Source organism: Longimicrobium sp. (genome assembly GCF_036399255.1).
Lineage (GTDB): Bacteria > Gemmatimonadota > Gemmatimonadetes > Longimicrobiales > Longimicrobiaceae > Longimicrobium.
This window is the reverse complement of the sequence record NZ_DASWNM010000168.1, coordinates 1-42,686: the sequence shown is the minus strand read 5'-3', so window position 1 is coordinate 42,686 and position 42,686 is coordinate 1. Positions and strand designations below refer to the sequence as shown.

The following is a 42,686-nucleotide window of genomic DNA, read 5'->3' as shown; positions in this document are numbered from 1 at the left end:
CGAGACGATGAGCGCCTCGAACTCAGCAAATCCGATCGCGATTGCAGGGGCAGGTAGGCACATGCACCCAATGTAAACTGGACGGGTGTTTTGGCGAGACCTGCCGCCGCCCTAAGACTTCGAATTGGACAAAGTCGAGCTGAGAGGGTGTTGCTAAACCTCAAATCCGTAATGAAGTGGTGACTTCCTGAGGGAGCGCACCACGTGTAACCAGAAGTCACACTACAGATTGCGCGCGACCGAAGGACCTCGTCTCGGTGGCGCAGGGGCCAGATCAGGGCACGGAACCAGCCCCGTCGTTCTGCTGGCGAAATCCTTCGGTCGGCGCCATGGCTTTTTCGTACCCGCAGATAGAGGAGCGGCGCCTCCCTCAGGAAGTCAATCACGGGGTGAGGTCTGGCAGCACCCCCTCAAAATGACGGCTTGGGCGGATCGGGTATCAGCGATTCAGGGCGGCGGGTGTGGCCGGACACGCGGTGCCGCGAGGGTCGCGGACGAAGGCGGCCAGGTCGTCCAGCACGGGGGCGCTGGAGATGCGGGGAACCGCTGCGGCCACGATGATCTTTACGTGCCCCACGCCGCGGTAGACGATGGCGCGGGCGCATCCCCCGCGCTCCTGGATGCGCGCGGCCAGGCGGAGCGAGCTTCGCGGCGAGACGGTCTCGTCGTCCGCGCCGTGAAGCAGCAGCAGTGGCGGCTCGGTGCCGTCCACGTGCGTGGCGGGGTACGTGGCGGGCCAGCCGGCGGGCGGGCCCATCAGCGCCTGCACGTCGGGGTCGGTCCACACCGTGTCCACCGGCCCCGCCAGCGCCGCGAACCCCCGCACCGCCCCCGCCGGCACCCCCGCCTCGCGCAGCCACCGCTCGTCCAGCGCCAGCAGCGCCGCCGTGTGCGCACCCGCCGAGTGCCCCACCACCACGACGTTCTCCGGGTCGCCGCCGAAGCGCGCGGCGTTGTCGCGCGCCCAGCGGACGGCCAGCGCGGCATCCTGCACCCACGCGGGAAAGCGCACCGCGGGGTACAGCCGGTAGTCGGCGACCACGGCTATCCAGCCGCGCCGCGTCATCGCATCCCCCAGCAGCCGGTACTCGTCCGCGCTTCCGCTCTGCCAGCGGCCGCCGTACAGGAACACCACCACCGGCGCCCCCCGCCGCACGGTGCGGGGGCGGTACACGTCCAGCCGCTGCCGCGCCTCCGCGCCGTACGGCAGGCCGGGCGTGCGGACGAAGTGGCTTCCCAGCAGCAGCCCCTCCGCCATCCGCCGCGGCGAGCAGCCGCCGGCCGCCAGCGCCAGCGCCGCGAGCAGCACGGCGCGCACCCGGCCGCGGCGCGTCATTCCGCCGCCGCCGTGGGGAGGGTAAAGAAGAAGGTGGCGCCCTGGCCGGGCGCGCTCTCCACCCAGATGCGCCCGCCGTGCGCCGCCACGATGCCGTGCGCGATGGTCAGCCCCAGCCCGGTTCCGTTGCGCCCCGCGCGGTCCGCCTGCCAGAACTGCTCAAAGACGTGCGGCAGCTGTTCGGGCGCGATCCCGGGGCCGGTGTCGGCGACGGAGAACACCACCTGCCCCTCCCCGCCTTCCAGCGCCAGGGTCACGCATCCGCCTTCGGGGGTGAACTTTACCGCGTTGCCGGCCAGGTTGCCCAGCACCTGCAGCACGCGGTCGGCGTCGGCGTGCACCACGGCCTCCCCGCCCCCGTCCCGCCAGTCGAAGCGGATCCCCTTTTCTTCGACGATGGGGCGCAGCCCTTCGCACGCGGAGCGCAGCAGCGCCGCGGCGCGGTGCGGGCGCGGCTCCATGGACAGGTGCCCGGCGGCGATGGTGGCCGCGTCCAGCAGGTCGCTGATCATGCGGTCCATCCGCCGGGCCGCGCGGCGGATGATCTCCAGCTGCTTGCGGGTGGCGGCCCCCGCGTCGTCGCGGGGAAGCACCTCCAGCAGGAACTCGGCGCTCAGCTGAACGGTGTGAACGGGGTTGCGAAGGTCGTGCGACACGATGCCCAGCACCTCGTCGCGCAGCCGCACCGTGCGCTGAAGCTCCTGCTCCACCTTCACCCGCTGGGCGATGTCCATCCGCAGCTCGATCTCGGTGCTCACCGACGCGGCCAGGTCCGTCAGGTTGCGGACGTCGTCGTCCGTCCAGTGGCGCACCTCGAAGTCCATCACGCACAGCGTGCCCAGCGCATGGCCGTCGGAGGTGAGCAGCGGAATGCCGGCGTACGCCGCCACGCCAAACTGCTCGATGGCGGGGTTGTCGCCCACCAGGGCGTGCGCGCGCGTGTCGGGGACGATCAGCGGCTCGCCCAGCATCACGGTGTGCTTGCAGAACGAGAACTCCAGCGGCGTGCCGCGGGTGGTGGCCAGGGGCTCGGGAACGCCCACGCAGCTCATGTAGAACTGCCGGTCGGCATCCACCAGCGTCACGGTGGAAAGGGGAGCCTTCAGCATGCGGCTGGCCAGTCGCGTCAGCCGGTCGAACGCCTCTTCGGCGGGCGCGTCCAGCAGCCCCGTCGCGCGCAGCCGCGCCAGCCGCTCGGCTTCGCGGTTCGCCAACACCTGCGTCGTGCTCATCTTACCTGGGATCGGGAGGACCACGGGGGGACGCGTTCGCAGGGAGCGAGCCACCCGCACGCACGCCGCCGCCCCGGCGCGGGAGCGGCCTCCCCGTACGGATACGGGCAGCGGCTCCCCGGAGGATTTCCCGCGGGCGGCCGCGGCGCGGAGGGGGCGGGAGCCGCGCCCGGGTCGGTCGACCCATTTCGCCGCGCGTCCGGACGCCGGAGATTGGCCCCGATCACGGTTCGCGACGGACCCGGGACGGAGAAACGCTGGATGAAGATCCTGCTGACGGGCGGTACGGGCGGGTTGGGGCGCGAGATCGTCCGCGCGGCGGAGGACGCGGGGCACACGGTGCGCGTCGCCAGCCGGCGCGCGCGGCCGGACGACGCGCCGGCCGGGCGCGAGTGGGCGCGCATGGACGTGGAGACGGGCGCCGGCGTGCGCGAGGCGCTGGCAGGCGTGGACGCGGTGATCCACGCGGCCAGCGATCCCAAACGGCACGCGGTGGTGGACGTGCAGGGCACGCGGCGGCTGGCGGAGGCCGCCCGCGCGGCGGGCACCGCGCACCTGGTCTACGTGTCCATCGTGGGCATCGACCAGATCCCGTTCGCCTACTACCGCGCCAAGCTGGCGGCGGAGCAGGTCGTCGCCGCGAGCGGGGTGCCGCACTCCATCCTGCGCGCCACGCAGTTCCACTCGCTGGTGGACGCGATGCTTTCCGGCTTCGCGCGGACGCCCCTCGTCCTTCCCCTGCCGAAGACGTTCCGCTTCCAGTCCGTCGCCACCTCCGAAGCGGCGGAGCGGCTGGTGCGCGCGGTGAAGGCGGGGCCGGGCGGGCGGCTGCCGGACTTCGGCGGCCCCGAGGTGCTGACGCTGGGCGAGATGGCGGAGGCGTGGAAGGCCGCGCGCGGCATCCGCCGGCCCACGGTGCACCTGCCGCTCCCCGGCCCGCTCGCCGCCGCCTTTCGCGCGGGCAAGAACACGTCGGACGGCGAGCGCGGCACCATCCGCTGGCACGACTGGCTGCGCGATCCGGCGCAGGTGGCTCGATCCTGAGCACGCGTGGCCCCACTCACGGGAGACGGAGCAGAGCGAATTCCGCCCCGCCATCGATCCCGCATTGTGCCGTGCGCACGTCGAGCCCCGGTGCCGTTCGTTCGGCACCGGGGCTCGCTGCGTCCCGCATGGGGGGATGCGGATTCAGCCGTGCGGGCGGGGACCCGCGTTTCACCGTCAGGTCAGGCGGTTTCGAGGCACAAACGGTAGCCGCAGGTGCCGCAGGTGTTGTACTCGATCGTCCCGTAGCAGTAGGCGTCGCACGTGCCGTTGCAGCTGGCATCACAGGTGGCGGCGCAGCTGCCGCCGCAGGTCCCGTTGCAACTGGCGTCGCAGGTGCCGTTGCACGTGGCGTCGCAGGTGGGGCAGCCGGGGCAGGTGCACTGGGTGTAGCAGGTGCACTGCTCGCCGAACACGGTCCCCTTCGCCTTTTGCGTGGCGGTGGTGTCGAAGCTCTCCACCGACAGCTCCTCCAGGTGCAGCTTCAGCTTGGGCATGGGGTTCCTCCAGGGTGGGTGCGGGGATGGTTCACGCAAACGGCCGCGCCCGTGGTCGAGGCGCGGCCGTTTGCGTCGGGTGCGTTAATTGACCCCCACGTAGCGGCGGCAGGGGTACACGCCGCAGGTGCCGTTGCCGTTGCAGGTCACCTCGTACTCCGTGCAGTTGGCAGTGCGGCACTGGAAGTAGTCACACGTCTCGCACGTGCCGGCGCAGCTGACGTCGTCGCAGGTGTACGCGCAGGTGTTGGCGCAGCTGGCCTCGCACGTGGCGTCGCAGGTGGGGCAGCCGGGGCAGGTGCACTGCGTGTAGCAGGTGCACTGCTCGCCGAAGACCGTCCCCTTGGCCTTGTGCGGGCCGGTGGTGTCGAAGCTGTCGACCGACAGGTCTTCCAGGTTGAGCGTAAGCTTGCCGCGCATGGGATTCACTCCAGACGTGAAGATTCAGAAGGGGCGCCCCGGACCCGCAGCGGTGCCGGGGCGTTTCGCTTCGTGCGGATGCGGAAACGGCGGCCGCTGCCGGCCGTCTCCGCGTCCACCGTCAGGGTCAGGGCACTTCGGCGCAGTAGCGGGCGCCGCAGGTGCCGTACGGGGCGCAGGTGTAGTCGTTCACCGTGCCGTAGCAGTAGGCGTCGCAGGTGCCGTTGCAGCTGGCATCGCAGGTGCCGGCGCAGCTGCCGCCGCAGGTGCCGTTGCAGCTGGCGTCGCAGGTGCCGTTGCACGACGCATAGCAGGTGGGGCAGCCGGGGCAGGTGCAGTTGGTGTAGCAGGTGCACTGCTCACCGAACACGGTGCCCTTGGCCTTTTCGGCGGTGGTGGTGTCGAAGCTGTCCACCGACAGGTCGTCCAGGTTCAGCGAAAGCTTGGCGCGCATGGTGATCTCTCCGGTACGTGTGGGATGAGGGTCGGCGCGTGCGCCGGATATGCGCCGCGTCCGTGCGTGGGCGGCGAAGCGGCGCGCCGGCCCCGCCAGGGAAGCCGGCCCGCCGGATCACCCGTGCCGGCTCAGGGGACCTGCCTGCAGGGATAGCGGCCGCAGGTGCCGTAGCCGTTGCAGGTGGCGTCGTACTGGGTGCCGCAGTAGTCGTAGGACTCGCAGTACTGGCAGGTGCCGTTACAGCTGGCCGCGCAGGTGGGGCAGGCCGGACAGGTCGCGTCGTCGCAGGTGTAGTTGCACGTGTTGTCGCAGGTGGGGCAGCCGGGGCAGGTGCAGTTGGTGTAGCAGGTGCACTGCTCGCCGAACACGGTGCCCTTGGCCTTCTCGGTGCCCGTCGTGTCGAAGCTCTCGACCGACAGCTCGTCCAGGTGCAGCTTCAGCTTGTTCATACGTCCTCCGGAACGTGGGGCGGTGAAGGTGCCGGCCCGCGGACGCGGGGCCGGCGGGGTTGGCCGCATTTCCTCAAGGGGATGCGGCCTTTCTTCTTTATGCCCAGCGCATTGGCGCCCTGTGCGCGGGCCGACGCAAAACGGCCGCGCCCACAGGGGGCACGGCCGTACGGATGCATGCGGATTCCATCTTCCCACAACAACAACGACACGCCTCCTGCCGCCCGGTGAACAGGGCGGCGGCATCAGGACGTGCGGAGCAGGGAAGGCGGCGCGAGTTCACGAGAACGCGGCAATCCGTGGGTGGTTGCAAGCAACGGGGCGCGGTTCACCCACGCAATCACGTGCCGGCCTCCCCGGCCGCACGCCGATTTCGCGGGTGGAACGTCACAGCGGGGCCACTCTCGCTTGCCGACATTAGGTGAAACAGGCGTATGCAAAATTAAGGCCGTCAACTGTGTGTGTCCGCCGTGAGAACGGCCATTGTGGACGAACGAAAAAATTCCGGAAATAGAGAATGGCCCGAGTGGTCCGGGCGTGTTGGGCATGAAGATGGGAGGCGGTCCCTGGCCAGTGATTCGCTCGCCAGGCGTAAAGCCCGTACGCGCAGGCTTTTGCCCCTCGTGAGGCTGCCGGGCCGCGAGGACAGGGTGTTGGCAATTGTCCGAATCGGGACTTGCCGCCGCTGCATGTTTACGAATAACATGTCCTGATGTGTGGATGCAGGGGGGGCGGGGCACGGAAAGCACTTCCATGAAAGGCCCGGGAGGATGAGCAGGAGAGAGTGGAAAAACCGAGTCCCCGCGCGGGGACTCGGCGCGTGGTGGATGCGCGCCGCCGTGCTGGCGGCGGCGCTGACCGCAACGGCCGCATGCGGGCGGGACGGGCCGCTGGATCCGGTGAGCGGGCGCGCGCTGCCGCCGGACGGGCCGTCGCAGCTGCTGAATCCCCTGTGCGCCGGCACCGGCGGAACGACGCACGCGGGCGGAAGCATCACCACGGCCGTCACCTGGCCGGCCAGCGGCAGCCCGCACCGGGTCACCGCCACGGTTACGCTTGCGTCGGGAAGCCAGCTCACCCTGCAGCCGGGGACCCTCGTCTGCTTCGAGCCGCAGACGGGGCTGCAGTCGTACGGCGGGCGGCTGGTGGCGCAGGGGACGGCCGCCGCGCGCATCGTGCTCACCGCCCGTGATCCGGCGCTGGGATGGAACGGCGTAAGCCTGAACCAGGCCCCCTCCGCCGCCAGCCAGCTGAAGCACGCGACCATCGAGTTCACCACCCGTACTTCGGGCGGCGTGTACGCCTACCTGCACCCGGTGGCCATCGACAGCACCATCATCCGCCAGTCCGGCCACGGGGTCACGCTGTGGGGGCGGGGCTCCAGCTTCAGCCGCTCGCGCGTGGACACCACCACCAACCGCAACGTCCCCGCCGTCACGCTGCGCGACACCACGAAGTTCGAGCAGTCCGTCATCCGGCGCGCGGCGGGCATCGGCCTGCTCGTCGAGGGTGCCGGCATCCAGATCCTGGGCGGGCGCATCGAGGGGAGCGGGGGAATCGGGATTTCCGCGAACCAGTTCAGCGGGATTCCCTGGGCCATCGCGCCGATCCGGGTGGTGGGCGGAAGCAGCTATCCCATCGAGACGAGCGCCTCGATGCTGCGCAGCCTGTACCCGACCTCGTTCTGGCAGGACAGCCTCAAGGGCAACGCGCGCGACACCGTGCTGATGCGGGGCGGTGAGCTCAGGGTAACCCTGCCCGCGCGGGCAGGGCTGCCCTGGCACGTAACGGGCTCAATCACCGCGGTGGTGGGTGGAGCGCTGCGCGCCGAGCCGGGAGCGCGGCTGGTGCTGGACGAGGGGGTGGGGATCAACGCGCACTCCGGCGGCCGCGTGGTCCTGCGCGGATCCGCCGCGGATCCCGTGGTGCTCACGGCGGATGATCCGTTTGTCGGCTGGGAGGGCATCACGCTGGACAGCGCGTCCACCACCCCCAGCTACGTCACCAACGCACGCGTAGAGCACGTGGCGTACGGCCGCACCGCCCTCGTCGCCAACGCACCGCACGCGGTCATCGTGGACAGCGCCGTGTTCCGGCAGAACGGCCGTGCGGTCACGCTGCTCTCCGCCGGCTCGCAGCTCAGCCGCAGCCGCGTCGACACCACGCTCTCGTCGTCCGGGCCCGCGGTGGAGCTGGGGGCCGACGCCGTCCTGGCGAGCACCCTCATCCGCGGCTCGTCGGGCGACGGCGTGGTGATCCACACCGCGACGGTGCAGGTGCAGTCGTGCGAGGTGCGCGGGAGCGTGGGCGACGGGATCGTGCTAAGCGCGGCGACGCCCATCCCCAACTGCAACCTGGTGAGCAACGGAGGCGTGGGGGTGCGCAACAACACCGCCGGCGTCGCGGTGGTCGCCAACAACTGGTGGGGTGACGCCGCGGGGCCCTTCGGGCCCAACGGGGACGGGTTGTGGGGCACGGCGAACTACACGCCCTTCCTCACCGCGCCGTACGTGCTGCCCTACGTGCCGTAGCGGTCGTGCAATCCGGTGGATGACGGAAAGCTCATCACTCCGAACGAAGAGGCCAGCACATGATGAATGGAAAGGGAGCCGGCGCGCGCGCCCTGTCGCGCGCGCTGACGGCCGCGGCGCTGGTGGCCGCACTGGCGGCGTGCGACGGGCATGCGCCGCTGGACGCGAACGGCGGACGCGCGCTGCCGCCGGAGGGGCCGTCGCAACAGCTGGATCCACGGTGCGCCGGCACCAGCGGAACCACGCACGCGGGCGGCAGCATCACCACGGCGACGACGTGGCCGGCCAGCGGCAGCCCGCACCGGGTCACCGGCACGGTCACGCTGTCCACGGGAGGGACGCTGACGGTGGAGCCGGGGGTGGTCGTCTGCTTCGAGCCGCAGACGGGGCTGCAGTCGTACGGCGGGCGGCTGGTGGCGCAGGGGACGGCGGCGACACCCATCGTGCTCACCGCCCGCGACCCCGTGCACGGGTGGTACGGCGTGAGCCTGCAAGGGGCGCCGGTCAACACCAGTTATCTCACCAACGCCCGTGTGGAGTACGCCAGCGTCTACTCCACGGCGATTGCCTCGTTCGGCCACCCGGTGCTCATCGACAGCACCGTGGTGCGCCAGAGCGGCGGCGGCGTACGGCTGCAGGGGCGCACCTCGCGCTTCTGGTACTCGCGGGTAGACACCACCACCAACCGCAACATCGCCGCGGTGACGCTGGGCGACAGTGCGCGCTTCGTGGAGAGTGTCATCGTGCGCGCGGCCGGGATCGGAATGCTGATCGAGGGAACGGCTGGCATTCGTGTGCTGGGCGGGCGTATCGAAGCCAGTGGCGGCACCGGGATTCGTGCGCCCAACCACACCGGCATCATACAGAGCGCACCGGTGCGGGTGGTGGGCGGCGCCAGCTACGGGATCGAGACGACCATCGCGCTGCTGCGCAAGCTGTACGATTCCAACGACGGTACGCTCCAGGACAGCCTGAAGGGGAACGCGCGCGACACCGTGGTCATGCTGGGAGGGCCTCTGGTCAACAACTCGGTGTACGTTCGCCCCGGCCTGCCGTGGCACGTAAAGGCGCCCATCACCGTAGAAGGAGGCGGGCTGCTGCTGGCCCGGAGCACGGCGCTGATGGTGCTGGACCCGGACGTGACCATCAGCACGAGCTCCAACGGGCGCATCAATCTGCGCGGCACGCCCGCCGCGCCCGTGGTGCTGACGGCGGACGATCCGGCCTTTGGGTGGGGTGGCATCACGCTCAACGGCATGCCTACCGTGCCCAGCTACATCAGCAACGCACGCCTGGAGCACGTGGGCTACGCACACACCGCCGTCGTGGCCAACGCTCCGCATCCCGTCATCGTGGACAGCGCCGTGTTCCGGCAGAACGGCCGCGCGGTCACGCTGCTCTCCGCCGGCTCGCAGCTCAGCCGCAGCCGCGTCGACACCACGCTCTCGTCGTCCGGGCCCGCGGTGGAGCTGGGCGCCGACGCCGTTCTGGCGAGCACCCTCATCCGCGGCTCGTCGGGCGACGGGGTGGTGATCCACACCTCGACGGTGCAGGTGCAGTCGTGCGAGGTGCGCGGGAGCGTGGGCGACGGGATCGTGCTCGACGCGGCGACGCCCATCCCCAACTGCAACCTGGTGAGCAACGGAGGCGTGGGGGTGCGCAACAACACCGCCGGCGTCGCCGCGGTCGCCAACAACTGGTGGGGCGACGCCGCGGGTCCGTTCGGGCCCAACGGGGACGGGTTGTGGGGCACGTCGAACTACACGCCCTTCCTCACCGCGCCGTACGTGCTGCCCTACGTGCCGTAGCCGCGCACCGCACCGGCGGATCGAGCCCGGCATCCTGATCCATCGCACGTAACGCCAGGCTGTGGCCTTATACCCGATCCGGCCAAACTGTCATTCTGAGGGAGGCGCCGCGCGGTGCTCTCCTTTCGCCCGGCAGTGTGGCGCCGACCGAAGAATCTTTATCCGAAGCGGCAGGATCTTTCCGTCACGCGGGGTTCCCGGGCTCTGCCCGGGAGAGGACTCCGCGCGAGGGGAGGGAGATTCTTCGGTCGCGCCCAACTGGCTCCGCAGTTTTCCCGGAAGTCCGGGGTGGGCGCTCTCTCAGAATGACAGGTGTTTCCTCGGATTTGGAATATACCCGATCCGGCCAAACTGTCATTCTGAGGGAGGCGCCGCGTGGTGCTCTCCTTTCGCCCGACAGTGTGGCGCCGACTGAAGAATCTTTATCCGAAGCGGCAGGATCTTTCCGTCACGCGGGGTTCCCGGGCGATGCCCGGGAGAGGACTCCGCGCGAGGGGAGGGAGATTCTTCGGTCGCGCCAACGGGCTCCGCGACTTTCCCGACAGCCCGGGGTGGGCGCTCTCTCAGAATGACAGGTGTTTCCTCGGATTTGGAATATGCCAGATACGGCCAAACTGTCATTCTGAGGGAGGCGCCGCGTGGTGCTCTCCTTTCGCCCGACAGTGTGGCGCCGACCGAAGAATCTTTATCCGAAGCGGCAGGCTCTTTCCGTCACGCGGGGTTCCCGGGCGATGCCCGGGAGAGGACTCCGCGTGAGGGGAGGGAGATTCTTCGGTCGCGCCAACGGCTCCGCGACTTTCCCGACAGCCCGGGGTGGGCGCTCTCTCAGAATGACAGGTGTTTCCTCGGATTTGGAATATACCGATCCGACAAAACTGTCATTCTGAGGGAGGCGCCGCGTGGTGCTCTCCTTTCGCCCGACAGTGTGGCGCCGACCGAAGAATCTTTATCCGAAGCGGCAGGATCTTTCCGTCACGCTGGGTTCTCGGGCGATGCCCGGGAGAGGGCTCCGCGCGAGGGGAGGGAGATTCTTCGGTCGCGTCAACGGGCTCCGCAGTTTTCCCGGAAGTCCGGGTGGGCGCTCCCTCAGAATGACAGGTGTTTCCTCGGATTTGGTATCCCATGGATCGCCGAAGTCAGCTGAACTCTCCTCCGTTGACTCCGTCTGAGAGGGTGTTGATAAACCCCCAACCTCACAAAGAAGCGATGACTTCCTGAGGGAGCGCACCACGTGTAACCCGATTCCACACAACCGCCTGCGCGCGACCGAAGGACCTGCTCTCCGGCGAGGCGGGGCCGGCTCCATGCCGCGGGACCAGCTCTGTCGTTCTGCTGGCGAGGTCCTTCGGTCGGCGCCAAGGTGCAGTGTGCAAGTGAGTTACGGGGTGGCGCCTCCCTCAGGAAGTCAATCACGCCGGGAGGTTTGGCAACACCCTCTGAGGCTATCTTCTGTCGATCAGTAAATCGTATTTATTGACTTAATTTGCGATTGTCTGCATCTGTTGTTTGCACGCATCGTGGCATCGAAGGTCCCTCTCGGAAAAGGTGGCCGTATGAACAGGCAGCGGGTGGCAGGAGAAATCCGTGGGGCGGGTCCGCGGGTCCGCGCGCGGGTGCTGGGGGCCGCGCTGGCGGCGGCGGCCGCGCTGGGCGCGTGCGACCGGGGCACGCCCCTGCAGCCGGCGGCCGCGCTGCCGCCGGACGGGCCCGCGCGGCTGCTGCACCCGCTGTGCACCGGCGGCGGCGGGCAGACGCACGCGGGAGGCAGCATCACCACCGCCGTCACGTGGCCGGCCAGCGGCAACCCGCACCGGGTCACCGGCACCGTCACGCTGTCCACCGGAGGAACCCTGACGGTGGCCGCGGGCGCCATCGTCTGCTTCGACGCGGGCACGGGGGTGCAGTCGTACGGCGGGCGGCTGGTGGCGCAGGGGACGGCGGCGGCGCCCATCGTGCTCACCGCCCGCGACCCGGTGTACGGATGGAACGGCATTACGCTGAACAGCGAGCCGCCGTCGCCCAGCCTGCTGACCAACGTGCGCATCGAGGACGTGCACCTGTACTCCATCGCCGTGTCGTCGTACTTCCACCCGGTGGTCATCGACAGCGCGGTCATCCGCCAGAGCGGGCAGGCGGTGCTGCTGCAGGGGCGCAGCTCGCGCCTTTCCCGTTCGCGCGTGGACACCACCACCGACGCGTCGGGGCCGGCGGTGCTGCTGGGGGACAGCGTGCGCGTGGAGCAGACCACCATCCGCGGCGCGGCGGGCACGGGGCTGTACGTGGGCGGCGGGGCCGGCGTGCACCTGCTGGGCGTGCGGGTGGAGGGAAGCGGCGACGTGGGGCTGCAGGTGCCCAACCCCGGCGCCATCGCCTCGGCCGATCCCGTCCGCGTGGTGGGCTCCAGCTCGTACGGCGCCTGGCTGCACGTGGCCGCCATGGCGAAGCTGTATCCCGGCCTGGCGGACCAGGACAGCCTGGTGGGCAACGGGCGCGACACCCTGGTGGTCACGGGCGGCGCGCTGAACGCCCCCGTCTACGCCCGCGCCATCCTGCCCTGGCATGTCATGGAAACGCTGCAGGTGGGGGCGAACGGCGTGCTGTACGGCCAGCCGGGCGCCCTGTTCGTCTTTCACCAGGGAACGGGGATCCGGGCCAGCGGCGGCGGGCGCGTGCGGCTGCGCGGGTGGCGCCCCGCCGCGGTCGTGCTCACGGCCGACGACCCCGCGCTCGGGTGGACGGGGATCGCGCTGGAGGGCACGCCCAGCGCGGAAAGCTGGCTGACCAACGTGCGGGTGGAGCACGTGCAGGTGGATTCCACCGCGGTGGCCGCGTACGCGGGACACCCGGTGGTCATCGACAGCGCCGTGTTCCGCCAGAACGGGCAGGCGGTGGCGTTGCGGTCGCAGGGCTCGCGGCTCAGCCGCAGCCGCGTCGACACCACGCGGACCTCGCAGGCGCCCGCCGTGATCCTGGCCTCCGACGCGGTGATGGAAAGCACGCGGGTCCGCGCCTCGTCGGGCGAGGGCGTCTCCATCCGCGGCGCCGCCGTGCAGGTGCTTTCGTGCGAGGTGCTGAACAGCGTGGAAGAGGGGATCATCATGGGCATCGGCGCGACGGTCGATGTCCACAATTGCAACCTGGTGGGCAACGGCATGGCGGGGATCAACAACAAGGACACCGCCACCACGGCCAGCGCGACCGGCAACTGGTGGGGCGACGCGGGCGGCCCCACCGCGCCGTCCGGCGACGGCGTGGCCGGGCTGGTGACGTACGGCCCGTGGCTCACCGCGCCGTACACGCTGCCCTACGTGCCGTAAGCCCGCGGACACGGCGAACACCCCCTGCGCGGCGGGCGCAGAGGGGTGTTCGGGCGGCGGGAAACGACAAAGGCCCCGGCGAACCTTGCCGGGGCCTGCGTCTCAGTTCTGCGCCGCGGTGCCGGTGGGAGCGCTTCCCGCCTTGGCCGCAAACTCGTCGCGCGCCGCGGCGCCGTCGTGCTCGCCCTGCACCAGCGAACTCTGCGTGTAGTGGTCCTGGAACGGGAACAGGAGCCGCTGCAGCAGCGTACGCCCCTGGCCGGCCCGTGCACGCTCGAACGCTTCCTTGTACACCGCCTTGTTGCTCACGCTCATGGAACCTCCTGAAGCTGTGAGGATTCAACGACATCGTGTACACTATAACACATGCGCGACGTTTGCGCCCGCTTTTTGTTTCTTCGCCCGCCCGGAGCCCCCTGGTGATCGACCTGCGCACGCCCGTTTCCCTTCGCACCAGCTTCGCCTTTCCCCTGCAGACGCCCCGGGCGCGGCGCGAGGTGCTGATCGGCGCGGCGCTGCTTCTCGTGCCCTTCGTGGGCTGGCTGCTGAACATGGGGCACCGCGTGGTGATGGTGCACCGCATGATGCACGGCGACCCGGCCTGGCCCGCGTGGCGCCACCCCGGACAGCTGCTGCGGCACGGGCTGGTGACCTTTGGCGGAATGGTGTACTACTACCTTCCCGGCGCCGCCCTGGCGTACGCCGGCTGGCGGGAGGACGCGGCGTGGGTGACGGTCGCCGGCGGCGTGCTGCTGGCGCTGGCCACGCTGGCCATCCCCGGCTACATGACGCATTACTGCCGCGCCTTCGACGCGGCCGAGATCTACGACCCCGTCCGTGCGCTCTCCCGCGCGCTGGAGGGCGGGGGCGCGTACTGGCGGGCGTGGGGCGTGGCCCTGTGCGCGCTGGCGCTCTCGTTCGTGGGGCTGCTGGGGCTGGGCGTGGGCTTTCTGGCCACCAGCGTGTGGTTCTGGCAGGTGGCGGGCTTCAGCTTTGCCCGCGTGTTCTCGCAGAAGTACGGCCTTACCTGAATCCACCGTCCCCCTGATGACCGACCCGCGCGCCGGCCTGCGCCTTTCCTTCGACACGGCCCGGATGGACGTGGATGCCGTCCACGCCTACCTGGCCGGCGAGTCGTACTGGGCCCGCGCATTCCGCGCGAAGTGGTGGCGCGCGCCATCCAGCACTCGCTGTGCGTGGGGATCTTCGACGGCGCGGCGCAGGTGGCGTTCGCGCGCGTCATCACCGACCGCGCCACCTACGGCTACCTGGCCGACGTGTACGTGCTGCAGGCGTACCGCGGGCGGGGGCTGGGCAAGTGGATGATGGAGGCCATCGACGCGCACTCCGAGCTTCAGGGCCTGCGGCGCTGGGGATTGATGACGCAGGATGCGCACGGCCTCTACGCGCGGTTCGGCTACACCCCGCTGGCGAATCCGGACCGCGCCATGGAGCGCACCCGCCCCGGCATCTACGCCCGCCCCGCCGATCCGGCGGCGGAGCCTTCCTCTCCCGGCTGACTCACGTCCGCGCCACGATCCAGAGGAAGGGGACCGGCTGCCCGTCCTCGTCCTCCGTTTCTACGCGCGACCGCTGGATGCGGAAGCCCGCCTGGCGCAGCAGGCGTTCCGTGGTTTGCGCCGCGTGGCTGCTGGAGTACATCCGCACGCCCAGCCAGCCGTCTTCCACGTGCCCCGGCGCGTCCCGCGTGCCGAACGAGGCCACGAACCATCCCCCGGGCCGCAGCCACCGGGCGATCTCGCGGAACAGACCCGCGTGCTCCTCGCGCGGCAGGTGGATGATGGAGTAGAACGCCACCACCGCGTCCACGCTCGCGGGCGCGGCGCCGAAGCGCGCCATGTCCGCCTGCACCCACGCGGCGGAGGGGATTTCGCGCCGCGCGATCCGCAGACTGCGCCACGACAGGTCCACGCCCACCAGCCGGTGCCGCTCCGCCAGCATCCGCGATGTCGGACCGCCGGCCCCGCATCCCAGCTCCAGCACCCGCGCGCCGGGTTCGATCACATCCAGCACCAGCCGGGTGTACGCCAGCCGCTCGGCCGTGCGCGTGCGCAGCGCCCACGCCGCGTGCCGCTCGGCCGCCTCGTCGTACCCACGCGCCACGATGCGCTTCGGATCGTCCATCGGCTTCCCCACGAGGTCGAGGGATGGTCAGAACGCCAGCGGAAGCTCGCGCAGGCCGCGCAAAAAGGCGTGTTTGCGCCACCGCAGCGCGTCCGGCGCAGCGGCCAGGCGCAGGTCGGGCGCGCGCTCCAGCAGCGCGGCGAGGGCGATCTGCGTCTCCAGCCGGGCCAGCGGTGCCCCCACGCAGTAGTGCGCGCCGATCCCGAAGGCCAGGTGCCGGTTGGGCTCGCGCGACAGGTCCAGCGCGTCCGGCGCCGCGAAGTGCGCCGGGTCGCGGTTGGCCGCGCCGATCACCCCCAGCACCATCTCGCCCCGGCGGATCGGGACCCCGTGCAGCGCCAGGTCCTCGCGTGCGTAGCGCTCCGTAGCCAGCTCCACCGGGCTGGTGAAGCGCGCCAGCTCTTCTACCGCCGTCCTGATCATCCCCGGATCGCCGCGCAGCGCGGCCGCCTGCTCCGGGTGCCGCACCAGCACCAGCGCGGCGCTTCCGATCAGGTTCACCGTGGTTTCGTGGCCGGCGGCCAGAAGCAGGAAGACCATCCCCAGCAGCTCGTCCTCGTCCAGCTTGTCCCCCGCCTCCTCCGCCTGCACCAGCGCGGTGACCAGGTCGTCGCGCGGCTCGGCGCGGCGGGCGGCGAACAGGCGGCGCAGGTAGCGGAACAGCATCCACACCGACGGCAGCAGCCCCGCGACGTCCGCCGGGCCGCTGGCGGAAAGGATGCGCGTGGTCCAGCGGTGAAAGCGCTGCTGGTCCGCCGGGGGCACGCCCAGCAGCTCGGAGATGATGGTGAGGGGGATCGGCAGCGCGAACTCGCTCACCAGCTCGATCTTCCCGCCACGCCTGGCCCGGCCCAGCAGCTCGTCCACCAGCGCGTGGATGCGCGGGCGCTGCGCCTCCACCATCCGTGGCGTGAACGCCTTCTGCACCAGCGCGCGCAGCCGCGTGTGGTCGGGCGCGTCCAGGTCCAGCATGTTGCGCGTGAGCGGCCGCAGAAAGCCCGGCATCCAGATGGCGTCGCCGCGCCCGCCCTCGCCGCGCGCGTTGGCCGGGTTCTTGGCGAAGCGCGGGTCGCGCAGCAGCGCGTCCACGTCGTCGTAGCGAGCCAGCAGCCACGCCCCGCGCCGCCGCCCCAGCCGGGTGCGGTGCACCGGTGCCTCCTCCCGCAGCCGCGCATAGGTGGGATACGGATCCGCCTTGAAGCGCGGGTCTGCGAGGTCGAACGGCGGGATCGGCGGCATGATGCGGGGCGGGGCTGAAAGGTGGCCGGGTCCCGCAAGTTACCCCTCTGGGCAGATCGATCCAAGTCGCGCAGGATTGTCCCGTTGGTACTTCCCGCATGAGTGGAATCCAATTATCGTATACATCCTTTCCACCCCCTCTCCTCCCCACTGCTGCGCCGCAATGACTACCCCTATCCTCATCGTTCTTCTCACGGTTTCCATCGGGGCGCTGGCATTTCTTGCGAGGCGGCTACGCAAGGCAGACACACGCCTTTCGTATCTGGAGCGCCGCTTTCAGGGGATTACTGATCTGGAGCGTGAGAGGACAAGGATCATCAGTGAGACCGAGTCCGAGCGCATTCGGATTCAAAGAGAGGCCAGCGAGGCGAGTGCCAGAACGATCGCCGATGCGGAGCGGGAGCGTGCGCGCATACAGGCGGAGGTCGGCACCTCGACGACCAGAATGGTAGAGGAAGCGGAGCGCGAGAGAACTCGTCTTCAGACGGAAACAACGCGTCTGACGGTGCAGCGCGAGACGATGGAGCGCGACACGCGGGAGATCCAGGCCGCGCTTGAGCTACTCCGTGCGGAGCACGCACTGCTGGACGAAGAGGCAAACCTCCGCTCGTTCGGCTACTACGAACCGCGATGGGACCTCGAGAACTCCGACCGCTATGCGGCGAAGCTGGAGGAGATCCGTGCCGCTCAGAAGACACTGATCCAGTCTGGAGATGCGGCCGTTTGCCCGATTCAGTGGGAGGTCGGCGGGAGCAAGGTCGAGGGGCGAAAGATGACTGCCCGCATGCTCAAGCTCCTGCTGCGCGCCTTCAACGGCGAGTGTGACGCGGCCATCGCGAAGGTGAAGTACAACAACTTCCACGTGATGGAAGCGCGGATCATCAAGGCGTTCGACGCGATCAACAAGCTGGGCGAGGTGCAGAGTTGCTCCATCACGCGGCGCTACGTCGAACTTCGGCTGGATGAGCTTTCCCTGAGCCACGAGTACCAGGAAAAGCTCCAGGACGAGAAAGAGGAGCAGCGTCGCATTCGCGAGCAGATGCGTGAGGAGGAGGTCGCGCAGCGGGAACTCGAAAAGGCCCGCCTGGATGCGGAGAAGGAAGAGAAGCGCTACGAAACCGCATTGGCAAAGGCCCGTGCGGAAATTGCGGATGCACAGGGTGATAAGCAGGCCAGGCTGCTGGGGCAGATCGAGGAGTTGCAGCGCCGGTTGGACGAGGCGCACGCAAACAAGGAGCGGGCAATCGCACGGGCACAGATGACGCGCTCAGGGCACGTGTACGTGATCTCCAACCTGGGTTCATTTGGTGAGCATGTGTACAAGATCGGGATGACGCGACGCCTGGACCCGCAGGATCGAATTCGAGAGCTTGGCGACGCCTCGGTCCCGTTCCAGTTCGACGTGCATGCGGTGATCTTCTCGGAAGATGCTCCGCGGCTGGAAAATTCCCTCCACAAGCTGTTCCGGAACCGGCGGATCAACTGGGTCAACGACCGCAAGGAGTTCTTCCACGTCTCGCTGGATGAAATTGAGACGGCCGTACATCAGCATCATGGAACCATCGAGTTCCTCCACTTCCCCGAGGCGGAAGAATATCGCAAGACTCTCGCGATGATCCGCGAAGAGCATGAGCGCCAGCCGAGTCGCGAAACGGAGTTCTTCCTCCAGCGCGGGCTCAAGATCGTGGCGGAGCCGGAACTCGCGGTGCCCGCCATGGCTTGACGTCGATCCGGCGATGGCCAGCCCGGTTGTGAGGCAATGAGATCAAGCGATAGGTTGTCCGCGGCCCCGATGAGCTGGGCGCGGACAACTCTCGTTTTCGCCGTGGACGACATCGATCAGAGCCAGGCCTCGGGCGCGCGGGCGGCGGAGTACTACGATTCCGCGTGGCTGGACGGGGTGGAGCTGCCGGGCACCGGCATCGTGGGGCTGATGCTGGGCGACCAGCTGCATCCCCCCATGGTGGACGACGACGGCGTGTGGGGCAGCGGCCCGCGCTGGGTGGAGGGCGCCCGCGAGTGCACCCGCCGCCTGGCGCGCCTGGCCGGCATCGGACCGGACGACGTGGTGCTGGACGTGGGCTGCGGCGTGGGCGGCGCGGTGCGGCAGGTGTCGGCGGAGTTCGGCTGCCGCGCCGTGGGGCTCAACGTGAGCGACCTGCAGCTGCGGACGGCGGCGGGGCTGGGCGGGCCCGCGGGGCGCATCGCCTACCTGCGGGGCGACGCGCAGCGCATTCCCGCGCGGGAGGGGGCGTTCACCTGCGCGTGGACGTTCAACATGTTCTACCACATCCCCGACAAGCCGCGCGCCCTGCGCGAGATGCACCGCGTGCTGGCCCCCGGCGGCCGCCTGGCCTTCGACGACTGGGTGCTCACCCGCGCGGCGGACGCCGCCGACCAGGCCGAGCTGCGCCACCACTGGAGCAGCCCCGACTGGATGACGGACGCGCAGCTGCTGGCCGCCCTGCACGACGCCGGCTTCGACCTGCGCGGCGAACCGGTGGACTACACGCACGTGGGCGAGGGGGTGATGCGGCGCCTGTTCACGCCCACCTACGACCGCGACTTCGCGCCGCGCATCGCCGCGCTGGACGCGCGCTGGGGAAAGCGGATGGCCGACGACTTCAGGGACGCGGTGGAGCACACGATCGACCTGTACGCGTGCGGCAGGCTGCGCTACCTGCAGCTGGTTGCCGCGAAGCGCTGACCCAACGGAGCATGGTGAAGAAGTCCAAGCTGTACACCGGCCACGGCGACCGTGGCCAGACCTCGCTGTTCGGCGGCGAGCGCGTGGCCAAGGACCACCCGCGGGTCGATGCCTACGGCCTGCTGGACCAGACCTCCGCCGCCATCGGCTTCCTCGTCGTCTCGCTGCCGCAGGGCGAGATGCGCGACGAACTGCAGCAGGTGCAGAACGCCCTGTTCGACATGGGCGCGGAGCTGGCCACGCCCCCCGACAGCCGCCTGCAGTACAAGCTGCCGCGCGTCATCGAGGAGGAAGACTGGCGCCGGCTGGAGCGCCTGCTCGACGAGTACGACGCGCAGGTGCCGCCGCTGCGCAGCTTCGTCCTTCCCGGCGGGGACGAGACGGCGGCGCGCGCGCACCTGGCCCGCACCGTCTGCCGCACCGCCGAGCGCGCCGTCGTGCGCCTGGCGCACGAGGAAGAGGTGCGCACCGACGTGCTCACCTACCTCAACCGCCTTTCCGACTTCCTGTTCGTCTGCGCGCGCCTGCTCAACCACCGCGCCGGCGTGGACGAAGTCACCTGGACCCAGCGCCCCCGCACGGATTCCGCCACGGAGCCTGCGGGCTGACGCGACCGGCTCCTCCGCATCGCGACCGATTGGGGAGTGGCGGATGGATGGGACGGGCTTCCGGGGTGCGCCGGGGGCCCGTCGTTCATTCGTGTCCTAAGTGGATGTTACAGATCAATTTAGCCCGATGGATGATGCGGATTCGCTGGCACCGGTCCTGCTTTCCCCACGCCCCCCGCCGAGTGCCGGCGGGCCGGCCGATTCAATGCGGGCCGGTGAATCGAAGGACCTTTTGCGGTTGCACCATCATGAAGACTCCGTTTCGCACCCGCTTGGCGGCCGTCCTTTGCGCCCTGCTCTTTGCCGGCGCATGCGAAGGTGACGGCACCGGCGCCACCGGCGGCCTGAACGGCGAGGAGGCCCGGCTCGCCGAGAGCGTGCGCCAGGCGGCGATCCCGCTCACCGGCGCCGCAGACGAGTACGATCCGCTGCTGGCCATGCTGAACGGCCGCCGGTTCGCGCTGCTGGGCGAGGCCACGCACGGAACGCACGAGTTCTACCGCGAGCGCGCCGAGATCTCGCAACGGCTCATCGCCGAGCAGCAGTTCGCCGCCGTGATCGTGGAGGGCGAGTGGGAGGATGCGTGGAGCGCCAACCAGTACGTCCGCGGCACCGGCGGCGAAACCAGTGCGGCAGCCGCGCTCGGCGCGTTCAACCAGTTCCCGCTGTGGATGTGGCGCAACCCGGAGGTGGCCGGGTTCCTGGACTGGCTGCGCACGCACAACGCCGCGCGTCCGGCGGCGCAGCGGGTGGGCTTTTACGGGATGGACGTGTACGGGCTGATGGAATCGCTGCGCGAGGTGCCCCGCCTGCTCGAGGCGGTCGATCCCGCCGCGGCCGAGCAGGCGCGCACCCGCTACGCCTGCTTTGGCGAGTACCGCTCGGCCGAGGCGTACGGCCGGGCGGTGGCGGCCGGCGCCTCTGCCGGGTGCGCCGACGAGGCGCGGACGCAGCTCGCCGAGCTGCACGCCCGCTGGAGCGCCAGCCCCGGCGACGAGCAGCTGTTCAACGCCATGCAGAACGCGCGCGTGGTGGCGGGCGGCGAGCAGTACTTTCGCATCAGCTATCGCGGCGGCAACGCGTGGAACCAGCGCGACCAGCACATGGCCGAGACCGTGACGGATCTCTCCCGCCACCTGGAGGCGCGGGGGATGAGCGGCCGTGTAATCGCCTGGGCGCACAACTCCCACGTGGGCGACGCACGCGCCGCCTTCCTCGGCGGCGGGATGGAGCAGACGCTGGGCCGGCTGATGCGCGAGCGGCACGGCGAGCAGGTGGGGCTGGTGGGCTTTACCACGTTCGACGGCAGCGTGCGGGCCGCCGCGGCGTGGGGCGCGCCCGGCCAGGAGCGCGACGTGCGCCCGGCGCTTGCCGGCAGCTGGGAGAGCGTCTTCCACGGCACCGGCATCCCCAGCTTTTTGCTGCTGCTGAACCAGGCGCCGCTGGCGGCGGAGATCGGCGACCGCCGCCTTCTGCAGCGCGCCATCGGCGTCTCGTATCACCCCGAGACCGAGCGGCAGAGCCACTACTTCACCGCCGAGATCGGCAGCCAGTTCGACGCCGTGATCCACATCGACCAGACCACCGCCCTGGGCACCCTGGCGGAGTAGATCGGCGCGGCGGATCTGGCGTCCTCTCCTGGGACGATGACGCCGGCCCCCGCCGGACGCGTGCAGGCGAAGCCCCGCACGGACGCGCCAGCGGCCGGGGCGGGGCTTCTGGCATTTCCAGCCGCGGGTTGATGCCCATTGCGGATCTGGTTCGGTGATCGCCCCGTTGCGGACGCGCAGGTGCCTGGGACGCCGCATGTGGTCGGGCCGCCGAGTCCGTGAAGGCGGACGTTGCGATTTTCCAGCGGCGAATTCATTCGCTCCAGCGGGCGGACGGCACGTGGCCGGATCAGATTCGCAACGAGCATCAACCCGCGGCCTACCCGCCCTTGCCACGAAGGGAAATCCCCCGCGACGGATGCTCTTCGCCGTGCGGGTTTGCGGTACGAAGGATGGGGGAAAGCCGCGCCTGCGGTCGAGGAAATCTCCTCATACGCGGCGGGGGTGTGGGGTGCATCATGTAAGGAGGAAGCAGACGTTGTTTCCTCAACCGTTCTGACAGGATGCACTCCCATGCGTGACCGCACTTCCCGGCCTCTCGGCCTGATCTCCTGGCCCTTCCGCAGCCGCGTCACCTCTCCCCTGTGGCTGGTGCTGCGCATCTACCTGGCCTCCATCTGGATGAACTTCGGCGTCGCCAAGATCCGCGGCGGCTGGCTGAAGGGTGATGCGCTCGAAAGCCTGCTGGGCGCCGTGGCCGACGGCCAGACGCCTGCGCCGTTCCCCTTCTACCCGCGCGTGGCCGAGATCCTGGTGGCCACCGGGATGGATGCCGTGCTCTGCGTCCTCATCCCCCTGGCCGAGGTGGCGGTCGCCAGCGCCTTCCTCAGCGGCGTGCTGCTGGTGCCCGCCGCCATCTGCGCCATCCTGCTGAACCTGAACCTGATCCTTGCCGGCATCGCCTCGGTGAACTTCGACGGGCGCATCATCGCCCTGCAGGTGCTGCTGCTGGCCGCGTGGCGCGTGGCGGGCTACCTGGGGCTGGGCCGGCGGGCGTGGTGGCGCGGGTGGCTCAGCAGCTTCCACGACCCGCGCGGCCCGCTTCCCGGCGCCGGCACGGCGTAGATCCGGCGAGAGGGGGCCGCGCCAGACGGTTCCGCGCGGCGCCCCCTCCGCTCGCTCAGGCTCGCACCTCCCCCAGAACTGCAGGGGGAGGTTGTCGTTTCGATGGGGTGGAGGATCGGCGAATGGGATCGAACTGCGCCCGCCGGTGCCCCTCCCCCGGCCCCTCCCCGTTCGTTCCTCACGGAGAGGGGAGAATTCGATAGCGTTTCGACACCCTGTCGAAGCGCATCACCCTCCCCCCGCGCAGTTTGCGGGGGAGGGCCGGGGAGGGGGGCGCCCGCCGAACGCCCCGCACCTTCCGAAAGCGCACCACGGGCCGGTGCCGTGGGCCCCTACCCCCGCATCCACCGCCCGTGGTAGAAGCGCGTGTAGAACTTGGCGCCGGTGCTGTCCTTTACGTCGAACTGGCCGTCGCCGTTGCCGTAGATGTCTCCCGGATCGCTGGCGCGGCAGCTTACGCAGCGCAGGCGGTTGGGCCACACCGTGTTCCCGCCGTACGGCTGTCCCAGGTAGGTCAGCGACTCGCCGTATGCCACGCGCGAGTGCACGTGCTCGTCCCACGGCCCGCCCGTCTTGCCCGCGTAGCCGATGACCGTGTTCATCCCCACCGTGGCGCCCCAGGTGATGCCCGAGGCAATGCTGGTGAGGTGCGCCATGATGGCCCGGTAGCTTCCGTTGCGCACCACCACGTAGTTGCCCAGCGTGTAGTATCCCTCCGCGTCCTGGTAGTCCCACCCGGCCCACTCCACCGTGCCCTTGAGCGCCGAGTACACGTTGGCGTTGCGGTGCGCCGGCCAGTCGTTGGCGTAGAACTGGTTCAGCAGGTAGGGCTCGCACTTGCGCACGTGGTAGCCCTGTCCCCACCAGCTGCCGTAGTTGCCGCTCATGGCGCTCCACCCCGGGTCGCCCGGCCGCATGTTGTAGTACGTCCCCGAGTACGTGGTGGTGTATCCGCTGTAGAAGCGGTTGGTGGCGTCCCACACCGTCTGCCAGAACAGCCCGCTGGGCTGGCCGGATTCGCACGCCTGCGCCGTCACGTTCGCCGTCGGCGCCGCGGCCTGCACCGGCGGCTCGCCGCCCTGCTCCGCCACCATCGCGGCGCGGCTGGCCTGCATCCGCGCGTTCATCAGCACGTCGGCGGCCGGCGGCGCCCTGTGCATCGCCTCGCGCACGGGCGTCAGGCCCAGCGAGCGCACGTCGCGGCGTGGCTGGTGAAAGCGCAGGCCGGCCAGCAGCATCCGCGCGCGCGCATCCAGCCCCGGCTCCGCCGTCCACACGCCGATGCGGTACACGCGGTCGCCGTCCGCCACGTAGACCAGCGTGTACGGGTCCGTTCCCGGCAGCCCGCTCACCGCCACGCCGCGCCGCCCGCCCACCTCCACCGCCGAGCGCACCAGCGGAAACTCGCCGTACTTCGACATCAGCCCGCTCACCAGCCCCTCCACGTCCGCCGGCTTTGCCTCGTACGCCAGCGCCACGCGCGCCACGGGGGAGCGTGCGTGGCCGCCGTTCTTTTGGCCCGAGGGGTCGAAGAGCGCAAAGCCGTAGGTGTTGAACAGCACCGGGTCGGCCACCACGCTCCACTCGCGCGGAATGGCGACCGTCACGCCCGCCACGTCGTCGCGCAGCGTGCGCGTGCCGGGCGCCTCCGCGCTGGGCACGGCGGCGGTGGGGGCTTGGTCCGTGCACGCGGCCAGCAGCGCGGCGGCACAGAGCAGGGCAGGGATGCGCTTCATCGGCGGCCTCCGGATGGGGAAAGGGATGGGGATGATTGGGGTGAGCATCCCTGGTCCCCGCACTTCGGATACCAAAGTGGCGCAATTTGGGAGTGCCTGATCTGCGCGGATTTCCCAACGTGTTTCCCCGCCGTGCGATACGATCATCCACCGATTTCCGGTGATGACGGGCGCAGACCGTTCCCGTACGGCGGTCTCCATCGAATGACCAATGGACCGCAAACGATTCTTGATCTCACGCGCCACGCCCGTCCATTGCGATTGCCTGGCCTCGTCATGATCATGGTGTGGATGATGAGGGGCACGAACCCGGGACGGCGGATGACGATGAGCGAGACGCGCGGCGGGGTGTCGGACGAGGCGGTGAAGGCGGCGACGGGGCGCACGCCGGCGGAGTGGGAAGCGGTGCTGGACGCGCGCGGCGCCGCCGATCTGCCGCACGGAAAGATCGTCGCGCTACTGCGCGAGTCGGGGGAGATCGAGAGCAGCTGGTGGATGCAGCAGGTGGCCAACGGCTATGAAAAGCGAAAGGGCAAGCGCGTCCTGGGCCAGACGGAGGGCACCGGCTTTCAGATCGGCGTCCGGCGCACGCTTTCCATCCCGCCGGACGAGGCGTGGCGCCTGGTGACGTCGGCGGAGGGCGTGCGCGGCTGGCTGGGCGGCGCGCCGGAGCTGCGGTGGGAGAAGGGCGAGTCGTACCGGCTGCGGGATGGATCGGCGGGCGAGGTGCGCGTGTTCAAGCCCGGCAGCCACCTGCGCATCACCTGGCAGCCGGAGGGATGGCCCCGCGCCTCCACCATCCAGGTGCGCGTGATGCCCTCCGGCGAGCAGAAGAGCGTGATCAGCTTTCACCAGGAGCACCTTCCCGGCCCCGCCGAGCGCCAGGCGCGCCGCGAGTTCTTCGACGCTGCCCTCGACGCCCTGGAGGAGCAGGCCAAGAAGGCCTGACGTATCTCACATCTGGATGAGCCCGATGCGCAGGTGACGAGCAGGTGATGAGCGGGTAAACCCGCTGCTGGGAAAGCGACAAGCCCCGTCTCGGCTCGCTCACGCTCGCCGAACGGGGCTTCACCTTCAACTGCGGAAACGCCCCGCGGGCATTCGCGACGTTCATACCGAATCCGCGGAAACGCCCGTCATTCTGAGGAAGCGCCACCCCGGACCATCGGGAAAGCCGCGGAGCCAGTTGGCGCGACCGAAGAATCTCCCTCCCCTCGCGCGGAACCCTTTCCCGGGCATCGCCCGGGAACCCCGGGTGGCGGAAAGATCCTGCCGTCCAGCGCTCCACACGACAGTCTTACCGGGTCTATACCATCTCCCGATTGCGGGAGAGGGTTCGAACCGGGGCGAGCGGGTGGGGGCCGCGTCGGGCGCAGCGCGAGCCCCGATGCCTCCCGATGAGCGGGTAAACCCGCTGCTGGGAAAGCGACAAGCCCCGTCTCGGCTCGCTCACGCTCGCCGAACGGGGCTTCACCTTCAACTGCGGAAACGCCCCGCGGGCATTTGCGACGTTCATACCGAATCCGCGGAAACACCTGTCATTCTGAGGAAGCGCCCACCCCGGACTTTCGGGAAAGCCGCGGAGCCGGTTGGCGCGACCGAAGAATCTCCCTCCCCTCGCGCGGAACCCTTTCCCGGGCATCGCCCGGGAACCCCGGGTGGCGGCAAGATCCTACCGTCCAGCGCTCCACACGACAGTCTTACCGGATCTATACATCTCCCGATTGCGGGAGAGGGTTCGAGCCGGGGCGAGCGGGTGGGGGGCCCCGTTGGGCGCAGTTCTGACCCCGCCACCAGCAGCGAACTCTCGGCTACCCCAACCTCCCCCGAAGTTGGGGGAGGTGGGCGAGTGGTGCGAGCCCGGAGGGGGCGCCTCTCCGGCGCAGCTCGATGCAGGTCGTCGAGCCCCGTAGGTCACCTGACCCATTGCCGATCTCCGCTGAATTTCTCCGAATTCTTGAGTGAGGCACCCCCTCCACGGCTGTACCTTTAAAGCCCCATTCTGATGCCCCACTTTCGATTTTTTTCTGAGTAGGGGAGAGGAGTTAACTCTATGGAGATACTACGCTTAAATCACCTCTCCCGACCCATGCCGTGCTCCGGTCCACAAGCTGCCTTATGGGATGGCGCTTCGGACGGCAAATCGTCCGAATTCTACCGAATGAGGAAGGTGTCCGGACGGACCCTTCAGAACCCATAGCAAGGACCGCGAACATGTCGAGCAAGCTTGCCTCGCCGCAGATGGTGCTGAACAGCCGGATGCTCTACACCAGCTGGATTCCGGCGGACCCCGAGGCGTGCGCGCGCCTGCTTCCCCCGGCGCTCGAGCCGGCGGCGAACGGTGCCATCTACATGAACCAGTACGTGGTCGACTCGGCCGAGCAGACCACCGGCTTTGGCGCGTACTCGCTGACGTACCTGGGGCTGGACGTGGCCGGCCACCCCGCGCCCGACGGCGTAACGCCGGGCCGCTTCTTTACCGACTACTTCAACTCGTCCGAGGTGATGCGCAAGTACGCCCGCGAGCGCGGCGTGCCGGCCACGCCGGGCAGCACCACGCTGACGGTGGCGGGCGGCATCGTCACCGCCACCACGTCGGTGGACGGCAAGCCCATCATCCGCACCCGCGCCGAGGTGGGCGACGTGGCCGACATCACGCTGGCCGGCCACCTGCGCTACATCACCCAGGTCAGGGACCGGCTGGTGAGCGGCAACTACCCGTACGTGGGCGAGCTGGTGAGCAAGTTCAACGTGCTCTCCATCGAGTTCCTGGACCCCACGCACCCGGTGTACGCGCTGCGTCCCGCGACGCCGCTGCAGGTGGTGGCCGGCTCGTCGTTCTACGCGCCGCGGGACTCGTTCGTCTACCCCGGGGGCGAGTACGACATGGGCCCCGCCGACGGCGAGCGGAAGCACGCCGATGAGCTGGAGACCGCCTTCGCCGGCGTCTGATCCATCGCCGGGATGGATGACGACGAGGGGCGGGCCCGGCCGGTCCGCCCCTCGTCCATTCGTGCAGCGCATCCGGAACTCGCGGCGGGGGTCTCGCGTACGTCCGGGGGAGGGAAATCTCCATCGACCACCCCTGTTCCCGGGCGAGCCATGCAGGCCACCGCACCCACGCCAATCCTCCGTTCCGCCGTGCGGATCATCGTCACCGCTGGGGTGATCGCGGGCGCGATCGGGATCGGCGCCTGGTACCTGCTGCCGTACGAGGCGTGGAAGGCGGAGACGTTCGCGGAGCGGTTCGCGCTGTGGGAGGGCATCCTCTGGGCGCTGGGCGCCACGGGCACCCTGTTCGGCATCGCCGCGCTGTTCAACGCCACGGACCTGTACTCGCCGCGCCTGCTGGAGCAGGTGCAGCAGCAGGCGGCCGACGCCCTGCGCGGCCGCACGCTGTATTCCGACCTCCCCACGGTTCCGTGGGTGCTGCTGGGCTGCGGCCTCGCGCTGATCGTTGCCGCGGTGGTGGGGCGGTCTGTCCTGCCGGGGTGATGGATGGATGAAAGCGGAGGCCGCAGAGATTCGTCTCCGCGGCCTCCGCGTGCGTTCCGCGCTGGATCGCGCGGGCCGCGATCAGTCCGGTCCGCAGCCGCCGGGGTTTGCGGGACCCGTGCAGATGCAGGTGCGGAAGCAGGTGTAGCCAAAGCAGGTGCCCACCAGCGGATCGCAGGTGTGGGCGTTGGGGTTGGTGGGATTGTGCGCCGCCACCGTGCCGCGCATCTCGCACGCGGCCGCCGGCTCGAAGCTCTCCACCGCCAGCGTGTCCACCTGCAGCCTGAGCTTTCTCATCATTCACCTCCGTTGCGTCGAGGGATGAACGCGCGGCGCCGGCCCCCGGCGCCGCCCGTTGCATGGTAATCCGCACGCGTGATGGCGGCAATCAGAATGTGATCCGCCCTCCGCGGGTGGAAGGAAGCTGGAATCCGCCGTATGTTGCCCGACTCGCACGATCCGCATCGCACCCATCCACGAAAGGAGCAGAGCTGATGGATTCGCAGGCCCCGTCCCCCACCGAGATCCCCAACGCCGCCCGCATCTACAACTACGTGCTGGGCGGATCGCACTGGTTTCCCGCCGACCAGGCGGCGGCCGGATACATGACGTCGCTGGTGCCGTCCACGGCCAAGTGGGTGCGCATGCTGCGCGACTTCCTGCAGCAGGCCGCCCGGCAGCTGCACGCCGAGGGCTTTCGCCACTTCGTGGACTTCGCGTCCGGCCTGCCGACGGACGACCACGTGCACGCGGTAGTGCCGGACGCGCGGGTGGTGTACTCCGACACGGACCCGTACACGCTGCAGGTGGCGCGCGACCTGGTGGCCGGGCTGCCCAACGTGCTGTACCTGGAGCACGACGTAAAGGACGCGCGCGCCCTGCTGGAGTCGTCGCGGGTGACGGAGTTCCTGGGGGGCGAGCGGCGGGTGGCGCTGGGGATCAGCGGCATCACCGTCTTTCTTGCGCCGGACGAGATCCGCCGGCTGATGAGCGAGCTGTACGCGTGGGCGGCACCGGGGTCGCGGCTGTACATCACCTGGGAGACGCGCCAGCCGGGGCGGATGACGCCGCCGATGCAGCAGTTCATCGACATGTTCGCGCAGACCGGCTCGCCGTTCTACCTGTACACGCCGGATGAGGCGATCGAGATGTGCGCGCCGTGGCGCATCCCGGAGGGCGGACTGCGGCCCGTGGCCGAGGTGCTGGGCCGGCCGGCGGGGTTCGTGACGGAGGCGGATCGGGAGGGGCTGGGGCTGGAGTTCTATGCGTCGATCCTGGAGAAGCCGTGATGGTGAACGGGTGAACGGGTGAACGGGTGAACGGGGGCGACCCCCGCATTCCGTGCCGCGCGATCACCGCGGGCTAAAGCCCGCGGCTGGAAATGCCATAAGCCCCGTCTCGGCTCGCTGCGCTCGCCGAACGGGGCTTCACCTGCTCGCGTGGGCAACGCCCGCACTCCGTCGCCCGGACCGTCGTGATGCAGGCGAGATCCTTCGGTCGCGCGCAGGCCCGGAGGATTACGGCGGAGTACGCACGTGCGCTCCATCAGGAAGTCATCCGCGGAGTGCCGATTGTCCAACCACACGCGAGATTGTGACTTCCTGAGGGAGCGCCGCGCATTACCTCGTCCCCACTCCGCACCCGGCGCGCGACCGAAGGACCTCGCCTCGGCGTCTGCGTGCCAAACCGAAGCGCGACAGAGCCGCGGCTACAATCCGCGCAAGCGGATTCTGCGCATCTCCAGCGGCGAGCTATGCCCATTGCGGCTCTGATCCGGTGATCGCCGGGTTGCGGACGCGCAGGTGCTTCGGACGCCGTAGATAGCCGGGCCGCCGAGTCCGCGCAGGCGGACTTTGCGATTTTCCCGCGGCGAATTCATTCGCTCTCGCGGGTGGACGGCACGTTGGCGGATTCAAATCCCACGGGCATCATTCGCTCCTGGATGCGCGAATCCGGATCGTCCCACCCGACAATCCCGCAAATCGTCATGCGCCGGCTGGCGGCCCATACTTGTCATGAAGTCGTAAATCTTGCGCGCGCGGGGTGGCGCGGCGGGCAGGATTTGCGCTACGTGTTGATGAGCGCGTAACCGCGCCTCGCATCCACCCGCATCCAACCCTCCGATGACCGATCTCGCCGCGCGCCCGTCCGCAGCCGCCTTCGACGCCTCCGCCCTCACGCAGGGCGACGGGGTGCGGTGGGTGGAGCAGGAGCCGTACTACGTGGCGCTGGGGCCCGAAGTGCAGATCTTCGAGCGCTGCCACGCCAGCGGCCTTCCCGTGATGCTCAAGGGCCCCACCGGGTGCGGCAAGACGCGCTTCGTGGAGCACATGGCGTGGCGGCTCAAGCGGCCGCTGGTCACCATCGCCTGCCACGACGACCTGTCCGCCAGCGACCTTACCGGCCGCTACCTCATCCGCGGCGGCGAGACGGTGTGGATGGACGGGCCGCTGGCCGTGGCCGCGCGCCTCGGCGCCCTCTGCTACCTGGACGAGGTGGTCGAGGCGCGGCAGGACACCATCGTCGTCATCCACCCCCTTACCGACGACCGGCGGCTGCTGCCGGTGGACAAGACGGGCGAGCTGATCCAGGCGGCCCCCGGCTTTCAGCTGGTGATCAGCTACAACCCCGGCTACCAGCACGCCCTCAAGGACCTCAAGCCCAGCACCCGCCAGCGCTTCGTGGCGCTGGAGTTCGACTTTCCGCCGGAAGAGCGCGAGGCCGAGATCGTGGCGCACGAGGGCGGCGTCTCGCGGGCGGAGGCGGCGCCGCTGGTGCGACTGGCCCGCCGCGTCCGCCGCCTGCGCGACCAGGGGCTGGCCGAGTCGCCCAGCACCCGGCTGCTCATCTCCACCGCGCGGCTGATGGCGGGCGGCATCGGGGCCGAGCAGGCGTGCCGCGCCGCCTTCGTAAACCCGCTGACGGACGACCCGGACCTGCTGGCGGCGATCGGCGACCTGATCGCGGCCACGCTGTAGCCATGCCTCCCCGCGACAAGGGCGGACGCGTGACGCGGTGGGCGCGCGGCGTGTGGCGCCGCTGGCGTCCCGAGCCCGAGCGCCCCACGCTGCGCCTCGAAGACGTTCGCCGCCGGCTGGAGATCCTGCTGGCCGCCGTGTACGAGCGCCCCATCCCCATCGTCCCCGCCCAGGCGCCGGAGCCCCGGTGGCACGAGCGGCTGCTTCCCGAGGCGAAGCACCTGCGCACGGGCGAGGTCCTGGCCGGCACCGACGCCGAGCGCGTGCACCTTCCGCCGGAGCTGGACGCGCCCGATGGCGACGCGGCGGCGCTGGCGCGCTACCGCCTGCTGGCGGTGACGCAGGCGGAGCGGCTGGCGCGCGGCACGGCGCAGTTCACCCCCGACCTGAACCCGCGCTGGAACCGGCACCTGGTCGCCCTCGGCGCGCTGACCAACTCCGAGCCGGTGCGGCGGGTGCGCGACCTGTACCTGCTGCTGGAAAGCGCGGCGGTGGACGCGGCGGTCGCGCGCGCGGTCCCCGGCCTGGCGTCCGCGCTGCAGGCGGAGCGCGAGCGGGCCCTGGCCGCGCGCCCGCGCACGGAGTCGCTCACCGCGGCCGAGCGGCAGATGGAGTCGCTGGTGCGCCGCATCCTTTCCGCGCCGCCGGGCCAGGCGCCGCCGGAGCTGGCCCCCGGCGACACGCCGCTGCAGTCGCTGCAGCGGGCCCGCGCCCTGGCCGCCGGGCTGCCGCGCGGCCGGTACCGCGGCGTCTCGGGCGTGGCGGCGTGGGGAACGGTGATGCGCTGGGCGGGCGCCGCGCCCTCGGCCATGCTGATGGGCGACCTGCCGCCCCAGATGGGCGCCATGCGGGGCTTTGGGCTGGGCGGCGGCGGCTCCACGCCCGACACGGGGCAGTCCGACAAGGGAAAGACGCGCGCCGTCGACCGCCAGGCGCCCGACCGCCCCGGCGGGGCGAAGACGGCGGATGCGCAGGGCTCGTCCACCATGGAGGGGAGCGCGCCTCCGGAGTTCGGCGACGCGCCCGATCCGCCCGACGCGCCGGACCCGTCGGGGGACGAGGGTGAGGGCGGCGGGGACGGCGAGGGGGAGGGTGCGGGCGGGCCGGGCGGCGGGGGGACCGCGTCGGCGATGTCGCTGGCCGCGGCCGTGCAGCCGTTCACCGCGCCCGCCGCGCCGATGGGCCCGGGCGTGGCGTACCCGGAGTGGAACCACGAGGAAACGCGCTACGAGCCGCAGGCCGCCTGGGTGCGAACCCTGCCGCCCCACCCCGGCGACGAGGCGTGGGCGGCGGCGGTGCTCGGCCGGCACGGCGCGCTGGTGCGGCGGCTGCGCGAGCGGTTCGAGCGCATGCGGGCCCAGCGCACGCGGCTCACGGGGCAGCGCCGCGGCGACGAGCTGGACGTGGCGGCGTGCGTGCGGGCGCTGGTGGACCTGCGCACCGGCCACTCGCCCGACGACCGGCTGTACACCGAGGTGCGCCCGGCGCGGCGCGCGCTCTCCATCACCCTGCTGGTGGACGTCAGCGGCTCCACGGACGAGTTCGTGGGCAAGGCGCGCATCATCGACATCGAAAAGATCGCGGTGCTGCTGACCAGCGAGGCGCTGGACGCGCTGGGCGACCTGTACTCCATCCTCACCTTCAGCAGCGTGGGCGCCGAGGACGTGCGCATCCGCACCATCAAGGAGTTCGCGGAGCGCAACGGCCGCGGGGTGCGCCAGCGCATCGGCACGCTCAAGCCCGAGGGGTACACGCGGATGGGCGCCGCCATCCGCCACGCGGTCGCGCAGCTGGGCCGCACGCACGCCGGCCACCGGCTGCTGCTCATCCTGTCCGACGGCAAGCCCAACGACCGCGACCACTACCAGGGCCGCTTCGCCATCGAAGACGCGCGCCAGGCCATCGCCGAGGCGCGCGCGGCCGGCGTGCACCCGTTCTGCCTTACGGTGGACACCAAGGCCTCCGGCTACCTCACGCGCATCTTTGGCCCCGCCGGCCACGTGGTTCTGCGCCACCCCGACCAGCTTCCCATGGCGCTCATCGGCGTCGTCCGGCAGATCCTGGCGTCGGGCTGAGCCGAAGCGGGCGCTTTACATCTGAAGCTGGACAGATTAGATATCACCCCATATCCCCCCGGCCGTCTCGGCGACCGGGCGCGAGGCCGCCTTCCGGGGCGGCCTCTGCTTTTTGTATGACCTGTCGTCGGGGGAGATCATTTCGACAGTCGTTGTGCTGGCGCTGGACGTGCGGGAGCGCGCATCATCAGGGGATGGGTGCTCACGGGGACGGGGGAGGGAGGAGCCGATGGAGAGATACGAGTTCGAGGGGGCGGAGGTGCTGGCGCTGGTGCTGGAGTCGCGGGGGGCCAAGGAGCGGCTGATGACGGAGGCGCAGCGCTACCTGGCGGCCGGCATCGACCTGCTGGCGGAGCAGCAGGCGGCGGAGTGGGACGGCGAGGTGGACCACCCCGGCACCGGCGCCGACCCCGGCCTGTGGCTGATGAACGACCGCGGCGTGTACCTGCGCAGCAACGCCAGGACCCGCGACGCGGACTCGGTGGCCTACGCCCGCGGCTACCGCGGCGACATCGCCGTGGGCGACGAGCCCACGTGCGAGTTCATCGACGCGGCCACGCTGGACCCCGTGCGCGTCGGCGACACGCTGGTGGTCACGCTGGACGAGCAGAAGGTGCGGCTCTCCCTCATCCGCCCGGAATAGACGCGGCCCATTGAAGCAGATTCTGAAGCGGCTGCTGAACCGGGCCGGCCTCGACGTGGTGCGCCACCGGCCGGTGCCGCTGCAATTGATGCGGCGCGCGCACCTGCTGTCGCGTTTTGGCGTGACGGTGGTGCTGGACGTGGGCGCCAACGCGGGGATCTACGCGGGCGAGCTGCGGCAGATCGGCTACCGCGGGCGCATCGTGTCGTTCGAGCCGCTGTCGTCGGCGTACGCGGCGCTGGCGGCGCAGGCGGCGGGCGACCCCGCGTGGCAGACGGTGAACCTGGCGCTGGGGGCGGCGAGCGGCGAGGCGGTGCTGAACGTGGCGGCCAACTCGTGGAGCAGCTCCGTGCGCCCCATGCTGGACGCGCACCTTTCCGCCGCGCCGGACTCGCGCTACGTGGGCACGGAGACGGTGCGGATGGAGACGCTGGACGCCGTCTTCGCCCGCTACGTGCGCCCGGACGACCGCGTGTGGCTCAAGGTCGACACGCAGGGCCACGAGCGCGACGTGCTGGCCGGCGCCGCGGCGTCGCTGCCGCGCATCGACAGCATTCAGCTGGAGATGTCGCCCGTGCGGCTGTACGAGGGCGAGGCGCTGTTCACCGAGATGTACGACTGGCTGGCCGCTCGCGGCTACGCGTGCGTGCACCTGGAGCCCGGCCTCATCGACCCCGCCGACGAGCGCCTGCTCTCGCTCGACGGCTACTTCCATCGTACGGCATCGGTCCCCGTCTGACAAAAAGATTTGGTTTCACGCAGAGGCCACGGAGACCACAGAGAAAAGCATCCCTCTGTGGCCTCTGCGGCCTCTGCGTGAGCCAATCTTTTGCTGAAGCCGGGATGATGCAGGATGGCCGGGAAATCGCGGGTGAGCGGACGAATCGGCACTGAACCGCAATCGGGAGGAATCAGAGAGATGGATGCACGTGAGCCCTGGGATCCCGGGGAGACGCCGGACGAGCAGGACGCGCGGCGGCAGGCGTACGAGCGGCTGTCGGCGGCGGCGCGGCGGGTGGGGCTGTCGCTGGAGCGCCTGAGCCAGATGCTGCGCCAGGTGACCACCAACGAGGCCGAGACGCGCCAGTTCCTTTCGCGCGAGGTGTACGGGGTGCCCGACGACCTGCTGGACGACCTGGTGCGCGTGCGGCTGGCGGAGCTTCCGCGCGGAGAAAAGCCCCGGTAACACGCCGAAACGTCCCTGCGGTGGCGTGTTCCGGAAAACGTGCTAAGCTGGTTTGCTTCTTGCTTTTGGACAAACCAGCCACTCACGTTTTCCGAAGGTGCGCATGCAGGGCCGCGAGGCAGATCCCATCGACCCGATCGACGCAGAGCACCCGCGGCTTCGCGGGCGCCGCAGCCTTGCGCGCGTGGTGGACCGCAACGTCCGCGCGCTGCTGGCCCGCCGCGCCGACGAAGAGCGCGCCAAGGCCCGCTCCGAGCGCATCGCCGACCAGGTGACGCGCTTTACGGGCAGCATGCGGTTCGTCTACATCCACCTCACGCTGTTCGGCACCTGGATCTTCGTGAACCTGGGGATCGTGCCGGTGCTGCCGCGCTTCGATCCCTCGTTCGTGATCCTGGCCATGGTGGCGTCGGTGGAGGCCATCTTCCTGTCCACCTTCGTGCTCATCAGCCAGAACCGCATGGCCGAGCTGGCCGACAAGCGCGCCGACCTGGACCTTCAGATCAGCCTGCTTGCCGAGCACGAGATCTCGCGGATGCTGTCGCTGGTGCAGCAGGTGGCCGAGCGGATGGGGATCGAGGACGCCATGGACCCCGAGCTCGACGAGCTCGCCCGCGACGTGCACCCCGAGATGGTGCTCGACAACATGGAGGCCAACGCCGAACGCTTCAATCGCTTCGCCTCCGGCAAGTGACGCCTGATTCTCGGACAGCAAAGCCGTGACTTCCTGAGGGAGGCGCCGCGCTGGATTTGACCCGTTCGACGGAGTCCGGGCGCCGACCGAAGGACCTCGCCGGCACAACTGAGGGGCTGGATTCCTGCCGCGGAGCCTGCCCCTCGCGAGCGGAGGGTAGATCCTTCGGTCGCGCGCAATCGGCTGTGTGGCTTCGGGGTGCACGTGGTGCGCTCCCTCAGAGGGTGTTGCCAAACCTCCCAGCGTGATTGACTTCCTGAGGGAGGCGCCGCCCCATAACTCGCTTGTACACTGCGCCTTCGCGCCGACCGAAGGACCTCGCCAGCAGAACGACGGGGCTGGTCCTGAGCGCGACCCCCTCGCGGGCGGAGAGTAGATCCTTCGGTCGCGCGCTATTGATTGTGTGGCTTCAGGGTGCACGTGGTGCGCTCCCTCAGGAAGTCAAATCTCTGGGGTACACAAACGCGGAGGACGCGGAGAGGATGGTCTCTCCGCGTCCTCCGCTTCGTTTCCGGATGATGCGATCAGCCGCGGGCCGATTCCACCAGGCGCGAGGCGTCGTCCGGCTGGCCGGCGCCGTCGGCGAACTCGCGGGCGGCCTGGACGAAGGCCCAGAACAGCCGCCGGTCGGGGTCGCGCGTGTCGCCGGCGGGGCCGTGGGCCTCGCCGCGCTCCGGGTGCCACTGCACGCCGTACATCCAGGGATGCTCGCGCCCCTCCACGCCCTCGACGATGCCGTCCTCCGCCCACACCGTGGCCGCCAGCCCGGGCGCCACATCGCGCACCGCCTGGTGGTGGAACGAGTTGATGAACAGCGTGGTGTTGCCGAAGATGCGCTCGAAGCCGGAGCCGGGCTCCACCCGCCCCGCGTGCCAGCGCTCGTTGACGGGCGCCTTCTGCTCGTGCAGCACGTCGCCGCCCAGCTGCGAGGGGATGTCCTGGTACAGCGTGCCGCCCAGCGCCACGTTGAGCACCTGGATTCCCCGGCAGATGGCCATGATGGGCATGCGGCGCCGCACCGCCTCGAGCACCGCCGCGATCTCCATCTCGTCGCGCTCGGGGTTCACCTCCTCCACCTGCGGCAGCGCCGTCTGCCCGTAGCGCGCCGGGTCCACGTCCTCGCCGCCGGTCAGCAGCAGCCCGTGGCACACGCCCAGGATGCGGCGGATGGACTCTTCGCCCTGCGCCGGCGTCAGCAGCACCGCCGTGGACCCCGGCGCCTCGACGGCCGTAATGTACGAGGCGTTCAGCTGCACCCGCGGCAGGTTGTGCACGCCCCCCGGCCACATGGTGGTGGTGACGGCGATGAGCGGTCGGTAGGTCATTGCGGTGCGCGGATCTGGTGGATGCGTACGGATCCGCGAGACCCGCAGGTTCCGCGCCGACAACGAGTGCGTGAGTGCGGAAGTGCGGAAGTGCGGAAGTGCGGAAGTGCGGAAGTGCGGAAGTGCGGAAGTTCGTTACTAACGCACTAACGCACTAACGCACTAACGCACTAAGGCACTCCCGCACTTCCGCCCTTCTTTTCTACGCCGCCGCCGCCGGCGTGATGCACGTGCGGTTGCGTCACGACCAGAAGTGGCCGATCTCTTCCACGACCCACCGGCCGCCGTCCTTCTTCCACCGCACGTACGACATCCGGCGCAGGCCGTCGTCCAGAGAGCTCCACGGCTTTACGTACAGCCCCGGACCGTGCCGGCGCCACATCATCCGGTTGTCGAACCCTTCCGCGTAGTAATCGAGTTCCCGGTCACCCGTCACCGGGTCGACGTTCTCGCCGAAAATGACGTGGTACCAGCCGTCCCGCTTCCTGAAATCCCGCGCCATCTCTGCCGCCGTGAGGGTGCCGACGTGGGCCGGCGATTCGATGTTGTCGACCACGAGCACCGGCGTGGTGCGGGTGAACAGCGCCAGGAAGCGCCGGTCGTCCCTCGCGGCGAGGGCGTCGATGTACTCGCGCATCGCCGCCTCCAGCGCCGCGTCGTCGGGGTCGCGGTACGCGAGGGCCGCGGGCGCTCCATGCCGTGCGGTCCATTCCGCAAGCGGTGAGGAGGCGGGTGGCGCGCCCACTCGCGCCTCCAGCATGCGCCATCCGGCTGCGTCCTGCCGCAGCAGCGCGAATACGAAGGGGTCGCAGTCTTCGCAGGGAATCCGCAGATCGGACCGGGCTTCTTCGCGGCTCTCTTCCCTGGCATACGGAATGGCGCGAAAGTATGCCCATCCGTCGTGCACGGAGAGGCGGACATCCGCAAAGGTGACGTGCGCGTCCACCTGCCGCTCTACCGTCGGGCGCACCGCGTCCAGGATCGCCGTCCGCTCGGGGCTTCCCGGCTCAGGAGTTCGGGGAAGCCGCTGTCCCGCCGCCGTGGCCGGAAGCGTGGCGGAGAGCACGACAATGCTGATAAGCCGTCGCATGGTCCAATCAGAAAACATGAAGTACCCGCCGGACGCCCACTCTCGCACTCCCGCACTCCCGCACTCCCGCACTCCCGCACTTCTTTTCTACGCCACCGCCGCCGCCGGCGTGATGCACGTTCGGTTGCGGCCCAGCTGCTTGGCCTGGTACAGCGCCGTGTCGGCCAGCGAGATCAGCTCCTCGGCCGTGGCCACGTCCGCCTCGGGCCAGCTGGCCACGCCCGCGCTCAGCGAGCCCTGCACCGCCGTCTCGCCGAAGATGAAGGGGATGGACGAAAAGTGCGCGCGCGCCCGCTCCGCCAGCGCAGCGGCGCCGGAGGCCGGGGTACCGGGAAGCACCACCACGAACTCGTCGCCGCCGTAGCGGCCGGCGCGGTCGTTCATCCGCAGCCCCTCCGTGCCCAGCCACGCCCCCAGCGCCCGCAGCACCGCGTCGCCCGCCAGGTGGCCGCAGCTGTCGTTGATCTCCTTGAACCGGTCCAGGTCCAGGATCACGATGCTGAGCGGCGCCCCGCTGGCGCGCGCCTCGTCCAGCTCGCGCTCCAGGTAGGTGATGATGGAGCGGCGCGTGTCGCACCCCGTGAGCTCGTCCGTGTGCGCCAGGTCGTGCAGCCGGCGGCGCTGCTCCACCAGCTTCTGGAACAGCTGCACCCGCCCGCACGCCTGCACGATGGCCTCCACCACCCGCTCCGCCAGCTCCGCCGCCTCGTCGCCCAGCACCGGCTCGTCCACCGTGGCGCGCTCCACGAACACGCCCGTCACGTGCTCGGTGATGGGAAACGGCACCACGATCACCGAGCGCAGCGGCACGGGAAGGCTGCGCCGCTCCCACTCCATCCGCACCCCGTCGAAGAGCGGGCTGGTGGCCACGTCGCGCACCTGCACCGGCCGCCCCGTCTCCAGCGCGTGCCGCACCTCGGGGTACAGCGCCAGGTCCAGCTCCAGCCCGTCCGTCAGCTCCGCCTCGGACGAGGCCGCCACCCGCGCCACGTTCTCGCCCGTCTGCACCACCAGCACCGAGCAGCGCCCCACGCCCAGGATCTCCGAGGTGCGGCTGGTGACCAGGTGAAACATCTCGTCCGCCGTGACCACGCGGTTCAGCTCGCGGATCAGGTCGATGGCCTGCAGCCGCATGCGCGCCGCCTCGCGGGCGCGGCGCAGGTCGCGGTTGCGGCGCACGTGGCTTTCCACGCGGGCCAGCAGCTCGTCCAGCCGAAACGGCTTGGTCAGGAAGTCCACCGCGCCGTCGCGCAGCGCGCTCACCGGCAGGGCGCCGTCGTTGGTGGCGGTGATCAGCACGACGGGAATGTCGACGAAGCGCGGGTCCTGGCGCAGCGTGCGCAGCACCTCCAGCCCGCTCATCTCGGGCATCATCACGTCCAGCAGCAGCAGGTCGGGCATCGTCTCGGCCTGCTCCAGCAGGTCGAGCACGCCGCGCCCGCTCACCGCGGTGCGCACGTCGTAGCCGGTAACCTTCAGCGCCCGTTCAAGGCCCTGCAGAATGGATGGATTGTCGTCGGCGACGAAAACCGTGGCGGTACTGTCGTTCATCAGGGTGCAGCGGTCGGTGTCCGGCCGTGGCCGGTCGAATGAATTTCCTGCAGGCGGGGCCCGAACGGGCGGGCACGGCCGGAGGGTCGATGGGAGGGGCCCGCCCCACGGGCGGCGGCGCTCCACGAATGCCCTGCGCGGGTGCGGGCGGCACTCAGGCGCAAGGGCAAGAGCCGGACCATGTGCCCCGCGGCCCGCGGCACAGACGCCGCCTGCTTTTTCGCCGCTTCGGGGCGCCCGCGGGTGAGGCACCGCCGCCCCGGCCGCGTCCCAGCGTTGTCCCATCCCCCGCCCGGTCCGTTTCCTGCGCCCCCGGCGGAGCGAACGTTCCGTCACCATCCACCGACACCCGCGCGGTCCCAAGCGTTGTCCGTCGTCTCCCGATCCGGTCTCGTCCGCCGCCTCCGCTCGCTCGCGGTGCTCCTCCTGGCCCCGCCGGCGCTGGCCGGCTGCCAGGAAGAGGCGTCGCCGTGGTCGCGCGAGCGCATCGACCGCCTTACCCTCCGCGAGAAGGTGGCGCAGATGGTGGCGCCCGCCATCTACGTGGGCGCCGACGCGCGGCCCGGGCAGGACACCATCCTGGCCCGGCGGCTGGCGGCGGAGGCGGTGGGCGGCATCCGGCTCCTTCCCGGCTCGGCGGAGGTGGCCCTGCGGCGCGTGGCGCACCTGCAGCGCACGGCGCGCCGGCCGCTGCTGGTGATCGCGGACCTGGACCGCGGCGTGGGCGGCACCCTGGCCGGCGCGGAAGAGCTGCCGCCCCCCGCGTCCCTGGGCTCCATGGACGCGGAGGCGGTGGGGCGGATCGCGGGGCGGTCGGCGGGGGACGCGCGGCGCATCGGCATCAACTTCGGCCTGCTGTCCGCGCCCTCGTTCCCGTACGCGTCCGCGCTCCCCGGCCCCACGGGCCCGCAGGCGGAGCGCGCCTTTGCCGACTACGCGGCGGGGCTGGTGAAGGACGGGCTCGTCGTCGGCGTGCGCGCGCTCTCCCCCGGGCCCGAGGCGGCGGAGGGGGACGTGCGCGTGCTGGCCTGGGACCGCGCCGCGGCCGAGGCGCTGCAGCTGGGCCTGCTGCGGACGCTGCTGGAGCGCGGCGTGGGCGGGGTGAAGCCCGCCTCCATCGCCCTGCCGTCGCTGACGCGCGACTCCGTTCCCCTTCCCGACAACCCGGTGTTCGTCACCGGCGTGCTGCGGCGCGACCTGGGCTTCGACGGGGTGGTGATCGAGGACCTGGCCCCGCCCGCGCCCCTGGTGCGCCGCTACGGGCCGGGCGAGGCGGCGGTGCGCGCGGTGGCGGCCGGGGCGGACCTGCTGGTGGGGATGGAGGACCCGCGCGCCGCCATCGACGCCATCGTCCAGGCGGTGGAGTCCGGCCGCGTCCCGTCCGCCATGATCGACGCCTCCGTGGGCCGGCTGTTCGCCGCCAAGGAGAAGCTGGGGCTGGGGATGGCCGCGCAGCGCGAAAAGGATGCACGGCGGGCGGCGGCGGAAAAGCGCGGGGACGATGCGGACGCGCCCGCGGCGGAGGGCGCGGACACGCTGCCGGCGGCGGCGCACCGGGCGGCGCTGATGGTCCTCGGACGCAGCGGCCGCGAGACGCTGCGCGGCTGCAACCGGACGGTGCTGGTGACGGATCGCGAGGTGGCCGCGCGCCCGCTTTCCGCCGCGCTGACGGCCGCCATCCCCGGGCTGACGCACCTGCGGACGGACCGCCTGGCCCGCCGCGGCCCGCTGGTGCAGCCCGGCGTCGCCTTTCCCGGCGCGGACGCGCAGTGCGTGATCGTCGCCGCCTTTCCCGGCCGGCGGCCGGAGGTCGTCAACCGGCTCACGCCCGCGCTGCCGCAGCCGGACAGCGCCGCCCGCGACACCATCCCCGCGTCGCGGCTGCAGGCGCTGCGGCGCGACACGCTCAGCCGCCGCATCGTCTGGATCGACTTCTTTCCCGCGGTGGACGCCCCCGCGCCGCCCGCGTCCACGCTGGTCCTGGCGCGCGGCACGGGCGAGCAGGCGCAGCGCGCGGCGGCGGCGGCCGTGCTGGACTCCGCCCTCCGCCGCCCGCCGGGGACGGTCTGGCCCGCCGCGCGGACGCTGCGCCCCTCCGCGGCCGACTCGGTGCAGATGCGGGGGGACTCGCTGGACCTCATCGACACCGTCATCCGCCAGGGGCTGGCCGACAGCGTGTTCAGCGCCGCCGCCGTCGCCATCGGGCGGCGCGGGCGGATCGTAAAGCTGGCGGGCTACGGCCGCACCGGCGGGGTGCCGGTGGACCCGCGGGGGACGCTGTTCGACGTCGCCTCGCTCTCCAAGGTGGTGGGGACGACGGCGGCGGTGATGGCGCTGGTGGACGAGGACCGCATGGAGGTGGGCGCCCCGGCCCGGCGCTACGTCCCCGGCCTGCGCGGCGGGGGGCGGGGCGACATCACCATCCGCCAGCTGCTCACCCACACCGCGGGCCTTCCCGCGGGCGACTGGCTGTACGGCAGCGCCAGCTCGCCGGAGCAGGCGCTGCGGCAGGTGACGCGGCAGGAGCTGGAGACGCCGCCGGGGCAGCGGATGCTGTACAGCGACTTCGGGATGATCCTGCTGGCCGAGGCCGTCCGGCGCGCGGCCGAGGAGCCGATGGACCGCTTTCTGGCCCGCCGCATCTTTGGCCCGCTGGGAATGCAGAACACCTTCTACCTTCCCGCGCGTGAACTGCAGGACCGCGCCGTGCCCACGGCGATGAAGTCCGAGCGGCCGTACGGGCCCGACGGCGAGGTGCACGACGCCAACGCGTACCGGCTGGGGGGCGTGGCGGGGCACGCGGGGCTGTTCTCCACCGCGTGGGACCTGTCGGTCTACGCGCAGACGCTGCTGAACGGGGGGGCGTACGGCACGCGGCGCATCTGGAACGGCGGCACCGTGGCCGCCTTCACCCGCAAGCAGCCCAACGCGGGAACGCGCGCGCTGGGGTGGGACACGCCCGCGGAGCGCAGCTCGGCGGGAAGCTACCTGTCGGAGCGGTCGTTCGGCCACACCGGGTTCACCGGCACGTCCGTGTGGATCGACCCCACGCGCGACCTGTTCGTGATCGTGCTCACCAACCGCACCTTCCGCGGCGGCGGGCAGGGCGACATCCTCCGCATCCGCGCCCGCGTGGCGGATCTCGCCGCAAAGTCCATCACCGACGTCCCCGCACGCCCGCGCCCCGGCAGCCCCGCCGCCATCGCCGAAGCGGAGCGCGCCGCGGCCGCCGCGCGTGCCCGCGCCCGGGAGCGCGCCCGCCGCCGCCCCACGCCGCGCCGCCGGCGGCGTGCGGAGATCGAGCACGTGGTGCCGGTGCTGGGGTTCGCGGCGCCGGCGGCGGGGCGCGAGGTGGTGCCGGGGTGGAGGGTGGTGATGGGGTGAACGGGTGAAGGGGTGAAGGGGTGAAGGGGTGAAGGGGTGAAGGGGTGACCGGGTGAAGGGGTGA

At 70.6% G+C, this 42,686-nt stretch carries 35 protein-coding genes and 1 pseudogene; 22 read left to right on the top strand and 14 right to left on the bottom strand.

Features of this window, described 5'->3' with window-relative positions; translation table 11 throughout:
• Nucleotides 1–439: 439 nt before the first annotated feature.
• Both VGC13_RS32185 and VGC13_RS32180 read right to left on the bottom strand, forming a co-directional pair.
• On the bottom strand, nucleotides 440–1,336 hold the full coding sequence (locus VGC13_RS32185; RefSeq protein WP_331129459.1) for an alpha/beta hydrolase: 897 nt from the start codon (nucleotides 1,334–1,336) through the stop codon (nucleotides 440–442).
• Nucleotides 1,333–2,568 carry a GAF domain-containing sensor histidine kinase gene (locus VGC13_RS32180; protein WP_331129458.1) on the bottom strand — a complete coding sequence of 412 codons (1,236 nt, stop codon included), beginning with the start codon at nucleotides 2,566–2,568 and terminating at the stop codon, nucleotides 1,333–1,335. Before VGC13_RS32180 ends, VGC13_RS32185 begins: the two co-directional genes overlap by 4 nt.
• Before the next feature lie 261 nt (nucleotides 2,569–2,829).
• On the opposite strand from VGC13_RS32180, the gene VGC13_RS32175 reads away from it, so the two are divergent.
• Nucleotides 2,830–3,612, top strand: a complete 783-nt coding sequence (locus VGC13_RS32175; protein WP_331129457.1) for an SDR family oxidoreductase — start codon at nucleotides 2,830–2,832, stop codon at nucleotides 3,610–3,612.
• A gap of 182 nt (nucleotides 3,613–3,794) precedes the next feature.
• On the opposite strand, the gene VGC13_RS32170 is transcribed toward VGC13_RS32175, so the two are convergent.
• The 4 genes from VGC13_RS32170 to VGC13_RS32155 all read right to left on the bottom strand — a co-directional run bounded on the left by VGC13_RS32170 (nucleotide 3,795) and on the right by VGC13_RS32155 (nucleotide 5,435).
• Nucleotides 3,795–4,109 carry a hypothetical protein gene (locus VGC13_RS32170; protein ID WP_331129456.1) on the bottom strand — a complete coding sequence of 105 codons (315 nt, stop codon included), beginning with the start codon at nucleotides 4,107–4,109 and terminating at the stop codon, nucleotides 3,795–3,797.
• Nucleotides 4,110–4,193: 84 nt separating this feature from the next.
• Nucleotides 4,194–4,529, bottom strand: coding sequence for a hypothetical protein (locus VGC13_RS32165; protein ID WP_331129455.1), 336 nt, complete (start codon nucleotides 4,527–4,529; stop codon nucleotides 4,194–4,196).
• 127 nt (nucleotides 4,530–4,656) lie between these two features.
• On the bottom strand, nucleotides 4,657–4,983 hold the full coding sequence (locus VGC13_RS32160) for a hypothetical protein (protein ID WP_331129454.1): 327 nt from the start codon (nucleotides 4,981–4,983) through the stop codon (nucleotides 4,657–4,659).
• A gap of 131 nt (nucleotides 4,984–5,114) precedes the next feature.
• The gene (locus VGC13_RS32155; RefSeq protein WP_331129453.1) at nucleotides 5,115–5,435 is read right to left on the bottom strand and encodes a hypothetical protein; all 321 of its coding nucleotides are present in this window, start codon (nucleotides 5,433–5,435) and stop codon (nucleotides 5,115–5,117) included.
• 770 nt (nucleotides 5,436–6,205) lie between these two features.
• Between VGC13_RS32155 and VGC13_RS32150 the strand changes: the two genes are divergently transcribed.
• The 3 genes from VGC13_RS32150 (at nucleotide 6,206) to VGC13_RS32140 (ending at nucleotide 13,091) form a co-directional block, all read left to right on the top strand.
• On the top strand, nucleotides 6,206–7,966 hold the full coding sequence (locus tag VGC13_RS32150; protein WP_331129452.1) for a right-handed parallel beta-helix repeat-containing protein: 1,761 nt from the start codon (nucleotides 6,206–6,208) through the stop codon (nucleotides 7,964–7,966).
• 59 nt (nucleotides 7,967–8,025) lie between these two features.
• On the top strand, nucleotides 8,026–9,774 hold the full coding sequence (locus VGC13_RS32145; protein WP_331129451.1) for a right-handed parallel beta-helix repeat-containing protein: 1,749 nt from the start codon (nucleotides 8,026–8,028) through the stop codon (nucleotides 9,772–9,774).
• A gap of 1,568 nt (nucleotides 9,775–11,342) precedes the next feature.
• Nucleotides 11,343–13,091 (top strand): right-handed parallel beta-helix repeat-containing protein, encoded by a 1,749-nt coding sequence (locus VGC13_RS32140; RefSeq protein WP_331129450.1) that lies wholly within the window; start codon nucleotides 11,343–11,345, stop codon nucleotides 13,089–13,091.
• Between the two features lie 102 nt (nucleotides 13,092–13,193).
• Here VGC13_RS32140 and VGC13_RS32135 read toward each other — a convergent pair whose 3' ends face one another.
• A complete protein-coding gene (locus tag VGC13_RS32135; RefSeq protein ID WP_331129449.1) occupies nucleotides 13,194–13,406 on the bottom strand; it encodes a hypothetical protein in 213 nt (70 codons plus the stop codon).
• Between the two features lie 104 nt (nucleotides 13,407–13,510).
• On the opposite strand from VGC13_RS32135, the gene VGC13_RS32130 reads away from it, so the two are divergent.
• Nucleotides 13,511–14,122 (top strand): DUF4013 domain-containing protein, encoded by a 612-nt coding sequence (locus VGC13_RS32130; RefSeq protein ID WP_331129448.1) that lies wholly within the window; start codon nucleotides 13,511–13,513, stop codon nucleotides 14,120–14,122.
• Between the two features lie 16 nt (nucleotides 14,123–14,138).
• Nucleotides 14,139–14,611, top strand: a pseudogene (locus VGC13_RS32125) (GNAT family N-acetyltransferase).
• 1 nt (nucleotide 14,612) lies between these two features.
• On the opposite strand, the gene VGC13_RS32120 reads toward VGC13_RS32125, so the two are convergent.
• Together VGC13_RS32120 and VGC13_RS32115 are read right to left on the bottom strand one after the other, a co-directional pair.
• Entirely contained in the window at nucleotides 14,613–15,236 is a 624-nt protein-coding gene (locus tag VGC13_RS32120; protein ID WP_331129446.1) for a class I SAM-dependent methyltransferase, read from the bottom strand.
• Nucleotides 15,237–15,263: 27 nt separating this feature from the next.
• The gene (locus VGC13_RS32115; protein ID WP_331129445.1) at nucleotides 15,264–16,475 is read right to left on the bottom strand and encodes a cytochrome P450; all 1,212 of its coding nucleotides are present in this window, start codon (nucleotides 16,473–16,475) and stop codon (nucleotides 15,264–15,266) included.
• A gap of 163 nt (nucleotides 16,476–16,638) precedes the next feature.
• On the opposite strand from VGC13_RS32115, the gene VGC13_RS32110 reads away from it, so the two are divergent.
• From VGC13_RS32110 to VGC13_RS32090, 5 genes are all read left to right on the top strand, one after another.
• On the top strand, nucleotides 16,639–18,198 hold the full coding sequence (locus VGC13_RS32110; RefSeq protein ID WP_331129444.1) for a DUF4041 domain-containing protein: 1,560 nt from the start codon (nucleotides 16,639–16,641) through the stop codon (nucleotides 18,196–18,198).
• A gap of 102 nt (nucleotides 18,199–18,300) precedes the next feature.
• The gene (locus tag VGC13_RS32105; protein WP_331129443.1) at nucleotides 18,301–19,182 is read left to right on the top strand and encodes a class I SAM-dependent methyltransferase; all 882 of its coding nucleotides are present in this window, start codon (nucleotides 18,301–18,303) and stop codon (nucleotides 19,180–19,182) included.
• A gap of 14 nt (nucleotides 19,183–19,196) precedes the next feature.
• Nucleotides 19,197–19,790, top strand: coding sequence for a cob(I)yrinic acid a,c-diamide adenosyltransferase (locus VGC13_RS32100; protein WP_331129442.1), 594 nt, complete (start codon nucleotides 19,197–19,199; stop codon nucleotides 19,788–19,790).
• A 248-nt stretch (nucleotides 19,791–20,038) separates the two neighbouring features.
• A complete protein-coding gene (locus VGC13_RS32095; protein WP_331129441.1) occupies nucleotides 20,039–21,400 on the top strand; it encodes an erythromycin esterase family protein in 1,362 nt (453 codons plus the stop codon).
• 513 nt (nucleotides 21,401–21,913) lie between these two features.
• On the top strand, nucleotides 21,914–22,465 hold the full coding sequence (locus VGC13_RS32090; RefSeq protein ID WP_331129440.1) for a hypothetical protein: 552 nt from the start codon (nucleotides 21,914–21,916) through the stop codon (nucleotides 22,463–22,465).
• Between the two features lie 332 nt (nucleotides 22,466–22,797).
• Here the strand turns inward: VGC13_RS32090 and VGC13_RS32085 are convergent, their stop codons facing one another.
• A complete protein-coding gene (locus VGC13_RS32085) occupies nucleotides 22,798–24,201 on the bottom strand; it encodes a M23 family metallopeptidase (protein ID WP_331129439.1) in 1,404 nt (467 codons plus the stop codon).
• Nucleotides 24,202–24,522: 321 nt separating this feature from the next.
• On the opposite strand from VGC13_RS32085, the gene VGC13_RS32080 reads away from it, so the two are divergent.
• The 3 genes from VGC13_RS32080 (at nucleotide 24,523) to VGC13_RS32070 (ending at nucleotide 27,696) form a co-directional block, all read left to right on the top strand.
• Nucleotides 24,523–25,149, top strand: coding sequence for an SRPBCC domain-containing protein (locus VGC13_RS32080; RefSeq protein WP_331129438.1), 627 nt, complete (start codon nucleotides 24,523–24,525; stop codon nucleotides 25,147–25,149).
• A gap of 1,170 nt (nucleotides 25,150–26,319) precedes the next feature.
• Nucleotides 26,320–27,153, top strand: a complete 834-nt coding sequence (locus VGC13_RS32075; protein WP_331129461.1) for an acetoacetate decarboxylase family protein — start codon at nucleotides 26,320–26,322, stop codon at nucleotides 27,151–27,153.
• A gap of 150 nt (nucleotides 27,154–27,303) precedes the next feature.
• Nucleotides 27,304–27,696: a hypothetical protein gene (locus tag VGC13_RS32070; protein ID WP_331129437.1), complete on the top strand. Its 393-nt coding sequence runs from the start codon at nucleotides 27,304–27,306 to the stop codon at nucleotides 27,694–27,696.
• A gap of 81 nt (nucleotides 27,697–27,777) precedes the next feature.
• Here the strand turns inward: VGC13_RS32070 and VGC13_RS32065 are convergent, their stop codons facing one another.
• Nucleotides 27,778–27,993, bottom strand: coding sequence for a hypothetical protein (locus tag VGC13_RS32065; protein ID WP_331129436.1), 216 nt, complete (start codon nucleotides 27,991–27,993; stop codon nucleotides 27,778–27,780).
• Between the two features lie 197 nt (nucleotides 27,994–28,190).
• Between VGC13_RS32065 and VGC13_RS32060 the strand changes: the two genes are divergently transcribed.
• From VGC13_RS32060 to VGC13_RS32030, 7 genes are all read left to right on the top strand, one after another.
• The gene (locus VGC13_RS32060; RefSeq protein ID WP_331129435.1) at nucleotides 28,191–28,985 is read left to right on the top strand and encodes an SAM-dependent methyltransferase; all 795 of its coding nucleotides are present in this window, start codon (nucleotides 28,191–28,193) and stop codon (nucleotides 28,983–28,985) included.
• A gap of 834 nt (nucleotides 28,986–29,819) precedes the next feature.
• Nucleotides 29,820–30,674 carry a CbbQ/NirQ/NorQ/GpvN family protein gene (locus VGC13_RS32055; RefSeq protein WP_331129434.1) on the top strand — a complete coding sequence of 285 codons (855 nt, stop codon included), beginning with the start codon at nucleotides 29,820–29,822 and terminating at the stop codon, nucleotides 30,672–30,674.
• 2 nt (nucleotides 30,675–30,676) lie between these two features.
• Entirely contained in the window at nucleotides 30,677–32,749 is a 2,073-nt protein-coding gene (locus tag VGC13_RS32050) for a nitric oxide reductase activation protein NorD (RefSeq protein WP_331129433.1), read from the top strand.
• A gap of 229 nt (nucleotides 32,750–32,978) precedes the next feature.
• Nucleotides 32,979–33,392 carry a hypothetical protein gene (locus tag VGC13_RS32045; RefSeq protein WP_331129432.1) on the top strand — a complete coding sequence of 138 codons (414 nt, stop codon included), beginning with the start codon at nucleotides 32,979–32,981 and terminating at the stop codon, nucleotides 33,390–33,392.
• Nucleotides 33,393–33,402: 10 nt separating this feature from the next.
• Nucleotides 33,403–34,131 (top strand): FkbM family methyltransferase, encoded by a 729-nt coding sequence (locus VGC13_RS32040; protein ID WP_331129431.1) that lies wholly within the window; start codon nucleotides 33,403–33,405, stop codon nucleotides 34,129–34,131.
• A gap of 180 nt (nucleotides 34,132–34,311) precedes the next feature.
• Nucleotides 34,312–34,578 (top strand): hypothetical protein, encoded by a 267-nt coding sequence (locus tag VGC13_RS32035; protein WP_331129430.1) that lies wholly within the window; start codon nucleotides 34,312–34,314, stop codon nucleotides 34,576–34,578.
• Between the two features lie 103 nt (nucleotides 34,579–34,681).
• Nucleotides 34,682–35,272 carry a DUF1003 domain-containing protein gene (locus VGC13_RS32030; RefSeq protein ID WP_331129460.1) on the top strand — a complete coding sequence of 197 codons (591 nt, stop codon included), beginning with the start codon at nucleotides 34,682–34,684 and terminating at the stop codon, nucleotides 35,270–35,272.
• Nucleotides 35,273–35,796: 524 nt separating this feature from the next.
• Here VGC13_RS32030 and VGC13_RS32025 read toward each other — a convergent pair.
• From VGC13_RS32025 to VGC13_RS32015, 3 genes are all read right to left on the bottom strand, one after another.
• The gene (locus tag VGC13_RS32025) at nucleotides 35,797–36,597 is read right to left on the bottom strand and encodes a gamma-glutamyl-gamma-aminobutyrate hydrolase family protein (protein WP_331129429.1); all 801 of its coding nucleotides are present in this window, start codon (nucleotides 36,595–36,597) and stop codon (nucleotides 35,797–35,799) included.
• Nucleotides 36,598–36,838: 241 nt separating this feature from the next.
• Nucleotides 36,839–37,687 (bottom strand): hypothetical protein, encoded by an 849-nt coding sequence (locus VGC13_RS32020; protein WP_331129428.1) that lies wholly within the window; start codon nucleotides 37,685–37,687, stop codon nucleotides 36,839–36,841.
• 87 nt (nucleotides 37,688–37,774) lie between these two features.
• On the bottom strand, nucleotides 37,775–39,238 hold the full coding sequence (locus tag VGC13_RS32015; RefSeq protein WP_331129427.1) for a diguanylate cyclase: 1,464 nt from the start codon (nucleotides 39,236–39,238) through the stop codon (nucleotides 37,775–37,777).
• A gap of 417 nt (nucleotides 39,239–39,655) precedes the next feature.
• Between VGC13_RS32015 and VGC13_RS32010 the strand changes: the two genes are divergently transcribed.
• Nucleotides 39,656–42,622, top strand: a complete 2,967-nt coding sequence (locus VGC13_RS32010) for a serine hydrolase (protein ID WP_331129426.1) — start codon at nucleotides 39,656–39,658, stop codon at nucleotides 42,620–42,622.
• Nucleotides 42,623–42,686: the final 64 nt, after the last annotated feature.

Excerpts from the sequence above, each read along its gene's own strand:
- VGC13_RS32185 (WP_331129459.1), bottom strand. The coding sequence starts at position 1,336 with ATGACGCGCCGCGGCCGGGTGCGCGCCGTGCTGCTCGCGGCGCTGGCG.
- VGC13_RS32180 (WP_331129458.1), bottom strand. The coding sequence starts at position 2,568 with ATGAGCACGACGCAGGTGTTGGCGAACCGCGAAGCCGAGCGGCTGGCG.
- VGC13_RS32175 (WP_331129457.1), top strand. The coding sequence starts at position 2,830 with ATGAAGATCCTGCTGACGGGCGGTACGGGCGGGTTGGGGCGCGAGATC.
- VGC13_RS32170 (WP_331129456.1), bottom strand. The coding sequence starts at position 4,109 with ATGCCCAAGCTGAAGCTGCACCTGGAGGAGCTGTCGGTGGAGAGCTTC.
- VGC13_RS32165 (WP_331129455.1), bottom strand. The coding sequence starts at position 4,529 with ATGCGCGGCAAGCTTACGCTCAACCTGGAAGACCTGTCGGTCGACAGC.
- VGC13_RS32160 (WP_331129454.1), bottom strand. The coding sequence starts at position 4,983 with ATGCGCGCCAAGCTTTCGCTGAACCTGGACGACCTGTCGGTGGACAGC.
- VGC13_RS32155 (WP_331129453.1), bottom strand. The coding sequence starts at position 5,435 with ATGAACAAGCTGAAGCTGCACCTGGACGAGCTGTCGGTCGAGAGCTTC.
- VGC13_RS32150 (WP_331129452.1), top strand. The coding sequence starts at position 6,206 with ATGAGCAGGAGAGAGTGGAAAAACCGAGTCCCCGCGCGGGGACTCGGC.
- VGC13_RS32145 (WP_331129451.1), top strand. The coding sequence starts at position 8,026 with ATGATGAATGGAAAGGGAGCCGGCGCGCGCGCCCTGTCGCGCGCGCTG.
- VGC13_RS32135 (WP_331129449.1), bottom strand. The coding sequence starts at position 13,406 with ATGAGCGTGAGCAACAAGGCGGTGTACAAGGAAGCGTTCGAGCGTGCA.
- VGC13_RS32120 (WP_331129446.1), bottom strand. The coding sequence starts at position 15,236 with ATGGACGATCCGAAGCGCATCGTGGCGCGTGGGTACGACGAGGCGGCC.
- VGC13_RS32115 (WP_331129445.1), bottom strand. The coding sequence starts at position 16,475 with ATGCCGCCGATCCCGCCGTTCGACCTCGCAGACCCGCGCTTCAAGGCG.
- VGC13_RS32110 (WP_331129444.1), top strand. The coding sequence starts at position 16,639 with ATGACTACCCCTATCCTCATCGTTCTTCTCACGGTTTCCATCGGGGCG.
- VGC13_RS32095 (WP_331129441.1), top strand. The coding sequence starts at position 20,039 with ATGAAGACTCCGTTTCGCACCCGCTTGGCGGCCGTCCTTTGCGCCCTG.
- VGC13_RS32090 (WP_331129440.1), top strand. The coding sequence starts at position 21,914 with ATGCGTGACCGCACTTCCCGGCCTCTCGGCCTGATCTCCTGGCCCTTC.
- VGC13_RS32085 (WP_331129439.1), bottom strand. The coding sequence starts at position 24,201 with ATGAAGCGCATCCCTGCCCTGCTCTGTGCCGCCGCGCTGCTGGCCGCG.
- VGC13_RS32080 (WP_331129438.1), top strand. The coding sequence starts at position 24,523 with ATGACGATGAGCGAGACGCGCGGCGGGGTGTCGGACGAGGCGGTGAAG.
- VGC13_RS32075 (WP_331129461.1), top strand. The coding sequence starts at position 26,320 with ATGGGATGGCGCTTCGGACGGCAAATCGTCCGAATTCTACCGAATGAG.
- VGC13_RS32070 (WP_331129437.1), top strand. The coding sequence starts at position 27,304 with ATGCAGGCCACCGCACCCACGCCAATCCTCCGTTCCGCCGTGCGGATC.
- VGC13_RS32065 (WP_331129436.1), bottom strand. The coding sequence starts at position 27,993 with ATGAGAAAGCTCAGGCTGCAGGTGGACACGCTGGCGGTGGAGAGCTTC.
- VGC13_RS32060 (WP_331129435.1), top strand. The coding sequence starts at position 28,191 with ATGGATTCGCAGGCCCCGTCCCCCACCGAGATCCCCAACGCCGCCCGC.
- VGC13_RS32055 (WP_331129434.1), top strand. The coding sequence starts at position 29,820 with ATGACCGATCTCGCCGCGCGCCCGTCCGCAGCCGCCTTCGACGCCTCC.
- VGC13_RS32050 (WP_331129433.1), top strand. The coding sequence starts at position 30,677 with ATGCCTCCCCGCGACAAGGGCGGACGCGTGACGCGGTGGGCGCGCGGC.
- VGC13_RS32045 (WP_331129432.1), top strand. The coding sequence starts at position 32,979 with ATGGAGAGATACGAGTTCGAGGGGGCGGAGGTGCTGGCGCTGGTGCTG.
- VGC13_RS32035 (WP_331129430.1), top strand. The coding sequence starts at position 34,312 with ATGGATGCACGTGAGCCCTGGGATCCCGGGGAGACGCCGGACGAGCAG.
- VGC13_RS32030 (WP_331129460.1), top strand. The coding sequence starts at position 34,682 with ATGCAGGGCCGCGAGGCAGATCCCATCGACCCGATCGACGCAGAGCAC.
- VGC13_RS32025 (WP_331129429.1), bottom strand. The coding sequence starts at position 36,597 with ATGACCTACCGACCGCTCATCGCCGTCACCACCACCATGTGGCCGGGG.
- VGC13_RS32020 (WP_331129428.1), bottom strand. The coding sequence starts at position 37,687 with ATGCGACGGCTTATCAGCATTGTCGTGCTCTCCGCCACGCTTCCGGCC.
- VGC13_RS32015 (WP_331129427.1), bottom strand. The coding sequence starts at position 39,238 with ATGAACGACAGTACCGCCACGGTTTTCGTCGCCGACGACAATCCATCC.